The sequence below is a fragment of the Kribbella sp. NPDC059898 genome (genome assembly GCF_042730855.1).
In the GTDB taxonomy this organism is placed as follows: Bacteria; Actinomycetota; Actinomycetes; order Propionibacteriales; family Kribbellaceae; genus Kribbella.
This window is the reverse complement of record NZ_JBHWKR010000008.1, coordinates 224287-278058: the sequence shown is the minus strand read 5'-3', so window position 1 is coordinate 278058 and position 53772 is coordinate 224287. Positions and strand designations below refer to the sequence as shown.

The 53772-nt window shown below is 68.9% G+C and carries 61 protein-coding genes, 2 tRNA genes and 1 pseudogene (2 of these 64 cut by a window edge); 20 read left to right on the top strand and 44 right to left on the bottom strand.

The genetic code is table 11. The features are described 5' to 3' along the window. Window positions 1-885, bottom strand: the 5' portion of a protein-coding gene (locus tag ACFV9C_RS25675; protein WP_380197453.1) for an NAD(P)/FAD-dependent oxidoreductase. It extends 381 nt beyond the left edge of the window; 885 of the gene's 1266 nt are visible here — the first part of the coding sequence; the start codon lies at window positions 883-885; the stop codon falls past the left edge of the window. A 102-nt stretch (window positions 886-987) separates the two neighbouring features. On the opposite strand from ACFV9C_RS25675, the gene ACFV9C_RS25670 reads away from it, so the two are divergent. Then, the gene (locus ACFV9C_RS25670) at window positions 988-2523 is read left to right on the top strand and encodes a helix-turn-helix domain-containing protein (protein WP_380197451.1); all 1536 of its coding nucleotides are present in this window, start codon (window positions 988-990) and stop codon (window positions 2521-2523) included. A 211-nt stretch (window positions 2524-2734) separates the two neighbouring features. Here the strand turns inward: ACFV9C_RS25670 and ACFV9C_RS25665 are convergent, their stop codons facing one another. From ACFV9C_RS25665 to ACFV9C_RS25655, 3 genes are all read right to left on the bottom strand, one after another. Next, window positions 2735-3223: an NAD(P)/FAD-dependent oxidoreductase gene (locus tag ACFV9C_RS25665; RefSeq protein WP_380197449.1), complete on the bottom strand. Its 489-nt coding sequence runs from the start codon at window positions 3221-3223 to the stop codon at window positions 2735-2737. Window positions 3224-3838: 615 nt separating this feature from the next. Next, window positions 3839-4351, bottom strand: coding sequence for an isoprenylcysteine carboxyl methyltransferase family protein (locus tag ACFV9C_RS25660; protein ID WP_380197447.1), 513 nt, complete (start codon window positions 4349-4351; stop codon window positions 3839-3841). Then, window positions 4351-5397 (bottom strand): type III polyketide synthase, encoded by a 1047-nt coding sequence (locus ACFV9C_RS25655; protein WP_380197445.1) that lies wholly within the window; start codon window positions 5395-5397, stop codon window positions 4351-4353. Before ACFV9C_RS25655 ends, ACFV9C_RS25660 begins: the two co-directional genes overlap by 1 nt. Before the next feature lie 18 nt (window positions 5398-5415). On the opposite strand from ACFV9C_RS25655, the gene ACFV9C_RS25650 reads away from it, so the two are divergent. Continuing rightward, complete coding sequence (locus ACFV9C_RS25650) at window positions 5416-6222, top strand: UbiA family prenyltransferase (protein WP_380197443.1); 807 nt, start codon at window positions 5416-5418, stop codon at window positions 6220-6222. Between the two features lie 12 nt (window positions 6223-6234). Here ACFV9C_RS25650 and ACFV9C_RS25645 read toward each other — a convergent pair whose 3' ends face one another. Next, entirely contained in the window at window positions 6235-7104 is an 870-nt protein-coding gene (locus tag ACFV9C_RS25645) for a LysR substrate-binding domain-containing protein (RefSeq protein ID WP_380197441.1), read from the bottom strand. Between the two features lie 124 nt (window positions 7105-7228). Here ACFV9C_RS25645 and ACFV9C_RS25640 point away from each other — a divergent pair, with 124 nt between their 5' ends. Then, window positions 7229-8755: an MFS transporter gene (locus ACFV9C_RS25640; RefSeq protein ID WP_380197439.1), complete on the top strand. Its 1527-nt coding sequence runs from the start codon at window positions 7229-7231 to the stop codon at window positions 8753-8755. Window positions 8756-8817: 62 nt separating this feature from the next. Here ACFV9C_RS25640 and ACFV9C_RS25635 read toward each other — a convergent pair whose 3' ends face one another. From ACFV9C_RS25635 to ACFV9C_RS25625, 3 genes are all read right to left on the bottom strand, one after another. Beyond that, the gene (locus tag ACFV9C_RS25635) at window positions 8818-10335 is read right to left on the bottom strand and encodes a N,N-dimethylformamidase beta subunit family domain-containing protein (protein ID WP_380197437.1); all 1518 of its coding nucleotides are present in this window, start codon (window positions 10333-10335) and stop codon (window positions 8818-8820) included. Window positions 10336-10367: 32 nt separating this feature from the next. Continuing rightward, the gene (locus tag ACFV9C_RS25630; RefSeq protein ID WP_380197435.1) at window positions 10368-11921 is read right to left on the bottom strand and encodes a N,N-dimethylformamidase beta subunit family domain-containing protein; all 1554 of its coding nucleotides are present in this window, start codon (window positions 11919-11921) and stop codon (window positions 10368-10370) included. A gap of 129 nt (window positions 11922-12050) precedes the next feature. After that, window positions 12051-13541, bottom strand: coding sequence for a lysyl oxidase family protein (locus ACFV9C_RS25625; RefSeq protein ID WP_380197433.1), 1491 nt, complete (start codon window positions 13539-13541; stop codon window positions 12051-12053). Window positions 13542-13747: 206 nt separating this feature from the next. Here ACFV9C_RS25625 and ACFV9C_RS25620 point away from each other — a divergent pair, with 206 nt between their 5' ends. Continuing rightward, window positions 13748-15754, top strand: a complete 2007-nt coding sequence (locus ACFV9C_RS25620) for a fibronectin type III domain-containing protein (RefSeq protein WP_380197431.1) — start codon at window positions 13748-13750, stop codon at window positions 15752-15754. Between the two features lie 49 nt (window positions 15755-15803). On the opposite strand, the gene ACFV9C_RS25615 is transcribed toward ACFV9C_RS25620, so the two are convergent. Beyond that, window positions 15804-16577: an SDR family NAD(P)-dependent oxidoreductase gene (locus ACFV9C_RS25615; protein WP_380197429.1), complete on the bottom strand. Its 774-nt coding sequence runs from the start codon at window positions 16575-16577 to the stop codon at window positions 15804-15806. A 181-nt stretch (window positions 16578-16758) separates the two neighbouring features. On the opposite strand from ACFV9C_RS25615, the gene ACFV9C_RS25610 reads away from it, so the two are divergent. Beyond that, window positions 16759-18885, top strand: coding sequence for a bifunctional SulP family inorganic anion transporter/carbonic anhydrase (locus ACFV9C_RS25610; protein ID WP_380197427.1), 2127 nt, complete (start codon window positions 16759-16761; stop codon window positions 18883-18885). Between the two features lie 20 nt (window positions 18886-18905). Here the strand turns inward: ACFV9C_RS25610 and ACFV9C_RS25605 are convergent. After that, window positions 18906-19319, bottom strand: a pseudogene (locus ACFV9C_RS25605) (phosphatase PAP2 family protein); the annotation flags it as partial. A gap of 362 nt (window positions 19320-19681) precedes the next feature. After that, window positions 19682-20566: a neutral zinc metallopeptidase gene (locus ACFV9C_RS25600; RefSeq protein WP_380197425.1), complete on the bottom strand. Its 885-nt coding sequence runs from the start codon at window positions 20564-20566 to the stop codon at window positions 19682-19684. A 66-nt stretch (window positions 20567-20632) separates the two neighbouring features. On the opposite strand from ACFV9C_RS25600, the gene ACFV9C_RS25595 reads away from it, so the two are divergent. Then, a complete protein-coding gene (locus ACFV9C_RS25595; RefSeq protein WP_380197423.1) occupies window positions 20633-21337 on the top strand; it encodes a M50 family metallopeptidase in 705 nt (234 codons plus the stop codon). Here the strand turns inward: ACFV9C_RS25595 and ACFV9C_RS25590 are convergent. Beyond that, the gene (locus tag ACFV9C_RS25590; RefSeq protein ID WP_380197422.1) at window positions 21334-22059 is read right to left on the bottom strand and encodes a DUF5995 family protein; all 726 of its coding nucleotides are present in this window, start codon (window positions 22057-22059) and stop codon (window positions 21334-21336) included. The genes ACFV9C_RS25595 and ACFV9C_RS25590 overlap by 4 nt on opposite strands. A gap of 24 nt (window positions 22060-22083) precedes the next feature. On the opposite strand from ACFV9C_RS25590, the gene ACFV9C_RS25585 reads away from it, so the two are divergent. Together ACFV9C_RS25585 and ACFV9C_RS25580 are read left to right on the top strand one after the other, a co-directional pair. Continuing rightward, window positions 22084-22665, top strand: a complete 582-nt coding sequence (locus tag ACFV9C_RS25585; RefSeq protein WP_380197420.1) for a hypothetical protein — start codon at window positions 22084-22086, stop codon at window positions 22663-22665. Window positions 22666-22693: 28 nt separating this feature from the next. After that, on the top strand, window positions 22694-23194 hold the full coding sequence (locus ACFV9C_RS25580; protein ID WP_380197418.1) for a DUF664 domain-containing protein: 501 nt from the start codon (window positions 22694-22696) through the stop codon (window positions 23192-23194). Here ACFV9C_RS25580 and ACFV9C_RS25575 read toward each other — a convergent pair. Both ACFV9C_RS25575 and ACFV9C_RS25570 read right to left on the bottom strand, forming a co-directional pair. Continuing rightward, window positions 23187-24293 (bottom strand): hypothetical protein, encoded by a 1107-nt coding sequence (locus ACFV9C_RS25575; RefSeq protein WP_380197417.1) that lies wholly within the window; start codon window positions 24291-24293, stop codon window positions 23187-23189. The two genes, ACFV9C_RS25580 and ACFV9C_RS25575, sit on opposite strands and share 8 nt — an antisense overlap. Before the next feature lies 1 nt (window position 24294). Further along, window positions 24295-25164: an exodeoxyribonuclease III gene (locus ACFV9C_RS25570; protein WP_380197415.1), complete on the bottom strand. Its 870-nt coding sequence runs from the start codon at window positions 25162-25164 to the stop codon at window positions 24295-24297. Window positions 25165-25207: 43 nt separating this feature from the next. Here ACFV9C_RS25570 and ACFV9C_RS25565 point away from each other — a divergent pair, with 43 nt between their 5' ends. After that, window positions 25208-26722: an amidohydrolase family protein gene (locus ACFV9C_RS25565; RefSeq protein ID WP_380197412.1), complete on the top strand. Its 1515-nt coding sequence runs from the start codon at window positions 25208-25210 to the stop codon at window positions 26720-26722. Window positions 26723-26801: 79 nt separating this feature from the next. Then, window positions 26802-27752, top strand: coding sequence for a hypothetical protein (locus tag ACFV9C_RS25560; protein ID WP_380197410.1), 951 nt, complete (start codon window positions 26802-26804; stop codon window positions 27750-27752). A 42-nt stretch (window positions 27753-27794) separates the two neighbouring features. Here the strand turns inward: ACFV9C_RS25560 and ACFV9C_RS25555 are convergent, their stop codons facing one another. After that, window positions 27795-31505, bottom strand: coding sequence for a S8 family serine peptidase (locus ACFV9C_RS25555; RefSeq protein ID WP_380197408.1), 3711 nt, complete (start codon window positions 31503-31505; stop codon window positions 27795-27797). 166 nt (window positions 31506-31671) lie between these two features. Between ACFV9C_RS25555 and ACFV9C_RS25550 the strand changes: the two genes are divergently transcribed. The 7 genes from ACFV9C_RS25550 (at window position 31672) to ACFV9C_RS25520 (ending at window position 35614) form a co-directional block, all read left to right on the top strand. After that, window positions 31672-31983 (top strand): ArsR/SmtB family transcription factor, encoded by a 312-nt coding sequence (locus ACFV9C_RS25550; protein WP_380197405.1) that lies wholly within the window; start codon window positions 31672-31674, stop codon window positions 31981-31983. Continuing rightward, complete coding sequence (locus tag ACFV9C_RS25545; RefSeq protein ID WP_380197403.1) at window positions 31980-32492, top strand: SRPBCC family protein; 513 nt, start codon at window positions 31980-31982, stop codon at window positions 32490-32492. Before ACFV9C_RS25550 ends, ACFV9C_RS25545 begins: the two co-directional genes overlap by 4 nt. 85 nt (window positions 32493-32577) lie before the next feature. Continuing rightward, a complete protein-coding gene (locus ACFV9C_RS25540; protein ID WP_380197400.1) occupies window positions 32578-33462 on the top strand; it encodes an RNA polymerase sigma factor RpoD/SigA in 885 nt (294 codons plus the stop codon). 33 nt (window positions 33463-33495) lie between these two features. Further along, window positions 33496-34035: a hypothetical protein gene (locus tag ACFV9C_RS25535; RefSeq protein WP_380197398.1), complete on the top strand. Its 540-nt coding sequence runs from the start codon at window positions 33496-33498 to the stop codon at window positions 34033-34035. A gap of 92 nt (window positions 34036-34127) precedes the next feature. Continuing rightward, window positions 34128-34200 (top strand) — tRNA-Asn (locus tag ACFV9C_RS25530). 85 nt (window positions 34201-34285) lie between these two features. Then, window positions 34286-34849 (top strand): DUF4232 domain-containing protein, encoded by a 564-nt coding sequence (locus ACFV9C_RS25525; protein ID WP_380197396.1) that lies wholly within the window; start codon window positions 34286-34288, stop codon window positions 34847-34849. 162 nt (window positions 34850-35011) lie between these two features. Beyond that, a complete protein-coding gene (locus tag ACFV9C_RS25520) occupies window positions 35012-35614 on the top strand; it encodes a hypothetical protein (RefSeq protein WP_380197394.1) in 603 nt (200 codons plus the stop codon). 100 nt (window positions 35615-35714) lie between these two features. Here the strand turns inward: ACFV9C_RS25520 and ACFV9C_RS25515 are convergent, their stop codons facing one another. Both ACFV9C_RS25515 and ACFV9C_RS25510 read right to left on the bottom strand, forming a co-directional pair. Continuing rightward, window positions 35715-35852: a hypothetical protein gene (locus ACFV9C_RS25515; RefSeq protein WP_167214696.1), complete on the bottom strand. Its 138-nt coding sequence runs from the start codon at window positions 35850-35852 to the stop codon at window positions 35715-35717. Window positions 35853-35967: 115 nt separating this feature from the next. After that, window positions 35968-36378: a hypothetical protein gene (locus tag ACFV9C_RS25510; protein WP_380197392.1), complete on the bottom strand. Its 411-nt coding sequence runs from the start codon at window positions 36376-36378 to the stop codon at window positions 35968-35970. 833 nt (window positions 36379-37211) lie between these two features. Here ACFV9C_RS25510 and ACFV9C_RS25505 point away from each other — a divergent pair. Further along, window positions 37212-37285: transfer RNA gene (locus ACFV9C_RS25505), tRNA-Ile, on the top strand. Window positions 37286-37308: 23 nt separating this feature from the next. Further along, a complete protein-coding gene (locus ACFV9C_RS25500; RefSeq protein ID WP_380197389.1) occupies window positions 37309-37563 on the top strand; it encodes a hypothetical protein in 255 nt (84 codons plus the stop codon). 364 nt (window positions 37564-37927) lie between these two features. On the opposite strand, the gene ACFV9C_RS25495 is transcribed toward ACFV9C_RS25500, so the two are convergent. The 4 genes from ACFV9C_RS25495 to ACFV9C_RS25480 form a co-directional block, all read right to left on the bottom strand. Further along, window positions 37928-38347 (bottom strand): Imm1 family immunity protein, encoded by a 420-nt coding sequence (locus tag ACFV9C_RS25495; RefSeq protein WP_380197388.1) that lies wholly within the window; start codon window positions 38345-38347, stop codon window positions 37928-37930. Beyond that, window positions 38334-39098, bottom strand: coding sequence for a DddA-like double-stranded DNA deaminase toxin (locus tag ACFV9C_RS25490; protein ID WP_380197385.1), 765 nt, complete (start codon window positions 39096-39098; stop codon window positions 38334-38336). The genes ACFV9C_RS25495 and ACFV9C_RS25490 overlap by 14 nt, the downstream gene beginning before the upstream one ends. Window positions 39099-39103: 5 nt before the next feature. Continuing rightward, window positions 39104-39364, bottom strand: a complete 261-nt coding sequence (locus tag ACFV9C_RS25485; protein WP_380197383.1) for a hypothetical protein — start codon at window positions 39362-39364, stop codon at window positions 39104-39106. 416 nt (window positions 39365-39780) lie between these two features. Further along, entirely contained in the window at window positions 39781-39975 is a 195-nt protein-coding gene (locus ACFV9C_RS25480) for a hypothetical protein (RefSeq protein ID WP_380197382.1), read from the bottom strand. 72 nt (window positions 39976-40047) lie between these two features. Here ACFV9C_RS25480 and ACFV9C_RS25475 point away from each other — a divergent pair, with 72 nt between their 5' ends. After that, window positions 40048-41244, top strand: a complete 1197-nt coding sequence (locus tag ACFV9C_RS25475; RefSeq protein WP_380197380.1) for a helix-turn-helix domain-containing protein — start codon at window positions 40048-40050, stop codon at window positions 41242-41244. An 80-nt stretch (window positions 41245-41324) separates the two neighbouring features. Here the strand turns inward: ACFV9C_RS25475 and ACFV9C_RS25470 are convergent, their stop codons facing one another. The 23 genes from ACFV9C_RS25470 to ACFV9C_RS25360 all read right to left on the bottom strand — a co-directional run. Further along, on the bottom strand, window positions 41325-41684 hold the full coding sequence (locus ACFV9C_RS25470) for a hypothetical protein (RefSeq protein WP_380197378.1): 360 nt from the start codon (window positions 41682-41684) through the stop codon (window positions 41325-41327). A gap of 64 nt (window positions 41685-41748) precedes the next feature. Further along, the gene (locus tag ACFV9C_RS25465) at window positions 41749-42081 is read right to left on the bottom strand and encodes a DUF2958 domain-containing protein (protein WP_380197377.1); all 333 of its coding nucleotides are present in this window, start codon (window positions 42079-42081) and stop codon (window positions 41749-41751) included. Then, window positions 42078-42245 (bottom strand): hypothetical protein, encoded by a 168-nt coding sequence (locus ACFV9C_RS25460; RefSeq protein WP_380197375.1) that lies wholly within the window; start codon window positions 42243-42245, stop codon window positions 42078-42080. The genes ACFV9C_RS25465 and ACFV9C_RS25460 overlap by 4 nt, the downstream gene beginning before the upstream one ends. A 31-nt stretch (window positions 42246-42276) precedes the next feature. Continuing rightward, window positions 42277-42663, bottom strand: a complete 387-nt coding sequence (locus ACFV9C_RS25455; RefSeq protein WP_380197373.1) for a hypothetical protein — start codon at window positions 42661-42663, stop codon at window positions 42277-42279. A 170-nt stretch (window positions 42664-42833) separates the two neighbouring features. Next, a complete protein-coding gene (locus ACFV9C_RS25450) occupies window positions 42834-43829 on the bottom strand; it encodes a hypothetical protein (RefSeq protein WP_380197371.1) in 996 nt (331 codons plus the stop codon). Between the two features lie 182 nt (window positions 43830-44011). Then, window positions 44012-44479 (bottom strand): hypothetical protein, encoded by a 468-nt coding sequence (locus tag ACFV9C_RS25445; protein WP_380197370.1) that lies wholly within the window; start codon window positions 44477-44479, stop codon window positions 44012-44014. Further along, window positions 44476-44628 carry a hypothetical protein gene (locus ACFV9C_RS25440; protein ID WP_380197368.1) on the bottom strand — a complete coding sequence of 51 codons (153 nt, stop codon included), beginning with the start codon at window positions 44626-44628 and terminating at the stop codon, window positions 44476-44478. Before ACFV9C_RS25440 ends, ACFV9C_RS25445 begins: the two co-directional genes overlap by 4 nt. Continuing rightward, window positions 44609-44782: a hypothetical protein gene (locus ACFV9C_RS25435; protein ID WP_380197366.1), complete on the bottom strand. Its 174-nt coding sequence runs from the start codon at window positions 44780-44782 to the stop codon at window positions 44609-44611. Before ACFV9C_RS25435 ends, ACFV9C_RS25440 begins: the two co-directional genes overlap by 20 nt. Further along, window positions 44782-45036: a hypothetical protein gene (locus tag ACFV9C_RS25430; RefSeq protein WP_380197363.1), complete on the bottom strand. Its 255-nt coding sequence runs from the start codon at window positions 45034-45036 to the stop codon at window positions 44782-44784. The genes ACFV9C_RS25435 and ACFV9C_RS25430 overlap by 1 nt, the downstream gene beginning before the upstream one ends. A gap of 2 nt (window positions 45037-45038) precedes the next feature. Beyond that, entirely contained in the window at window positions 45039-45251 is a 213-nt protein-coding gene (locus tag ACFV9C_RS25425; protein ID WP_380197361.1) for a hypothetical protein, read from the bottom strand. Next, a complete protein-coding gene (locus tag ACFV9C_RS25420) occupies window positions 45248-45970 on the bottom strand; it encodes a M15 family metallopeptidase (RefSeq protein ID WP_380197359.1) in 723 nt (240 codons plus the stop codon). The genes ACFV9C_RS25425 and ACFV9C_RS25420 overlap by 4 nt, the downstream gene beginning before the upstream one ends. A gap of 115 nt (window positions 45971-46085) precedes the next feature. Further along, a complete protein-coding gene (locus ACFV9C_RS25415) occupies window positions 46086-46319 on the bottom strand; it encodes a hypothetical protein (protein ID WP_380197357.1) in 234 nt (77 codons plus the stop codon). A 2-nt stretch (window positions 46320-46321) separates the two neighbouring features. Then, window positions 46322-47419, bottom strand: a complete 1098-nt coding sequence (locus ACFV9C_RS25410) for a DUF5047 domain-containing protein (protein WP_380197355.1) — start codon at window positions 47417-47419, stop codon at window positions 46322-46324. After that, window positions 47419-48198 (bottom strand): hypothetical protein, encoded by a 780-nt coding sequence (locus tag ACFV9C_RS25405; RefSeq protein ID WP_380197353.1) that lies wholly within the window; start codon window positions 48196-48198, stop codon window positions 47419-47421. The genes ACFV9C_RS25410 and ACFV9C_RS25405 overlap by 1 nt, the downstream gene beginning before the upstream one ends. Next, complete coding sequence (locus ACFV9C_RS25400; RefSeq protein ID WP_380197352.1) at window positions 48198-50768, bottom strand: phage tail tape measure protein; 2571 nt, start codon at window positions 50766-50768, stop codon at window positions 48198-48200. The genes ACFV9C_RS25405 and ACFV9C_RS25400 overlap by 1 nt, the downstream gene beginning before the upstream one ends. Further along, window positions 50765-51169: a hypothetical protein gene (locus ACFV9C_RS25395; protein WP_380197350.1), complete on the bottom strand. Its 405-nt coding sequence runs from the start codon at window positions 51167-51169 to the stop codon at window positions 50765-50767. Before ACFV9C_RS25395 ends, ACFV9C_RS25400 begins: the two co-directional genes overlap by 4 nt. Window positions 51170-51171: 2 nt before the next feature. Next, window positions 51172-51507, bottom strand: a complete 336-nt coding sequence (locus tag ACFV9C_RS25390) for a hypothetical protein (RefSeq protein WP_380197348.1) — start codon at window positions 51505-51507, stop codon at window positions 51172-51174. A gap of 7 nt (window positions 51508-51514) precedes the next feature. Next, entirely contained in the window at window positions 51515-52075 is a 561-nt protein-coding gene (locus ACFV9C_RS25385; RefSeq protein ID WP_380197346.1) for a hypothetical protein, read from the bottom strand. Between the two features lie 37 nt (window positions 52076-52112). Then, the gene (locus ACFV9C_RS25380; RefSeq protein WP_380197344.1) at window positions 52113-52466 is read right to left on the bottom strand and encodes a hypothetical protein; all 354 of its coding nucleotides are present in this window, start codon (window positions 52464-52466) and stop codon (window positions 52113-52115) included. A gap of 41 nt (window positions 52467-52507) precedes the next feature. Beyond that, on the bottom strand, window positions 52508-52807 hold the full coding sequence (locus ACFV9C_RS25375; RefSeq protein WP_380197341.1) for a hypothetical protein: 300 nt from the start codon (window positions 52805-52807) through the stop codon (window positions 52508-52510). A gap of 1 nt (window position 52808) precedes the next feature. Continuing rightward, entirely contained in the window at window positions 52809-53024 is a 216-nt protein-coding gene (locus ACFV9C_RS25370; protein ID WP_380197338.1) for a hypothetical protein, read from the bottom strand. Then, entirely contained in the window at window positions 53021-53353 is a 333-nt protein-coding gene (locus ACFV9C_RS25365; RefSeq protein ID WP_380197337.1) for a hypothetical protein, read from the bottom strand. Before ACFV9C_RS25365 ends, ACFV9C_RS25370 begins: the two co-directional genes overlap by 4 nt. Beyond that, a protein-coding gene (locus tag ACFV9C_RS25360) for a hypothetical protein (RefSeq protein ID WP_380197335.1) crosses the window boundary here: on the bottom strand, window positions 53350-53772 show its 3' portion. Its footprint extends 87 nt past the window's final position; only the last 423 of its 510 coding nucleotides appear in the window; its start codon lies off the right edge, out of view; its stop codon occupies window positions 53350-53352. The genes ACFV9C_RS25365 and ACFV9C_RS25360 overlap by 4 nt, the downstream gene beginning before the upstream one ends.

Below are 53772 nucleotides of genomic sequence, written 5' to 3'. Positions count from 1 at the left end.
CGGTACGTGCGCCATCGGCACGCTGAAGCTGTACCCGCGGCCCGCCTGGACGACGGTCCGGACACCGAACTGCTTGGCCAGGTCGGTCAGCCATGCGCCGGTCGCCATCACGACCGCGTCGAACGGGTCGGTCTCGCCGTCCGCGGTGACCAGCCGGACGCCGCGGATCTCGTCGACGATGTCCTTTACGACCACGCCGCTGATGATCTGGCCGCCGCGGGCGATCACCGAGTCGGCGAGCAGGTTCACGTACTCGCCCGGGTTGATGAAGCGCTGACCGTGCAGCCGGATCGCGGCGCCGATCGCGTCGGACAGCGAGGGCTCGATCTCGCGGGCGTCGTCGCCGCTGATCGCCTCGAACTCGATGCCCTGGCCGGCGGCGTGGATCTGCTCGATCTCCTCGAGCAGGACCTTGCGCTCCTCGACCGTCCGGTAGGCGGCCAGGAACGACTTGGCCTCGTGGGTCTGGGCCTGCACCCCGGCGTCGGCCAGGAAGTCGAACGCGGCCAGGGACTGCCGGTTGATCGGGACCAGCGCGTCCATCGCGGTCTTCCAGCGTCCGGCGGTGCTGTTGCGAGCGAAGCGGGTGAGGAACTTGAGGAGCCGCGGGCTCGCGGTCGGCGGGACGTACACCGGTGAGGCGGGGCTCAGCACCGCACGGACGCCGTACTTGAGGACCGCCGGTTCCGGCAGCGGCGTGGCCAGGCCGGGGGTCAGCCAGCCGGCGTTGCCCCAGGACGCGCCGGCGGCGACGCCCTCACGGTCGAGCACGGTCACCTCGACGCCGGCCTCCTGGAGGAACCAGGCGGTGGCCAGGCCGACCATGCCCGCGCCGACGACGGCGACGCGATCGGGGACGAGGTGAGTGGAACCAGCTGTGGTCATGTATCGATGGTGCGGCCGCCGCGAGCGTCTGTCATGGTGCGATCACACCATTGCGGAGACGAATGACTGTGCCCATCGCACAATAACCCGCACAATAACCTCATGATCTCCTCGTCCGATCTGATCGTGGCCGTCGGTCCTGCGCTGTTCGAGGTCGTGGTACCCGGCAAGGGCGACAGCGAGGTACGAGACGTGTTCCTGGCCGACCCACAGGAGCCTGCGACCGGTCAGCCCGGCGATCTGGTGCTAGGGCTCGGTCTACGCGACGCAGAGGACGCTGTGGAGCTCGTAGAGCGCTGTGCGGCCGGGAGCGCGTCAGGAGTGGTCCTACGTACGCCGTTGGCGCATGAGCCGTCCGTTGCCGCCGCCGCGGAGCGTGAGGTCATGACACTCGTAGCACTGCAGCCGAGCGTTACCTGGGCGCACGTGGTCTGGCTGCTGCGCGGCGTACTCGACAGGGCCGCTGCACCCGACTCCCCTGTCGCTGGCGATGCCGGCGTACACCAGGAGCTGTTCGCACTGGCGGACGCGGCTGCTGCGATCGTGGACGCGCCTGTGACGATCGAGGACAACCAGTCGCGCGTACTGGCGTACTCGTCTGGGCAGGACTTCACCGACCCGACCCGGGTGTCGACGATTGTCGGCCGGCGGGTGCCTGCGGAGGTCATTGCACACTTCCGGGCCCGAGGCATCTTTCGGCGGCTGGCCAGGTCCAGCGAGCCGTTCCTGGTGCCTGACGGGCCGAACGGGATCCGCCCGCGGCTCGTCGTACCTGTGCGGGCTGGTGGTGAGTGGCTGGGGTCTATCTGGGCTGTTGTGGACGGTCCGGTGAGTGAGGCGGTCACTACCGAGCTCAGCAACGCTGCATCGGTGCTGGCGTTGCACTTGTTGCGGCTGCGCGCACAGGCCGACGTAGCGCGGAGGAGCGCGATCGACCGGCTGCGGACGGTGCTGCGGCAGTTCTCACCCGACAACCCGGTCGACGTACGGCTGCCGCGCCAGCCGTGGCGGGTGGTGGCGCTCGGGTCGCCGGACGGGTACGACGTACCGCAGCAGCTGGACCTGTGGGAGTCGACAGGGCGCCGGCACGGGTGGAGTGAACCGCAGCTGGCTGATCTGGACGGGACCGTGCTGGCGGTTGTCACGGACGCGGACGGGCCTGGCTCATGGAACTGGCTGCAAAAGCTGGTGGTCGAGTCGCCCGGAACGTATGCGGCAGCTGGCGGGCCTGCGCGCGGGCCGGCTGATCTGCCCAGTTCGCGGGCCGAGGCGGTGGAGTTGCTGGGGCTGGTACGGCGTGGGGTCGCGCCGGGGCCGGCGTTGCGGGTGGAGCAGGCGTGGCACGTGCTGACCGTGCATCGGGCGGTGACGTCGCTTGATACCACCAAGATGGATGGTCCGCTGGCGACGTTGCTGCGGCACGACATCGAGCACGACACCGGGTACGTCGAGACGCTGCAGGCGTGGCTGAATTTCCCGGGGCAGCCGCAGCGGGCGGCACGGGAACTGCATCTGCACACGAACACCTTGCGGCACCGGATGAAGCGGATCGGGGAGATCGCGGAGCTGGATCTCTCGGATCCGCGGGAGCGGCTGGCGTTGCAGTTGCAGATTGCCGCCGTACGGACCGAGCACTGAGATCTACGCCACAGGGCCATGTAACAAGGCTTCACATTCCGGCAACTGCTGGGCAACATCCGCCTGACAGAGTCTTCCTTGTCAGCCGGTCCGACCTTTCACCAGGAGGCCGGAAAGGCTGCCCGGTCCGAACCTTTCACCAGGAGGCTCGGCCCACCCGCAGGCCCGGCGATGTCTGAGCGACCGCCGGGCCTGTGGCACGTTCCGTTGCCTAGGACAAGCGGTTGACGATGGTCCGGTAGACGCCGGGGAGACGGGCGGCGGCGGGGACGATGTGCGGGGCGAGCAGCCGCCGGTTGCGGGCCCAGAGCAACGATGCGGTGAGCGCGCGGCACTCCCAGGAGACGCGGCGGTAGGCGGCGTCGTAGTCCTGCGGGCGGTCGGCGCGGACGCAGTCGACCAGTTCGGCCGAGGTGCGGAGGGCTACCGCGATGCCTTCGCCGGTGAGCGCGTCGACGTACCCGGCGGCGTCGCCGACCAGCAGCACACGACCGGCTGTGCGGGTGCGGACACGCTGGCGGAGCGGACCGGCGCCCATCACGGTGCCGGCCGGTTCGGCTGCCTGCAGGCGGCGTTTGAGCTGCGGAAACGCGTCTAGGTGCTCGTCGAAGGTGCCGCGGGCCGAGGTGAGCACGGCTACACCGACCAGGTCGTCCGCTACGGGTGTCACATAGGCCTCGCCCAGACGTGACCAGTACACCTCCACAAGGTCGGTCCAAGGGCGGACCGTGAAGTGCCGGCGCGGGGTGGAAGAGGCGGGCGAGCGAGCTGAGGGAGGCAGCAGAGGCGGGGACGGTGGTGGGGTGCTGGAGGCCGAGGCGGCCGCGCACGGGCGAGCTGAGGCCGAGTTGGCCGTGCATGGGTGAACTGAGGCCGAGTTGCCGGCGGATTGGTGAGTGGAGGCCGTCGGCGGCGGCCAGGTAGCGGGCGGTGAGGCCGGCGGCTGTTACGGAGGTGGTGGTCTGGGTGATGGGACCGACGCGGGACTGGACGACCGGGATGTCGAGGGCGGCCAGGCGGGCGGCCAGGGCCGATTGGAGGGCGGTACGGCGTACTCCGCGGCCGGGGCCGGTGGTGAAGCGCGCGTCGACCGAGTGTGTTTCGTCGAGGTAGCGGATGCCGTGGAACGGGCGGCCGGGGACGTCCACGCCCAGCCGGGTGAGGTACGCGACGGCGCTGTGCGCGACCCCTTCGCCGCAGGCCTTGTCAATCGGAGTACTCCGCGGTTCGACGACGACAACGGACAGCCCCGCGAGAGCCGCGCGGATCGCGGTCGCCGCACCCGCCGGTCCGCAACCGGCCACCAGCAGATCGATCACGGGACCAGGGCGGCTTTGAGGGCTGCCTCTTCGGCGCGGATCCGGACGGCCAGGAGAGGAATGTTGAGCACCGTGAAGACCAGCGCGGTCAACCACGCGGTATGGACAAGCGGCAGCGCGATCCCCTCCGCGACCACCGCCACATAGTTAGGGTGCCGCAGCCAGCGGTACGGGCCGCGGGCAACCAACGTCAAGCCCGGTACGACGATCACGCGGGTGTTCCACTGATGCCCGAGCACCGTGATGCACCACCACCGCAGCCCTTGTGCCAGCAGTACGACGGCGAACATCGTCCACCCGAGCCACGGGACGAACGTACGGTGCGCCGCCTCCACCAGACACGCGGCGAGCAACAACGTGTGCAGGACGACCATGAACGGGTAGTGCCCGCGCCCCGACTCCACCCCGCCCCGGCCGAAGCTCCAGCGGGCGTTCCGCAGCGACACCACGAGCTCCGCCACGCGCTCGGCGGCGACGAGCAGCACCAATCCGACGTACCAGCCGTACATCACCACTCCATCAACACGAGCTCGGAACAGAAACCAGGACCCATCGCCAGCAACATCCCCGGCCCGGACGGCCGCAACCGCATCGTGTCACCCAGCACGTGCAGCACCGAGGACGACGACAGGTTGCCCACCGCATCGAGCGACCTCCATGTCAGCTCCAGCGCCCCCGACGGCAGCTTCAACGTCTCCTCGACCGCTTCGAGAACCTTCGGCCCGCCCGGATGACTCACCCACGTCCCGATGTCCGCGACGCCCAGCCCGTAGTCACCGAGGAACCCGCGAACGTCTCCACCGAGGTAGGTCCGGACCACGTCCGGTACGTCGGCCCCGAGCACGATCCGGAACCCGCCCGCGCCGACGTCCCACCCCATCACCCGCTCCGAGTCCGGGTACAGCCGCGACCGCGTCGCCACCACCGACGGCCCCGACGCCGAAGGATGCTCCGATCCGGTCAGCACCACCGCCGCGGCGCCGTCCCCGAACAACGCCCCGCCGACCAGGTTCGGCAGCGAGGCGTCGTCGCGCTGCAGCGTCAACGAACACAACTCCACCGACAGCAGTACGGCGACGTGCGACGGCCAGGCGGTCAGGTAGTCGTGCAGCCGCGCGATCCCGGCCGCTCCCCCGACGCACCCGAGCCCGAACAACGGCAGCCGCTTCACGTCGTCCCGCATCCCGAGCCGCAACGCCACCCGCGCGTCGATCGACGGCGCCGCCACCCCGGTCACCGTCGTGAACATCAGTACGTCGACATCGTCCAGCGTCAGCCCCGCGTCCTTCACCGCGCCCGCGACCGCCTCCGCGCCGAGGTCGACCGCGGTCGCGATCCACGCGTCGTTCGCGGCGCCGAACCCGTCGAGTGCGGCGTACTCCTCGAGCGGCAGCGCCAGGTGCCGATACGACACGCCCGCGTTCGCGTGCAGCCGGCGGAGCAGCGCCGTACCGTGCCCGTCCGGGAGGCACATCGCGGCGACCGCCTCGGTCAGCGCGGACTGCGGATACCGGTACGGCGGCAGCGCGGGGCGGACCGCTGCGATCCGGGTCATCGTGGCATCGTTACGTCGGTGAGGACCGTACTGAGAGGTCTCGCTCTCGCGTGCCACCCGGGGCCGACCGTCGCCGTCACCGCGCTGGTCACGGCCGTCGCGTGGTCGGCCGGGCGCAGTCCGTCCGGGTGTCTTCTGGTCGCAGCAACGATCCTCACCGGCCACCTCTCGATCGGCTGGAGCAATGACGCGATAGATGCCGCCCGCGACACCATTGTGAACCGCCGGGACAAGCCCGTGGTGCGTGGACTGGTGAGTCGCCGGACGCTGGCGATCGGTGCCGGCGTCATGCTGGTGGTCACCGTCCCCGTCTCTCTCGCGAACGGATTCGCGGCCGGACTGGTTCATCTCGGGTTCGTCGCCTGCGCCTGGGCGTACAACCTCGGCCTCAAGTCGACCGTGGTCTCCTGGCTGCCGTACGCGGTCGCGTTCGGCGGGCTGCCCTCGTTCGTGACGCTCGGCACCGCGCGGGTGTGGGCGCCGTGGTGGGCGACCGCGGCCGGGGCCTTGCTCGGGATCGGTGCCCACCTGGCAAACGTCGTACCGGATCTTGCCGACGATCTCGCGACCGGCGTGCGCGGGTGGCCGCAGCGGCTCGGGCGGTACGCGCGGCTGGTCGCGCCGCTCCCGCTCGCGGCGGCGACCGGGCTGCTGGTGATCGCCCCGGCCGGTGCGATCGGGGTGGTCGGCTGGGTCGCGCTGGCGGTGGTCGCCGTACTGCTCGGCGTCATCGTGGTGTGGCGGAACGCGCCGTTCCTGGTCACGATCGGGATTGCTGCCGTGAGCATCGTTTCGCTGGTACTGCGCGGGCACGCGCTGGTCTGACCTTCAGCGACCCTAGCCGGCGTCGGGTTTCAGGGGGGCGTTGCTGCCGAGGATGGCGGCGGTGAGGGCTTCGGCCGGCTCCTTGGCGGCGCGGGGGTTGGTGATCAGGACCAGGTCGATCGTGGGCAGCTCGGGGAGGCCGGCGCTCGGCGGGGGCTCGACCAGGTCGGCGGGCATCAGCGAGCGGGCGAAGATCGCGATCCCGAGCCCGGCCCGGACCGCCGCGAGTACGCCGTTCACGCCGCGGACGATGCAGGTGATCCGGCAGGTCCGGCCTGCCTGCTCGATCGCCTGGACGCCGAGCGACCGGCTCAGCGACGGCGCCTGGTACGTGACCAGCGGCACCGGGCCGTCCGGCGCGATCCGGGTGCCCGAGATCCCGCCCCAGACGAGCGAGTCCCGGCGTACCAGCCGCCCGTTCGGCTCGTAACCGCCGCCGCCGTGCTTCACATAGGCGAGGTCGAGATGCCCGGACTCGACCCGGCGGAGCAGGTTCGGGCTCTGCGCGACGGTCAGCTCCAGGTCGATCCGCGGGTACAGCTGGCGGAAGTCGCGGAGGATCTTCGGCAGCGGCGTCAGCGCCAGGTCGTCGGTGACGCCGAACCGCAGCCGGCCGCGGAGCTCGGAGCCGGTGAAGTAGCCGGCGGCCTCCTCGTGCGCGGCCAGGATGGTCCGGGCGAACCCGGCCATCGCCTCACCGTCCGCGGTCAGCGTGACAGTGCGGGTGTCACGGACGAACAGCGGCCGCCCGACCGCCGTCTCGAGCTTGCGGACATGCTGGCTGACCGTCGGCTGCCGGATCCCCAGCCGCTCCGCCGCCTGAGTGAAGCTGAGCGACTGCGCGACCGCGAGGAACGTCCGGAGCTGGTCCGGGTCGTACATCGATGCACCTCCCATTACGTCACGCAATAAGACTAATAGGAGTAATTCGTTGGGGGAATCCAGCGTCCACCCCTGAGGATGGAAGGGTCCTCCCCTGACCAGTCCAATCGCGTAGGGATCGCTCTTGACCTCCCGGGCCACCGGTACTGTCCCGTCCACCGACTTCCACCTCCACCGCCCCACCGACTCGACCAAGCTCCGGGAGACGCAGGCGCGCCGCCCCGGTTTCAAGGACACCTTCAGCGCGCTGCGGGTCCGCAACTTCCGCCTCCTGGTCAGCGGGCTGCTGGTCAGCTCCACCGGCGGCTGGATCCAGCGCATCGCCCAGGACTGGCTGGTGCTCACGCTCACCGGCAGCGCCACCGCGGTCGGCATCACGACCGCCCTGCAGTTCCTCCCGACCCTGGTGCTCGGGCTGTACGGCGGGGTGATCGCGGATCGCTTCCCGAAGCGGAAGATCCTGCTGGTCACGCAGATCACGATGGGGACCTGTGCCGGCATCCTCGCGCTGACCGCCTTCACCGGCAGCGTCCAGGTCTGGCACGTCTACACGATGGCGTTCGTGCTCGGCCTCGCGACCGCTGTCGACAATCCCACCAGGCAGTCGTTCGTCACCGAGCTCGTCCCGCGGGACACGGTCCGGAACGCGATCAGCATGGTGTCGTCGACGTTCCAGCTCGGCAGCCTGATCGGCCCGGCGCTGGGCGGCGTACTGCTCGGCACGATCGGGGCCGGGTGGGCGTTCGCGCTGAACGGGCTGACGTTCTTCGCGTCGATCAGCGCGCTGCTGCGGATGCGGGAGCGCGAGATGCCCGGGTTCCACGCGGCGCGGAAGGCGAGCGCCGGGCTGCGGATCCGGGACGGGTTGCGGGACGGCGTGCGGTACGCGTTCCACGAGCCGGCGGTGCGGTGGGCGATCGCGCTGGTCGGGATCTACGGGATGTTCACGATCAGTTTGCCGGTGACGCTGACGGCGTTCGCCGACCGGGTGTTCCACACGGGGGCTTCGGGGTACGGCGTACTGAACTCGGTGGTCGCGTTCGGGGCACTCGCCGGGGCGTTGCTCTCGGCGCGTCGGGTGCGGCCGACGCGGCTGCGGAACCTGATCGGCATCGCCTGCCTGCTGACGGTCACCGAGGTACTGGCGGCGATCCAGCCGTCGCTGTGGACGTTCATCCCGGTGCTCGCGTCGATGGGGATGGCGACGCTGATGTTCCTCACGGCGGCGCAGTCGATGGTCCAGCTGACCACACCGGACGGGCTGCGCGGGCGGGTGTCGGGGATCTACAACCTGGTCTTCATCGGCGGCGGCGCGATCGGCGGGCCGACCGTCGGGTTCCTGGCGCAGCACTTCGGGGCCCGCTCGGCGCTGCTGCTCGCCGGTCTGGTGCCGGCGATCGCCACCGTCGCCATCGGCCTACGACTCCGCCGCGACGGCCAGTTCCGCCTGGTCCTGGTCCGCACCCGCTCCCCGTGGCACCAGGTTCCCCTCCGCCTCAACCTCCAGCAGACCGAGATCCAGCTATCGGCCCCCAAGAACACCCCACTGCCCCGCACCTCGCGCCCGTTCGTCCTGGGCCGCCGTCAGCACGCCCGCACCGACTCCCACCTCCGCCCGACGCGCCCCCGCCGCCGCCCGCAGCACCACTAGAAACTCCTGGGGCGGAGCTGAGTGACTGCCTTCCACGGCTCGGCTCCGCCCCAGGCCCGCGGTTAGCCGACCGTGCCTCCGGAGCCTGTGGAGGTGGAGGACGAGGCACCGAGCGTCGCGAGGTCGCCGACGGCGGGGTGGGTTCGGCCGAGCGGGCCGGCTGCCATGCCGCCGAGGAGGTTCAGGGTGAGTTTGCGGGCGAACGTGACCTCTCGCATCGTCAGGGCGTGTTTGGAGTTCGGGCCGTGCAGGGACGGGACCCAGTTCATCGAGCCGGTGTCGAACACGCCGGCGCCCGACGCGACCGTGTAGTACGTCGCGTCGGAGAACGTGTGGATCGTCGGCCCGCAGGACACCGGCGAATGCGCGACCACCTGCAGGTTCTTCGGCGTGCCGGGGATCGGGTAGGCCCGGTCCACCTCGGTCGCGACCAGGCCGGGGTACGTCGAACCCTTCGTCGCGCCGGTCCCGGCGTACAGGAAGAAGCCGGGGTCCCGCACCGTGAACGACCCCACGGCCGGGAAGCACTCGTAGAGCAACCCAGTCAGCGAGTTCTCCGGCCGCGGATTCGGCTTGCTCCGCCACTTCGCCGTCGTGTCCGGCCGGTTCTTCAACGGATCCAGGGTGGCGTCCTTGTACCCGACCACCACCCGATCGTTGCTCTCGTACCGCACCCGCCAATACACCGCGTTCGCCCCGAGGAAGGCGAGATTCGTCCCGGCGTCCCGCGCCTTCGTGACGGCGTCCCGCATCGCCACGGTCCAGTACTCGTCGTGCCCGAGCGACACCATCCCGCGCGCCCCCGCGAGCGCGTTCGGATCGGTCGCCAGGTCGACGCTCGTCAGATACGCGAGCCGTACGCCGCTCTGCTCCGCCAGCTGGATCAACGGCAGCTCCGACTGCACCAGCGTCTTCGCGCCGTTCCCCTCGTACGGCCGGTCGAACGTGACCCGGTGCGCCCGCGACCCGAACGAGTTGTCCGGCCCGTTGTAGAGCGAGTACCCGCCCCACGCGTTGTACGCCTCGTAGGTGTTCACCGCGTTCACGATCACGACCGCGTCCCGCGTCGACTCCGAGCGGACCGTGATCGGCACGTACTTCTCCTTGCCGTTCGCCGCCCTGAGCAACAACAGGTACGCACCCGCCGGCCACCCGGTCGTTGGTACGGTCAACGAAGGCGTCCACTTCGTACTGACCAGGTGGTCGGACGGCCGTACGGTCGGCGCGGGCTGCGCGTGCCCCGGGACGGACGGCGAGGTCCAGACCAGTCGCCCGCCGGTCCCGCCGTACCACCCGATCCGGAAGGCGCGCACGGTGAACGCGCCGGCCGTCGACGTCACGAACAGCCGGAAGGACTGCCCGCTGTGGACCCGCGCCTGGTCGGCGTACCCGGCCAGCTCCATCGGCCCGGCGATCCGCGCGGTGTCGATCTTCCAGGCCGTCGTCCCGGCCTTGGAGTTCTCCGCCACCACGTTGGGCGCCGCGGAAGGTGCGGCAGTAGAAGGTTGCGCTTTGGTCGGAGGTGCGGCCGTTGGCTTGGCCGAGGACTTGCATCCGGCGGCCAGGACTACTACCGCCACGCCCAGAACCAGCCCCCGTCGTACTCTGCTACTCACGCCTTGGATCGCAACTCCTTCGATGTGGCCGGCTTCCCGACCGGCCCGCCCGTCCCGTTGGTAGTCAACGGCGACTCGTGCAGCGCCGCGAGGTCCGCGTGCGCCGGATGCTTCCGCGCCAGCGGTCCACCAGCCAACGAGCGGAACACGTTCAACGTCACGGCCCGCGCGAACGCTACCGCGGCCGGCCCCACGCCCGCCTTCGCGTCCGGCCCGGCCAACGCCCGCACCCATTCGATCGACCCGGTGCCGAACACTCCGGCCCCGGACGGCACGGTGTAGTACGTCGCGTCCGAGTACGTGTGCAGCCGCCCGCACGTCGTCCGCGAGTGTGCGACCACCTGCAGGTCTGCCGGCGTACCGGCGATCGGATAGGCCCGGTCCGCCTCGTCACCGATCAGCCCCGGGTACGCCGTACCCGCCTTGGCGCCGGTGCCCGCGAACAGGAAGAACCGCGGGTCGCGCACGGTGAACGCGCCGACCGCCGGGAAGCACTCGTACAGCATGCCGGTCAGGCTGTTCTCCGGGTCGGGGTACGGGTCGCTCCGCCAGCGCACCGTGGTGACCGGCCGGTTCTTCACCGGGTCGAGGCGCGCGTCCTTGTACCCGATCATCACCCGCCGCTGCCCGAGCCGGCTCGGCGCGTACCGTACCCGCCAGAACACCGAGTTCGCGCCGAGGAACGCCAGGTTGGTCCCGTGGTCACGCGCCTTCGTCACCGCGGCGCGCATCCCGAGCGACCAGTACTCGTCGTGCCCGCCGAACACGATCCCGCGCGCCCCGGCGAGCAGCCCCGGATCGGCCTCGAGGTCCGCGCTGGTCGCGTACGCCAGCCGTACGCCGCTCTGCTCCGCCTCCTGGATCACCGGCGCCGCGTAGTTCAGCAGACCGCGCGCACCGTTCAGGTCGTACGGCCGGTCGAATGTCACCTCGAGCGAACGGGTGGCGTGCTGCTCGTGCGGCCCGTGGTAGAGCGAGTAGCCGCCCCACGCGTTGTACGCCTCCTCGGTGTTGACCGCGTCGACGATCAGCACCGCGTTGCGCGCCGAGTCCGAGCGCACCACCATCGGCACGTACTTCTCCTTGCCGTCCGCGGCGCGCAGCAACAGCACGTACGCGCCGGGCAGCCAGCCGGTCGTTGGGACCGTGAGCGACGGCCGCCAGTTCGTCGTCACCATCCGGAGCCGGGTGAGCAGCGGCGCGGCCTGCTTCACGCCCGGTACGACGGCCGACGTCCAGACCTGACGCGCACCGGTTCCGCCGTACCAGCCGAGCCGGAACGCGTGAACGGTGAAGTCGCCGTCGGACGACGAGACGTACAGCTTGAACGGCTCGCCGCTGCGGACGCTGACGTGGTCGGTGTACCCGGCGAGGTCGGTCGGGCCGGCGAGCTGATAGTCCTTGATGGCCCAGTTCACCGAACCGGCGCGCATCCTCGCATGGTGCTGCACCTGGATCGACGTACCGGCGGAACGCACAGGGGTGCCCGAACACCCCGCCAGCACGATCAACGACAACGACCCGACGACAGCGACGAATCCTCGGCGCATCGGCCCCTCCTCATGTCGTTTCGAAGATAGGTGGGCCTGGCTTGGAACAAGCTGAGAGCCACTCGCGCCCCCGGCTGGATCAAGGCCGGGGGCGCGAGGGTGCCGGTGAGCGGACCGGCAGCGGCGGCATCAGGGGATGTTGATGACGCCGACCGGGGGCACCTTGACGGTGCGGTGGTGCAACGTGCCGCCGAGGATGACCTTGCGCAGGGCAACATTGTTGGTGGTACTGGACTCGTACAGCCGGTGCTCCGGGTTGGCGGTCACCTGGACGTAGTACGTGCCGTTGGGAAGGTTGGTGACGTCGAAGGACTGACCCGGCAGCGTCTGCACGTACGTGTCCCCGTTGCCGACGTCCAGGACCTCACGGACCGAGAGCGAGCTGTGGTCGCCGCACGCGGTGTGCAGATCGGTGTTGTACGGATGCCAGTTCGCGTTCTTCACCGTGTAGTCGATGGCGTCGGTCGCGGCCAGGCAGAAGGCCTCCTTCTGGCTGCGCACCACCTCGGTCTGCTTGGCGTTCAGCAGGCTGTAGCGCGCGAAGTCGGTGAAGTGCCAGTGGTTGTGGCCGGGCCGGCCGTCCCACTCCAGCGTGCCGGTCGTCTGGTACCCGACCTGCTTGCCGTGCGCGTCGTAGAAGTACTGGTACGCGTCCATCAGGTCCTTGCCCTGACGGCGGAAACCGTCCAGCACCAGCGGCGACGGACCCGCGTTCCACACGGTCGCCGAGAACTGCAGGAAGTCCTTGTTCGCGTCCGGCGTCCCCGCGTCGCCCGGCGCGACGTCGATCCCCCACGCGGGTACCGGCCGGAGGTCCGGCTTCGGCCCCTTCGGCACGCTCGCCTTGCCCGTCGGACGGGCCGGATTCGCCTTCAACGCAACGGCCTTCGTGATCTTGTCGCCAAAGCATCCGCGGAGGCAGTCCTGCGCCTTCTGGATGGTCAGGTTCAGCTTCACCGACGCGTCGTTCGCCGGGATCTTGAAGAAGTCCCGGTACGCCTTGTTCACGGTGACAACGGCCTTGTACTTGCCGACGGCAAGCTGTACCGGTGTCGCGTCGTTGTTGAAGGTGTGCACCGACCACCCGGTCTGCAGCCCCCAGACCGCGCCTTGGGTGAACGGGTTCGCCGCACAGTCTCCCGGGTACGGCGACGTTGCCGGCGCGTCCGGCCGGGTCCGCGAGCCGTCCCCGTTCAGGCAGACCGTCTGGTCCTTGTCGAGAACCTTCTTGCCGTGCGCGTCGGTGATCGTCACATGCAGGAACTTCCCCAGTCCGGAGAAGTCCGTGACCAGCCCCTTCGGCAACTGCCGGGCCGCCTTGCCGTTCACGTACTGCGTCGCGACCACCGGCGAGGCGTACGTCGCCCGGGTGGCCCGCACCTCGACCGGCGCGTTGCCGGCCACCATGTGCGTCCCGAGGTCGAGGTCGACCCCGTAGTCGGGCGAGTTGTCCAGCGTCACGTCGATGCTCCCGGCAACCAGTTTCAGCGCCGGGCGCGCCGTACCGGCTGACGCCGTACCCGATGATCCCGCCGCCGATGCTCCGGCGGCGGCCAGTGCGACCAGTCCGGCCGCCCCGGCCGCGGCGACAACGCCCCGGCCGAGTCTTCTTCCGTTCACGATGATGGAACCCCCTCGTGCATCCGGCCGGCATCCTCACGAGCCGGCCTGCTGCTGGTACGACGACCGAGCGGGGTACCGAAGTTGATCAAGGTTCGATGGCAGTCGTGTCACAGCAAGTCACGACACCCGAATACTTGACCATGTAAATTAAACCGCCCTAGGCTCGGCAGGGTCCGCTCACTCCTCCCCCGGAGGACGCTCCCATGCATTTGAGACGTCGTACTTCGCTTCTGCTGGCCGCCGTCGCTCTGGTGACGGCCGCGGCCGCCCCGGCCGATGCCTTCCAGGACCGGCAACCACCCACCTACCCGCAGGTCGCCGCCAAGCCGTATATGGGCTGGAGCAGCTGGAGCCTGCAGTCCACCAACTACCCCGGCGTGAACCCCGACGGCCCGGGCAGCTTCATCAGCGAGCAGAACATCCTCACCCAGGCACGCGCCCTGGCGACCAAGCTCAAGCCGTACGGCTACGAATACGTCAACGTCGACGCCGGCTGGCAGGACGGCGGTGACGAGTACGGCCGGCCGGTCGCGATGGCAAAGCGCTTCCCGCGCGGGATGAAGGCGGTCGGCGACGACATCCACAAGCTCGGCCTGAAGTTCGGGATCTACACCACGGTCGGCCTTGGTACGGACGTGTACCGCGACGGCAACACGCCGATCTACGACGCGCCTGGGTGCTTCACCCGGAACATCGTCTACCCGGACCTGCGGAAGACGAACGGCTGGGACGCGGCGTACAAGATCGACTACGCGAGCCCGTGTGCGCAGAAGTACGCCGACTCGATCGCGAAGCTGTTCGCGTCCTGGGGCGTCGACTTCATCAAGATGGACGGCGTCGGCCCCGGCTCCTGGAAGGGTGCGCCGGACGACCCGAACCACAACAACACCGCCGACGTCGAGGCCTGGTGGCGCGCGGTCCAGAACGCCGGCCGGCCGATGCAGTACACGCTGTCGTGGTCGCTCAGCCACCGGTACGCCGACGTATGGAAAGCGAATTCGAACGGCTGGCGGATCGACACCGACGTCGAGTGCTACTGCGACACGATCGTCAAGTGGGACAGCTCAGTGAAGGCCCGCTGGTGGGACGTCACGCAGTGGATCGACGACGCCGGACCGGGGCACTGGAACAACCTCGACGCACTGGACGTCGGCGTCGGCGCGATGGACGGCCTGACCGACGCGGAACGCCAGTCGTACATGACGTTCTGGGCAATCAACTCGGCGCCGCTGTTCGCCGGTGACGACCTGACCAAGCTGGACGCGTACGGCCTGAAGCTGCTGACGAACCGCGAGGTGATCGCGATCGACCAGTCCGGTACGCCCGCCCGCCCGCTGAACCAGGACCAGCTGCAGCAGGTCTGGTACGCGCAGAACACCGACGGCAGTACGACGGTCGCGCTGTTCAACCTGGCCGACTCCCCCGCCACGGTGACCGGCGACTTCGCCCAGCTCGGCATCGACGGGAAGGCGAACGTCCGCGACATCTGGGCGGACCGGAACACCCAGAACGTGTCCGGCTCCGTCAGCGCCGACCTGCCCGCGCACGGGTCCAAGCTGTACAAGATCTGGCCGAACGGCCGGCACATCCCGGCCGACCTCACCGCGACCGACGTCGGCAGTACGACGGTGTCCCTCAGCTGGCGACCGAGCACCGGAGCCTCGTCGTACCAGGTGTTTGCCAACGGCAAGCAGGTGGCGACCAGCTCGGGTACGCGGGTCCTGGTCAGTGGCCTCGAGCCGCAGACGCAGTACTCGTTCACCGTCCGGGGCAACCACGACACCAGGGCCAGTGCACCGGTGACGATGCTGACGTCGGCATCCGGTGGACCCGTGCGGTACGAGGCGGAGGCGCCGACCAGCACCCGAACCGGTGACGCGAGCGTCTCGGGCTGCACGCTCTGCTCGGGCGGAGCGAAGATCGGCAACATCGGGTACGGATCGACGGTGACGCTGAACGGCGTCACCGTGCCGAAGACCGGGACGTACCTGGTGAAGATCGCCTACACGGACGGCGACACCAGCCGGCAGAGCATGCTGACGGTCAACGGATCCGACAACTACTGGGTGAACTACAGCGGCCTCGGCGACAACGACTGGGGCACGCCGCAGGTGACCTACCTGCCGCTGAAGCTCACCGCCGGGTCCAACTCGATCAAGGTCAGCAACCCGAACGGCTACATCGCCGACATCGACTGGATCACCGTCTAGTCGACCCAAGCTGCGGGGCCGGCACCACCAGGGCCGGCCCCGCACCCCGTCAGATGCCGGCGGTGGTAGCGCCGTCCATCGTGATGATCGACGCAGTCACATAGCTGGCCCGTGGCGAGGCCAGGAACACCGCGACGTCGGCGACCTCCTCGGGCTCGCCGACCCGGCCCATCGGGATGTCGCGGACCATGTCCTGGAGCAGTTCGTCCTTCGGCCGACCGGTGGCGCGGACGGCGGCCTCGAGGCCCTCGTCGACGCGGCCGGTACGCGTCGTACCGGGGTTGATCACGTTCACCCGGACACCTTGGCCCGCGTACGCCTTCGCGTAGCCGACCGAGGCGAGCATCAGCGCCGCGTTCGCCGCGCCGCCGCCGATGTGCAGCGGGTTCGCCGCCCGGCCGCCCTGGCCGACCACGTTCACGACCGCGCCGCTGCCACGCTCGGCCATCCCGCGGATCACTGCCTCGGTGGCGTGCATGTAGGTGAAGTACTTCGCGTCCATCGCGGCGTGCAGCGCCGTACTGTCCAGCTCGTCGACCGGCGTCCGGCGGGCCGCGCCCGCACAGTTGATCAGGATGTCCGGTACGCCGATCCGCTCGAACGCGGCCCGGGTCGCGTCCGCGTCGGTCAGGTCGACCGCCTCGGCCCGGAAGCTCAGCCCCTTCGCGGCCAGCGTCTCCTGCGCCTTCGTCAGGTTGCCGGTGTCGCGGGAGATGCCGATCACCTCGGCGCCTTCGCGCGCCAGCGCCTCGACGCACGCCAGCCCGATGCCCTTGCTCGCTCCGGTGACCACCGCGGTCTTCCCGGCCAGTTCCAGCTCCATGGCGGCGAGTCTACGCGCGGCTGAAGGATCGTCATCTTCGGCGCCCAGGGCAACAATTTCGCCCGATCGCTGTTCTGCTCTTGAACGACTCAGTACGATGAGTAACCAGATCGACACTTTTAGTTTCGACGCCTGATGCCCAAGCCATTGCACTGAGCACCGACGCCGGAGGAATCCCCTCGTGCCGACCACTTCCCATTCCCCTCCCAGCGCCCGCGAACGCCTGCCCTGGAAGGACTTCCTGCACCACGACGTCCCCGCTTCGCTTGTCGTCTTCCTGATCGCCGTCCCCCTCTCGCTCGGGATCGCCGCCGCGTCCGGCGCCCCGCTGATCGCCGGCCTGGTGGCCGCGGTGGTCGGCGGCGTCGTCGCCGGAGCACTCGGCGGCTCCCCGCTCCAGGTCAGCGGCCCGGCCGCCGGTCTCACCGTGGTCGTCGCGGATCTCGTCACCCAGTTCGGCTGGGCCGCGACCGCCGCCATCACCTGCGCCGCCGGCCTGCTGCAGATCCTGCTCGGCATCACCCGGATCGGCCGGCTCGCCCTGTCGCTGTCGCCCGCCGTCGTGCACGGCATGCTCGCCGGGATCGGCGTCACGATCGCCGTCCAGCAGTTGCACGTCGTCCTCGGCGGCACGGCGCAGAGCTCGCTGATCGCCAACGTGACGGCGCTTCCCGCCCAACTGATCACGCATCACGGCCACTCGGTCGCGGTCGGCGTACTGACCGTCGCGATCGTGCTGGTCTGGCCCAGAATCCCCAAGCTCAAGGTGATTCCGGCACCGCTCGTCGCTGTCGTCGCGGTCACCGCGCTGGCCGCCGTCGCGATGCCGGACGTCACCCGCGTCGACCTGCCGGACAACCCACTGCAGAGCCTGATCCTGCCGAAGCTGCCGCACGGTTCGGCGCTCGAGATCGGCACCGCCGTACTGACGATCGCCCTGGTCGCGAGCGTCGAGTCGTTGCTGTCGGCCGTTGCCGTCGACAAGCTTCATCGCGGCGCCCGGAGCAATCTCGATCGCGAACTGATCGGCCAGGGCGCGGCGAACGCGGTCTCGGGCGCACTCGGCGGGATGCCGGTCACCGGCGTGATCGTGCGCTCCTCCACCAACGTCGCGGCCGGGGCGCGGACCCGCGCGTCCGCGATCCTGCACGGCCTGTGGATCGCCGCGTTCGTCCTCGCGGCGGGGGCGATGCTCGAACTCATCCCGATGGCCGCGCTGGCCGGCGTACTGCTGGTGACCGGCCTCCGCCTGGTCCAGCTCGCGCACATCCGCACGCTCCGGCGGCACGACGAACTTCTCGTGTACGTCGTGACCGCGGTCGGTGTCGGCGTCCTGGGATTGGCCGAAGGCGTGCTGCTCGGACTCGTGCTCGCGATCGCGCGGGTGCTGTTCCGGCTCGCCCGCGCGACCGTGACCGCTTCCGAGACCGACGGCCTGTGGACAGTGCGGATCGGTGGCGCGCTGGTGTTCCTCGGCGTCGCGTCACTCGTGCGGACGTTGCGGGCGATTCCGGCCGGCGCCGCGGTGCGGGTCGAGCTGCGGGTCGACCATCTCGACCATGCGGCGTACGAAGCCCTTGAGGACTGGCGGAACGGGCACATCGCGCGCGGCGGCTCGGTCGAGGTGCATCGGGACGGTGTCGCGGAGCCGCTCGACGACGCCCCGCTCAAGACGCTGCTCGCCAAGCTCGCGGCCGAAGGGCAGCGGCCGGCGCACCTGTTCATCACCTGCGCGGACTCGCGGATCGTGCCGACGATGATCACCACCAGCGGCCCCGGCGATCAGTTCTGCGTGCGGAACATCGGGAACCTGGTCCCGCCGAAAGGGTCGAACAGCAGCTCGGTGGACGCCGCGATCGAGTACGCCGTCGACGTCCTCGGCGTACGGTCGATCGTGGTCTGCGGTCATTCCTGCTGCGGTGCCGCGGCCGCCGCGCTCGCGGCCGACGTACCGGAAGGGTCCGGGCTGGAGAGCTGGTTGCGGCACCTGGAGCCGTCGATCCGGCGGGCCGTCGGGTTGCCCGACGTCCTCGACCCGGCGACCGGCGCGGTGTTGCCGGCCGCGGACAAGCTGTCGGTCGCGAACGTCGCCCTGCAACTGGAGAACCTGCGCACCTTCCCGTCGGTCCGCCGGGCCGAGGAACAAGGACGCCTCGAACTGATCGGGTTGTGGTTCGACCTCGGCAGCGCGACCGCGCTGTCGGTCGTGGACCGGCCGCCGTTCCTGGTCCGCGCGGACGAGGAGCTGTTGAAGATCAGGAGCAACGGTACGGCGAGCGCGATCGCGACCAGGCCGTCCAGCCAGTAGTGGTTCGCAGTGACCACGACGACCGTGAACGTGAGCAACGGGTGTGCGATCCACAGCCAGCGCAGGCGTGAACGCGTCGCGCGGATCATGAACACCGCGACCATCAACGCCCAGCCGACATGCAGGCTGGGCATCGCGGCGAACTGGTTCGCGATCCCGGAGTCCGTGCTCGGTCCGTAGACCGACTGGCCGAGCTGTACGCCGGTGTCCACCCAGCCCGGCATCAGCCGCGGCGGGGCCAGCGGGAAGGTCATGTGCCCGATCAACGCCAGCCCGGTCAGTGCGGCGAGCGCCCAGCGCGCCTTCCCGTACTGCGCCGGGCGGCGGATCATCAGCCAGAGCAGTACGACGGCTGTCAGCGGGAAGTGCACGCCCGCGTAGAAGAGATTGGCGACCCGGGCGACGCCGTCGACCTGCAGCGCGTGCTGCTGCATCGTCGCCTCGCTCGGCAGCCCAAGCCATGCCTCCCAGCGGATCAGCTCGTCCGCGTGCTTGAACGCGGCGCCGGAATGCTCGGCGGAGAGAAACCGGCCGAGGTTGTAGACCCCGAACAGCACCGCGAGCAACGCGATCTCCCGCACGATCCGCCAGACCCCGCGCTGCCTCCCCAACTCCGGCAGCTCAGGGTGCCCCACCCGCTCCAGCGTCGCCTGCGCCATGCCGCCCCCAGCTCAAACCGAACGTTCGTTCTTTCCAAATTATCGCGATCTGCTGATACTTGCGAAGAATATGAACCTCCTCACAGGCCCTTGAAATCCCACCGCCCCGAGGTAGGTGGGCGCGGGGAGGAGGCGGGTCAGGCGACGAGTGCCGAGCCGGCCGTGTAGGTGTTGCACGCCGCCGGATCGCCCGCGTCGAGCCCGGCCATCGCCCAGTACCCGTGGTTCTCGGCGTTCCCGTGGTCATGGTCGTCGTCGACGGTGTTCCGTACCACGAGACCCCACACCTCGAGCCACTCCGGCGTCACCGGAAAGTCGTTGCGGTCGGCACCGAGGTACACCCCGCTGAAGCAGGACGCCTGCAACTCCAGACGCCGGCTGTCCTCGAGGTGCGCGTCAACGCCGTTCATCGTGACCTCGCGGTCGTAGAGGGCGGCGAAGACGCCGGTGAGAGCCTGGACATGATGCCGGTACTCGTGCCCGATCTCCAGCGCCATCCACGCCCGCGCCTCGTCCGGGTCGCGTCGGTCGAAGGAGATGTCCGTCGACGCATCCATGTAGATCGTGCCGCCGCCGTAATAGTCCCGGCCGTCCTCGAAATCGCAGGGTGACGAGGGCGACTGGCCGAGCACGACCACGAGCTTCGGCGGCCTGAAGGTGAAGCCTGCCTTGCGGATCGCCGGCGCCCACGCTGTGTTCAGGCAGGCGAGGTACCGCGTGAAGTAGGCCCGGACGTTCACCAGCGAGGTCGGCTCGTAGGCCGGCTCGGCGCACTTCGCGGAGGTCAGCTTCCCGACCCGGAGGATCGGGTTGCGGCCGACCGCCGCCGGCAGTGGTGGCTCCGACACCGGTGCGGTCGAGTCGCTGCTCGGGGACGTGGATGTCGTCGGCAGTTCGGCTCGGGCCTTGGCCGCCTCCGAGGCGGCTGCCGCGTCGGCGTCCGAGACGGTGTGTTTCGCAGTACAGCCGGTCAGCAGGACTCCTGCGGCGACGCAGGACGCGAGCAAGCCCCGTCGGTTCACGGAGCGACTGTAGACCAGGTGACGGCTGCGGCGGACGGTTGACCAGTCGCCTGTAAGGATGGGCGGGTGAAGGAGTTCTGGAGCAACATCACGTCGGTGCAGCCTGAGCCGTCGCTTCGGCTGGTGATCGGGACCGGTGTGGTCGCGCTGCTGCTGATCGCGTGGCGGCCGGTCTGGAAGTACACGCGGCAGGTCGTGACGATCGCCCACGAGGGAGCGCACGGGCTGATCGCGGCGCTGGTCGGCCGGAAGTTGTCCGGGATCCGGTTGCACTCCGACACGTCCGGCGTGACGGTGTCGCGCGGCAAGCCCACCGGCGGCGGGATGATCGCCGTACTGCTGGCCGGCTACCCGGGGCCGGCGCTGTTCGGGCTGGCTGCCGCGTTCGTCCTCAGCCGCGGGTACGCCGTTGCCATGCTCTGGGGGCTGCTGCTCGCGCTGGTGATCCTGCTGCTCCAGATCCGGAACCTGTTCGGGTTGTGGTCCGTGCTCGTGTTCGGTGCGGTCGTCTTCGGGGTGACGTGGTGGGGCTCGACCTCGGTCCAAACGACGTTCGCGCATCTACTGACGTGGTTCCTGTTGCTGGCGGCGCCTCGTGCCGTGCTGGAGTTGCAGCACTCACGGCGGCGCGGGCAGGGGCGGAGCTCGGACGCCGACCAGCTCCGGCGGCTGACCGGCGTACCGGCGTTGATGTGGGTCGGCGTATTCGGCCTGGTGACGCTCGGCTGTCTGGCGCTCGGCGTTGTGTGGTCGGGTGTGCTTCCGGGTTAAGGCGGCGGCAGGGTGACGCCGAAGCCCGTGACAGCAAGGCGTAACAGCACCTGCCCCGGTCGAAGCAGGTCGGCGACCTTCGCGGCGCTCAGCACCTCGAGCTCGGCCAGTCGCCGGTCGTAGGTGCCGTCGAGACGGGCCCGCTGCAGCTCTTCGGTGTTGTGCCAGACCTTCTGCCGGGACTCGCGGAGGAACCGCTGCGAGGCCAGCCGGTTGAGCGGGGTCAGCACGCGGTCCACCAGGCTCCGCGCACTGCTCGCGGCCAGTTGGTCATCCTCCGCCCCGACCCGTTCCGCGAGTACGCCGTCGATCCGCTCGTGGTCGCGCCGGCGCCGGTCGACCAGGTGCCGGTCCTCGAAGTCGTCGTCGCTGATCACCGCGAGCAACGCCTGCGGCAGGTCGTAGTTCACGTGCGCGTTGATCCCGAGCAGCACATGCGCCAACGGCGGCAGCGTCTCCGGCGCGTCGAACGCCAACCGCCACGGTCGCGCCACCAGCTCGCCGTCGTGCGCCTGCAGGTAGAGCTGTGCGAACTTCACGTCCCAGCGCTCGACCCACTCCGGATCCTCGAACCGCGCCCGGTCGATCGCCTCCCCCACGGCCTGGGTCGTCCGCAGGTACGTCCCGAGGAAGAACCGCCGGTGGGAGAGCTCCGGCGGGAGCTCGTCGAGCCGGTCCCGCATCCGCGCCACGACGTCCGCGATCGGACTACCATCGTTCATCGAACCTCCCCCGAGGAGGGACACATGCGAACAGGTCCACTCTCCTTCGATCCGGTGCTCGTCGGCAACCGCGAGACGGACGCCTGGGCGGCGTACTACCGGCACGAGTGGCCGACGGTTCTCACCGCCGCGGTCGGGATGGTCGCCGCGGGGTTCGGCATGCCGGCGTACCGGACACTTGCCGGCGCCTGGTGCGTACTGCGCGCCAACCAGGCGTGGGCGCCGTACCCGGACAACCGGCCGGACGCGGCGCGCGCGTACATGCGGCGCTTCTACGAGCACGTCGCGCTGTCCGGCACGCTCTCGCTGGAGCCGGTCGAGGCCGCGCGGCTGGAGGTCGAGTGGTGGCGCGTGCACCGCGAGCACCAGCACTCCCAGGACGTCACGGAAGAACAGCTGGTCACCGCGCTCGTCGACCTGTACTCGTACGTGTACTGCGTCGAGCGGGACGCCGTACGCCGGGCCGCGCAGCGGCGGGTGGACGCGATGGACCTGTCAGACCGGTGGGTCCGCGCCGGATGCGACCGTGACGACCCGCTGCTCGCGGCGGAGCGGCGTACCCTCGTCGCCTCGTACGCGGCGCTGCGTACTGCCGTCGAGCGTTAGTGTCGGACGGGCGGTCTACGGTGGGCGTATGAAGACGAGTGAAGTGCTGCTTGATGCGCATAGCCGGGTGCAGGAGGTCCTGCACGACGTCGTGACCGGGCTCGACGACAAGACGCTCGCGGCCCGTCCTGGTCCGGGTGCGAACTCGATCGCCTGGCTGGTGTGGCACCTGACGCGGGTGCAGGACGACCACCTGGCCGACGCCGGCGGATACGAGCAGGTCTACACGGCGGACGGGTGGCATGCGCGCCTCGGGCTGCCGTTGGACGCGGCCGACACCGGATATGCCCACACGTCCGAGCAGGTCGCGCTGGTGCAGCTGTCCGCAGGGCAACTACTCGGGTACTACGACGCCGTCCACGCGCGCACCGCCGAGTTCCTGAAGACCGTGACCGACGAGGGCCTCGACCGGATCGTCGACCGCCGGTGGAACCCGCCGGTCACGCTCGGCGTCCGGCTCGTCAGCGTGATCGACGACTGCGCGCAGCACTCCGGTCAGGCGGCGTACGTGAAGGGTCTGCTCAGCTGAGCGTGGTCTGCCAGAGGGAGGTGCCGGCGATCAGGTAAAGCTTGTGGTCCGGCAGCAGCGCGGCGGCCGTCGGCGCACCTGACGGCCCGGTCGACTCCTGCACGGTCCAATGCCCGTCCTGACCGCTGAGCACCTTCACCTTGTTGTCCTGGGCAACCACTTGGACGATCTTGCCGTTGTCGACCACCGGCGGCGGCAGCTTGTCCTTGTCCCCCACCGCGATCGCCGGTACGCCGTGCAGCCGCTTCGCAGTCCCGGACGCGTCGAGCTGCCAGAGCGCGAGCTGACCGTCGGCGTACCCGGAGATCACGCAGTCCGTCGTACACGTCGCCGTGTTCGCCTGGCTGCGGCCGCCCGGCTCGGGCAGCACGATCCGCTTCCAGCCGGTGTTGAGCTTCGTCGAACGCCACACCGCGGCCTCCTGCGCGACCACGCCCGGCGCGAGCCGCACCTGCGAGCCGACGAGCACGATGCTCTCGCCGAGCGTCGTACCGAACCCGGGACCCACCAGCAGCGACGGCGTGCTCTGCAGGACGGTCTTCGAAGGATCCTGCCGCGTCCACATGCCGTTGCTCTGCGGCAGCCAGACCATCGCGTCGTTCCCGGTCTGTACGCCGCCCCACGAGCCGAGCAGTGCGCTCCCGCTCGGCGTGAGGACGGCGCTGTACAGGTCGCCCGCGGTCTGTCCGCCGAACGTGAAGAAGTTCTGCGGGTGCTCGATCAGACCGGTCTGCGGCGACCCGGTCCAGACGGTCCAGCGGGTGTTCGAGTGCGCGCCGCCGGCGGCTCCACCGAGCGCGAGGAGCTGCTTGCCGTCGTACGCGATCGAGTACCAGATCGCCTCGAACGCGTACGGGCTGGCGGGGTTGGGTCGCACCGTGATCGGCGTCTGCTTGCCGTTGTCGAGGAGCTCGAGTTCCGGGACGACCTTGGCGCCGCGGTGCCGGAGGCCGACCAGCAGCTGGTTGTCGTGCGCGGTGAGCGTGACCGGATCGGCCGGGCCGACGTCGACCTTCGTCCAGGCGATCGTCTTCGGCTTGGCACTGCACGCGGTGAGGGCCGCGAGCAGCAGCATCGCAACCGCGGCGAACCGGCGCATGTCAGCGGCTCTGCGGCAGCGTGGTCGTGCGCTTACGGCCGGCGCGCGGCGCGGACGGCGGCGGCACGACCGGGCCGATGTCGCCGTCCGGCGCCGTGTCCAGGTCGACGATCACCGGGGCATGGTCGCTCGGCCCGGTGCCCTTGCGCGCCTTGCGATCGATCCACGCGGCCTTGACCCGGTCGGCGACGCTCTCGGTCGCGAGCATCAGGTCGATCCGCATCCCGAGGTCCTGGTGGAACATGCCCGCGCGGTAGTCCCAGTAGCTGAAGATCCGGTTCTCCGGCCAGCGGTCGCGGACCACGTCGCGCAGGTCCTTCGCGGCCATCAGCTCCGCCAGCGCCTGCCGCTCGGGCGGCGTGACGTGGGTCTGCCCGACGTACGCCGCCGGGTCGAAGACGTCGGCGTCGGTCGGCGCAATGTTCATGTCGCCGCAGACGATCTGGTCGGCCGGACCGTTCGCGATCACCGCGGCGAGCGCCGCCAGCCAGGCGAGTTTGTAGCGGTAGTGGTCGGAGTCCGGCTCGCGGCCGTTCGGCACGTAGAGCGAGTGGATCCGGATCCCGCCGCAGGTCGCGGCCACCGCCCGCGCCTCCGGATTCGGGAACCCGGGCGCCCCGGCGACCCCGGTCACCACGTCCTCCAGCCCGACCTTCGACAGCAGGGCGACCCCGTTCCACTGCGGCTCGCCGTACAGGCCGATCTCGTACCCGCGGCCGGTCAGTTCGGCGCCGAGCAGCTTCATGAACGCGTCGTCGGCCAGCTTCGTCTCCTGCAGGCAGACGACGTCCGGCTGCCGCTCGTCGAGCCAGTCCAGCAACCGCGGCATCCGCTGCTTCACCGAGTTCACATTCCAGGTCGCCACTCGCATCCGACAAAGGTAGCTTGGGAACGGGGTTGTGGGAGGGGGAAACATGTTCGTGCTGCGCGGAACCGTGGTGACCATGCGCCCGGGTGGGGAGGTCGTCGCCGGCGGCGAGGTGTACGTCGGTGACGACGGGCTGATCGCGGCCGTGGCGCCGCTGGATCCGGTGCCGGACGGGTTCGGGAGCGCGCCGCGGATCGCGGCCGGCGGACTCGTCCTGCCCGGCTTGATCGATCTGCACAACCACTTGATGTACAACAGCCTGCCGCTGTGGACGGAGCCGTCGCGGAAGGTGCCGTGGACGTCGCACAACCAGTGGGGCGGCGCACCGACGTACAGTGCACGCATCAGTCAGCCCGCGCGACTGCTCGGCGCCGCGGCGGGGCGGGCCCTGCTCCGGTACGTCGAGACCCGCGCGATCGTCGGCGGTACGACGTCCATCCAGGGGAACCCGCGCGGCGCCGTACCCCCGGACGACGACCTGGTGCGGAACGTCGACTCCGAGAAGCTCGGCACCCACGACGACTTCATCCGGGTCAGCACACTCGTTGCCGACAGCAAGGAAGCGCTGACGCCGTACGCGACCGCGGTGGCGGCCGGCCGCGGGTTCATCGCGCACTCGGCGGAGGGCTCGGACCCGAAGCTGCGGTCGGAGTTCCGGCTGCTGGAGGACGTCGGCGTGGTCAAGCCGCAGCTGGTCGCGATCCACGGTACGGCGCTGAACGCGGACGACTTCGCCGCGCTGAAGACCGGGAACTCCAGCATGGTCTGGTCGCCGTTCTCCAACCTCTGGCTGTACGGCGCGACCGCGGACGTACGGACCGCGCACGCGGCCGGGGTGCGGTTGTGCCTCGGCTCGGACTGGGGTCCGTCGGGGACGCGGAACGTGTTGTGGGAGTTGAAGGTCGCCGACCTGTGGAACCGGACCGAGGCGGTCTTCACCGACGAGGACCTGGTCCGGATGCTGACGTCGAACCCCGGCGACGCACTGACCGAGGTCTGGCCCCGCCCGGTCGGCCGGCTCGAACCCGGCGCCCTCGCCGACCTGATCGTCGTACGCCGCCGGGCTGCCGACCCGTACCGCAGCCTGATCGCCTCCACCGAGGCCGACATCCGGCTGGTCGTGATCGGCGGCCGGGCCCGCTATGGGCTGCCCGCATTGATGAAGAGGCTGGCACCCGCGGCGACCCCGATCCGCGTGGGGCAGCTGTCGCGGATGATCGACTACGGAGATCCGGCGGTCACCTGGCAGACCGTCGTCGCGGACCTCGAGCAGGTCCGCAGCGACCCCAACACCGCCGCCACCCGGGCTGCCGGCAAGCTCACCGCCCTCGCCGCTGCGGACGGCATCGCCGCGCTCGCCGATTCGTTCGTCCTGTTGCCGGACATGCCCGCACCGGAGCTCGACAAGCCCCTCGGACGCCGCGGGGCGGCCGACTCGGCGCCGGATCCGGTCGCGGTCCCGCCGCTCGAACCGCTGACCACAGGTCCGACCTGGTTCGACGCGGTCGACGCGAATCCGTTCCATCACGGGCTGCTCAGCGGCCTGCGCGCCTATACATGAGACAAGACATCGGATCTCTGGCCGATTCAGGGTAGCGTCCCGCCATTGTCCTTCGTGTGCGCAGAGGGTGGGGTCGAGGATGCTGCAGGGGCTGGGCGTGGGTGAGCAGGACGAATGTGTCTACGTGGAGCTCTTGCGCCGCCGGCGCGCGACGGCGGACGAGCTGAGTACCGCCGTGCAGTTGCCGGTCGAGGCGGTCACGGGGGCACTGGCACGGCTCGCCGGGCTCGGACTCGCCACCGGCGACAAGGCCGGCCTGCACAACGCCGTACCACCGGACGTCGGGCTCGGGACACTCGTCGTACAGCAGCAGACGACGCTGCAGCAGGCGCAGCGGCGGCTGGCCGAGCTGACCGACGTGTACCGCACCGGCGCGGCGTCGGCGATGAGCGAGGTGGAGGCGCTGACCACGCCGGAGGAGCTGGCGACCTGGGTCGACAACATCGAGCGCGGCGCGAAACAGGAACTGCTCGCGTTCTTCAAGCCGCCGTACGTCCTGGACGGCGATCTCGAGGTGACGACCGACGTGCCGTCGTACCGGTTCGTGTACGAACGCTCGGCGCTGGAGGACCCGCGGACACCGGCCGAGATCGCGCGGTTCCTGGCCGGCGGGTACCAGATCCGGCTCGTCAACGAACTGCCGAGCAAGATGATCGTGATGGACCGGCAGATCGTGCTGCTGCCGATGCTGCCGGACCAGACCGGCATCGATCCGGGCTTCCTGCTGGTCCGCGGCCAGTCGCTGGTGCGGCTGCTGGTCGACCTGTTCGAGCGGGTCTGGCAGGTGGCGACACCGTTGCAGCTGAGCGCGACCAGCCTGGTCGAGGGCGGTCCGGCCTGGGACGACTTCGACATCAAGCTGCTCACCTATCTGCTGTCCGGGATGCCGGACAAGTCGGCCGCGGCGCGGCTCGGGACCAGCGAACGGACGGTGCAGCGCCGGATCAAACGGCTGATGGAACTGTCCGGCACCGACAGCCGGATGCAGCTGGCCTGGTACGCCGCCCGCTCCGGGCTGATCGCGCCGTGAGAGTGGCCCCGCCTCTCGCTCGAGGCGGGGCCACTCGGCGGGTCAGCGCACCCGGTACGCGCGGGTCACGGTCTGCTCGACGGCGGTCCCGTCGACGTCCGTGGCCTGCACCTTCAGCGTGACGAACCCGGCGGTCCGCGGGTTCTGCAGAACGGCGGTGGCGCCGGCGTCACCGGTCCGCCGTACCTGGACCTGCTGCCAGGTCGCGCCGTCGTCGTACGACGCCGACACCTTGACGTCCTTCAGGTGCGGCGCGGCAAGGCCGGCCGGGTTCCGGAATCCCAGGCCGAGGGTCGTGGTCCGCCCGGCCCGCACACTGTTGTCGAGGGCAACGTTCAGGTCGTAGTCGATCGACATCACCGGCAACGCGCCACGCTCGGTGTACTCCGACCGGAACGTCCACGCGCTGGCCACCTTGGTCGAGGTCGTCCACCACGGCAGGTCCCGCGACACCTCGGTCACCAGCTTGTACGTCGCCGGCTCGGGGACCATCGGGAAGTTGACCGACATCCACGGCGCCGACCCGACCAGCTGACCGTCGCGGTAGACCGTGAGCTTCTTGGTCTCCAGGAGGCTGAGCGGCGTGCCCCACTGGCCGGTCTCCATCGCGAGCAGCGGGGCGATGTCCACACTGCCGAGGTCGCCCAGCCGAAGCGTCCCGTACGGGTGGTACTCCGTGATCGCGGACCGGACGACCGCCTTGTTCCAGGCACGGTCGGTGACCTGCCCGGGCTTCAGAACGACCGGGTAGGTCTGGATGATCCCGGGCAGCAGCTCCCAGACCGGAGCAGCCGCCACGGTCTCGAACGTCCGCACTCCGGCGCTCACGTACTCCGTCAGCGTCCGCGGCATCGTCGTACGCACGAGGGTCGAGACCAGGAACGTCTGCTTGTCCGAGATCACCGCCCGCGAGAAGCCGCCCTCGGTCGCCGGGGTCGAGGCGTAGAAGCGGTCGTTGACCGTTGCCAGCTCCCGCGAGTCGGCCCGGTACTGCTGGTTCGCCGAGATGCCGTCCTGCGTCTTCAGAACCTCGTAGCTGTACGACGGCATCGCCTTGCCCTGGAACAGCAGCTTGACGTTGCCCTGCGAGGCAAGCGTCGCCAGCTTCGCGCCCTGCTCACCCGACAGCGTGAGCGCCGGAATCGCGGTCTCCTTCTGCGTGTAGATCGCAGTCCCCCACTCGCCCGGTACGTCGCTGTAGATGACGACCGCACCGGCGCCGGCAGCGGCCGCGTTCGCGACGACCTGGCTGGTGCCGACGTCGTCACTGCGCTTGACGAGTGCGAGGTTGCCGCGGACCGCCGCGGTGAAGTCCTCCGGGCGGCCCGTGCCCGCGTTCACCGGGCGGAACAGCCGGGTGCCGACGATCTTGCTCGAGCCGGTCCAGCCGCCGACGTACTCCGGTGCGATCGGGAACGCGCCCTTGCCGACCAGCTGGGCCGCCAGGATCGGCTCGGTCGCCGAGAAGTGCAGGCGGTGCTCCAGCAGTTCCTTCTTACCGGTCGACGGGATCGCGAACAGCTTGGTGTATCCCGCCACGTCTGACTGCAGCTCGTACCGCAGCGGGTTGTTGTCACTGGCGAACGACATGCTCATCCGGGCCTGGTCGACCTGGCTCGGCTTCGGCGTCCGCAGGCCGACCTGGTGCGCCTGGCTGCCGTCGAACGTCAGCGACTTGTCGGCGTCCAGCACGACCCCAGACTCGGCGCCGTACACGACCTGCCGGGTCTGACCCCAGTCGTTCGTGAACCGGTAGGTGCCGGACTCGAAACCGTACTCCCCCTTCGGGAGGTTCAGCGTCAGCGTGCCCGCCGTGCCTTCGAAGTAGTACATGTCGGCGGGCCGCGCGGTCTGCAGGTCGAAGACGAAGATCATGCCGTACGCGTGGTCGCTGACGGGCTGACCGTGGTCCTTCACGTCGATCGTCACGTTGAACCGCTGGACGTCCTGCTCGAAACCGACGGCCGTGGTGACGACAGTCGCGCCGTCCGCGGACGTGCCGACCACGTGCTCGCCGTACGTGCCGGTGGCCATCGTGCCGCCGGTCAGCGTCACCGGTACGTCGGCCGTGCCGTGCGCCGGGATCGTGACGGAGCTCGCGCCGAGCTGGATCGTGCCGGCCGGAACCGCCGTACCCGCAGACTTCTGGGTGAGTTCGAGCGTCACCGACTGGTCGCCGCGGTTGGTGTAGGTGAGCTGCTTGACGACCGGGTCGGTCGCACCGAACGGACGCATCCCGAAGTCGACGACGCCCGACGCGGCCACAGTCTGACGGAACGCGCGGCTGACGTCGACGCGGCCGGCGCCCTGCGCGTACACGGACGTGTCGGCGGTGGTCTTCGCCGTACTGATCAGCTGGTCCTTCAGCTGGGCCGGCGTCCAGTCCGGGTGCTCCTCGGCCAGGATCGCGGCCGCTCCGGCGACGTGCGGGGTCGCCATCGACGTACCGCTCGCCGAGGTGTAGTTGGCGTCCACCGGGTGGCCCATGCTGGTCCCGGCCGCGCGGGCCGCGACGATCTCCGAACCGGGCGCGGTGATCTCCGGCTTCAGCGAACCGCCGACCGCCGGGCCGCGGCTGGAGAAGTAGGTGATCGCGTCGGTGCTGTCCACCGCCCCGACGGTCAGCGCCGAGTCGGCGTCACCGGGCGAGCCGACGGTCGAGGCGTCCGGACCGGAGTTGCCGGCCGCGATCGTGAACAGTACGCCGGTCTGCGCGGTCAGCGAGTCGACCGCCTCGACCAGCGGGTCCTCCTCCTTCGGCCCCGCCGTACCGCCGAGGCTCATCGAGACGACCTTGGCGCCGGAGTGCGCGGCCCAGTCCATGCCCGCGACAATGTCGGACGCGGCGCCCTCGCCCTCGTTGGAGAGGACCTTGCCGATCACGAGTTCGGCGCCCGGGGCGACACCCTTGTACTTGCCGCCGGACGCCGCGCCGCTGCCGGCGATCGTGGACGCGACGTGCGTGCCGTGACCGTGGCCGTCCTGGACGGTCTGCCCGGCGACGAAGCTCTGGCTCTCGACGACCTTGCCGGCGAGGTCCGGGTGGTTCAGGTCGACGCCGGTGTCGAGGATCGCGACCTTGACGCCGGTGCCGTCGTACCCGGCCTGCCATGCGTCCGGCGCGCCGATCTGGGGCACGCTCTTGTCCAGCAGCGCGTGCATCTTGCGGTCCAGCCACACGTGGTCGACGCCGCCGGACAGCTGCGGCTTCGCCGTCCTGCCGACGTTGTCGTCGATCGAGTTCCAGAACGTCGCGGTGCTCGCCTTGTCGGCGGTGACCGCGGCGCCGCGGACGCTCGGCAGGCCGCGCTTCAGCTTGGTGCTCGCGGGCGGGGCGGCCTTCGCGAACGACCGGCCGGCGTACCTGACGATCATCGGGATCAGGCTGGTGTGCGCGTCGTCGTACCCCTGGGCGATCAGCCCGGAGACGTTGAACAGCTGCTGGTCGAGCTTGCCGGAAGCGATCAGCGGCCCCGCCTCCTGCGGGATCACGTACACATCCTTGCCGACCGAGTAGCTGGTGAAGCTGCCCGTCGACCCGGCGTGCGGGGTCACCGTCACCGCTGGGGTTCCGGCCACCGTCGTCATCGTGACGACGTCGCCGGTCACCAGCGTGACCTTGGTCGACGACTGCTGGGACGGCGCCTTGGTCACTCCGACCGCGGGCGTCGGCGACTCGGCGTTCGCGGTTCCCGGCACCACGAGGGTGGCGGTGAGCGCAAGACCGAGCAGCATCGATCTTCTGGTTGCCATGGGGCTGGCCCTCCTTCGAACCGGATTCGATTCCGGTGGCCGAAAGCCTCACCGAGACGGACGTGTGCCGCTACGGATCGTCCTGGCGATCACCTGACATGTCGGGTAGCCGCCTGCCGCATATATAACTTGCAATGTATATATGCCTTCTGTAATACTTCTGCGCATGGACGTCTTCGAGGCGATCGCCGAACCGAGCCGGCGGGAGGTGCTCGACCTGCTCGCGGAGCGCGAGCGACCGGCCGGCGAACTGGTCGCGCACCTGCACCGGCTGACCCAGCCGGCCGTGTCCCGGCACCTGCGGATCCTCCGCGAGGTCGGGCTGGTCGAGGTCCGGCCGGAGGGGCAGAAGCGGATCTACACGCTGCGCGCCGACCGGCTGATCGAGATCGAGAACTGGATCAGCACCTACCGCAGGTACTGGCCGCGGCACCTGGACGCCCTCGAATCCCATCTGAGCGAGGAGACTTCGACATGATCACACCTGACCAGCTGGGCGAACTGACGATCGACGGCGATCGCGCCGTGATGACGTTCCGCCGCCATCTCCCGCACCCGGTCGAGCAGGTCTGGGCCGCGCTCACCGATCCGCTGGAACGCGCCGCCTGGTTCGGCGAGACCGTGATGGACGGGCGGGCCGGCGGGAGCATCGAGATGCTGCCGACCGATCCCCCGGCGGCGCCGGACGCCAAGCGGCTGACCGGCCGGATCCTGGTCTGGGATCCGCCGCACGTGCTGGAGCACGAGTGGAAGCAGCGGATCGTCGACGACGGCGTCGTACGGTACGAACTCCGCCCGGACGGCGACGGCACGCTGCTCGTCTTCACCCACACCGGCCTGTCCGAGCAGAACGCCCGCGGCTTCGTTCCCGGGACGCACGCCTTCTTCGACCGCCTCGACGCCCATCTCGCCGGCAGCGCGCTGCCGGACTGGTCCGACCGGTACGCCGAGCTCGCGCCGTCCTACCCGTCCTGGGACCGAGAGTAGTTATCCACATACTTGAAGTCACCGGTTCTGGGCGGCCGGAATCAGGCACTCTCTTGGGCAAGGAGATTTTCGGGGAGAGGGACTGATGGCTGATCTCGACTGCGATCCGGCGGACGTGACCGCGCTGGTGGCGTACCTGCGTGACATCGGCCGGCACGAGTTACTGACGTTGGAGGAGGTGAACGAGCACTCGTACTGGATCGAGGCCGGGCTGCTCGCTGGTGAGCGGCTGCGCGGCGATCCGTCGCGGGCCGACGCGGCCGAGCTGCGGCAGGTGGTCGCGCACGGGCAGGTGTCCTGGCAGCGGATGGTCGAGGGCAATCTGCGGCTGGTCGTGTCGCTCGCGCGACGGTACGGCGGGAAGGGCATCTCGCTGCTGGATTTGATCCAGGAGGGCAACATCGGGCTGATGCGGGCGGTCGAGCGGTTCGACCACCGGCTCGGGAACCGGTTCTCGACGTACGCGATCTGGTGGATCCGGCAGGCGATCGGGCGGGCGATCTCGGACCGGTCCCGGCTGGTGCGGATGCCGGCACAGGCGTACGCCGACGCGTCCCGGGTCAGCTCGGCGCGTCAGGACCTCACGCAGCAACTGGGGCACGATCCGAGTACGCCGGAACTGGCGCGGGCGACCGGGCTGAGCATCGCGCGGATCGAGCGGGCGCAGGAGTGGCGGACGCAGCCGGAGACGCTCGACCTGGACGAGTCCGACCCGGTGCTCGAAGACGACCCGATCGTGCTCCAAGCCGCGCTCCGCCGGGACCTCGCATACCACCTGGAGTTCCTGGACGACCCGCACCGGGAGGTCCTGCAGCACCGGTACGGGCTGCGCGGACACATCCCGTCGACGCCCGAGGAGACCGCCGTACAACTCGAGCTGGATCCGGCGAAGGTGCGCGCGCTGGAGCGCGAGGCGTTGCGGCAGCTACGGCGCCGGGCACTGCCACAGCTCCGGGAGTACGTCGCCTGAGACCTGGCTTGGAGGTGCTGGGATGATGTGAGCGTGAGACTTTTGCGTACCGCCTGGCCGCGCGAGTTGGGGGCCGCCGTGTCGGCTGCCGCTCGGGACTCGACCGGACGCAAGGAAGACGTGCTCGCGGCCGTGCAACTGGCGAACGGTCGTTGGGTGGCCGGGACACGGGCGGCCGTGTACCTGCCGTCGGACACCGCGGACGCGGACCGCCGGGTCGGCTGGGAGCGGATCGAGCGCGCGAACTGGGACGCCGAGGCGTCGGTGCTGCACGTCTACGAGACCACCGACTTCGGGACGCCGCTGCGCGCCACCGAGCTGAAGGTCGAGGACCCCGGGCGGTTCGGGCAGCTACTCCGCGAGCGGGTCGACGCGAGCATCGTCGTGCAGCGTCACGTGCCGCTGTCCGGCAAACGCGGAGTGCGCATCGTCGGGCGGCGCAACCCGTCCGGCGCCGACGCGGACGTGACCTGGAACATCGTTCTGGACAAGGGATTGGAGCCGACCGAGCCGGGCGTCGTGGAGGCGGCCGAGGCGGCGCTCCGGGAGGTCCGGGACGAGTTCGGCGTCTGACCCGGCAGGGACCCGAATCCCGTTTTTGTAGTTCGCCGGTGGCCTGCTAACCTACTCAGGTCCTCGGGGTTCGAGGAGCGGAAGCACCACGATCCCGCCTAGCTCAATTGGCAGAGCAGCCGGCTGTTAACCGGCAGGTTACTGGTTCGAGTCCAGTGGCGGGAGCAAGTTCGTCAGCCGGGTCCTGGTTTCACAGGAGCCCGGCTTTCTTCTTTCCGGCCCTTCTGTCCGGCTCGGGTAGGTTCGAGGCGTGAAACGGCTGGGGCGGGTGGGGCTGAGCGGGGTGCTGCTGCTGGCCGGATGCGGTACCGAGAGCCCGACCGGCGCGGCACCGGCGAGCCATCCGCCCGAAGTGCGTCGTACCGCGAGTCCGACACCTACTCCGCCACCGCCGGTTTGCCCGGCGTCGGGGGCGATGATCACCGTCGGGCCGGTCGACGCCGCATTGGGGCATCGGGCCGTCGCCGTGAAGCTGACGAACTGCCGCAAGGCACCGATCACCCTCGACGGCTACCCGACCGTTGGCGTCCTCAACGGCCGGCGTCAGCCGATGACGGTGACCGTTGCCCACGGCACCTCGTACATGGCGATCGACCCCGGACCGGCCCGGATCCGCCTGGACACAGGCGAAACGGCCCTCGCCGCCGTCGCCTGGTCGAACACCGTGGAAGTTGCCGAGGACAAGGCTTCCGGCAGCTACCTGGCGGTCGCACCTCGCCGCGGCGAACGGCAGGTCGTCTGGCCGGTCGACACCGACCTCGGCACCACCGCGCGGATCACCCTGACCGCGTGGTGCAGAAAATTACCGAACTAATTACGCTTCACCTATTGGCCTAGACCGCTGATCGGGCGTACTTTCCTCTGCAGATCCCGAGGGGGGCCTCGGGGACAGAGGGGAAACTCATGAATTTCAAGAAGATCCTGACCACCAAGGCCGGCCGCCTCGCGGGTAGCGGGCGTCGTCGCAGCAGCCGCCGTGGTCGGAGTATCGGTCGCCGCCAACGCCGCCGGCGGCACCGGCTGCAAAACACTCACGTACCCACTCTGCGCGCGGTCGGTCGCGTCGGCGCAGATCGTCGACAACTCGATCATCTCCAACGACCTGAGCCCACAACTCCGCGCCGCAGTCAACGCCCCGGACAAGTACGGCAAGGCGGGCGTCTCCGCTGAGATCAAGCCGACGATCATCAAGACCCTCGGCGGCAAGTACTTCGACGGGTTCACCCCCCTTGGCACCTTCAAGCTGCCGAAGGGCACCTGGCTCGTCAACACGTCGGTGACGTTCAACCGTGCGGCCGCGGGTGTGGCCGGCAGCATGCCGCAGGTCGGGCTCCGGATCGGACAGGACCCGAACGCATCCGGCGACGCCAAGTGGGGCATCGACGTCGGCACGGTCGGCGGAGTGGCGATCTCGCCCGCGAAGGGCCACGACCTGTTCGGGTCCACGGTGAAGGTCGTAACGGTGACCGGCGACACGACCGTCGGCGTATACGGGTTCGGCTACAACCAAGACCAGGGCAGCGCCGGCAGCGGGGAGATTACTGCGGCGGCGTCGATCGTCGCGGTGCAGGTTGGGTGACTTGTGCGCCTGGTCCGCGTGAGCTGATCGGGGCAGGTGACGAGAGGCCCTGGCCGCAGACGTGCGGGCAGGGCCTCTTCTTGCTTGGCGGGAGGAAGTGTTACTTCCCCTTCTTCCGGTCGATTGCCCGCTGGATGCGGTGCTGAGGCTGACCGAGGATCTTCGCCAGCAGCGGCACGCGGTACTTGTACGCCGCGATCGCGCCTACCACGATCACCAGGAAAATGAACCAGCCCATGGATGTTCCCTTCGTCCGGACCTGCCTCCATCATGCCCGGTCCGCGGTAACCAGCCCTCCGTCAAACCCCTGAGCCTCCCCTGGTTCTCACGGCGGGACCGCACAATGCAGGCCATCAGGCGAGGCGGAAGGACAGCAACGACGCCTGCGCCAGACGGCGCAGGCGGGGGAAGCTCGCCGCCGGGCTGGTGAAGGTGATCGTGTACTGCTTGGCTCCGGCGATGACGAACAACTGCAGATTCCCCAGCTCGAGACCCTCGCGCTCGAAGGTCCCGCCGACGAGGTAAGCGTCCCGGCCGTTCGCGATCGCCGGTTCGTCGACCACCAGCCGGTAGTGCGTGAAGATCCGCGGATACGCCTGCTTCGACTCCGCGACCGTCGACCGAAGGTCCTTCGCGGCTGGTGTGATCACCACATTGATGTTGTCGACGAACTTCGCGGCCGGATCAACGGCCGGTGCGAGAAACACCACCGACAACCCGCTCGCATGCCCGGCCGGATACTCCTTCCAGCCGGAAGGCGGCACGAACGAGTAACCATCAGCCGAAGTGAACGCCCCGGAGGGCGGCCTGGTCGACGCAGCAGACGCCGAGACCGTAGGGGACGCCGAGGAAACGTTAGGCGTGACAGACGCCTCAGTGTGCGCCTGATGAAACGTGCCGGTCGACGAACAACCAGCCAGAACGGCACTCAGAACGCCCGATGCGATCAGGACCCCAGCTCCACGCATACCAGAGTTATAGCCCCTCACCACCAGCCGAGCACAGGGTATATCTCCCGTACTGGCGTCGACCTCCCCCGAGCCGACCACACTCTCCGAATCCGCCGCCTGCGTAGTGAAGGCGATGGGGTACGCACGCCGTCCGCCGGCTGGTCCACGCGACCTCAACCGGCGTACCGATGAAGCCGCCGCCGACCGGCTGTTCTACCGCAAGCTCGCCGTACCGCGGCTGCTCCGATTGGACCGCCCGCTGTACGAGGACGCCGCCCGCACCGAGCACCTCGTCCAGGCGAGCGACCTCGACTGGCCGCTCCTCCGCCCACCACGACCTGGCGACGCCCTCGCCACCACCGACAACCGCAACCCGACCCCGTCCTCGTCGCCACCCCCTCACCAAAGTCCTCCGCAAGGAAGCCCTCCGCCCAGGCCCCTCCCCACACCCGATACGATCTCCCGCACACGGGGCGGTAGCTCAGCTGGTTAGAGCAGGGGACTCATAAACCCCCGGGACGACCGGCCGCAAACTGCCCCTGACCTGCCCAGACGTCAACGAGAGGACCGTCAGTAGCCCCTGTAATATCCCCTATCCCCCGCCGGGCATGTCCCCGCATAGGGGATAGACCACCCGGCAATCCCCGGGGGCGGTAGCTCAGCTGGTCAGAGCAGGCGACTCATAATCGCCCCGTCGTGGGTTCAAGTCCCACCCGCCCCACGCAGTACCGAGAGGAGCGAACGATGCGGAGATGGGCGTGCTCGGCGCAGTTCGAACTGACGGCCGGTGAGCTGAGCAACGAGGCGCACCTGTACCTGACCAAGAAGTCGCTGCGCCGGGCCCCGCACAAGCCGGGGCACTACGTGTTCACCCGGACCATCGATGCTGAGGGTGACGAACAGGCCGTGTTGGCGTTCCGGGGGGAGCTGCGGGCCACGCTGGGGCCGTACGGCGTGGGCTTCGAGGTGTACTCCCTGCAGATCACTGAGGTCCGCTGACCCCGGGTCACCGTAGGACGCGCAGGAGGGCTCCTCATTGACGAGAGGGGCCCTCCTGCGCGTCTCCGCTGGTGTCAGTTAGATCCGGTTGAGGCATCCCCTTGCAACCCGGGCGAGGGAAGCCGCGTCAAGCGCTGCACGATGCCGGCTGTGTGCCCGCTCTTGTATCCTCCGTTGAGACGTCTGAACTTCGGGTCGTCCCAGTAGATGTAGACCCACATCGGACCTCCAAATCTGAAGGTGCCCGCGCCGTACTCGAAGTGATGCACTCGGTCGCCCGGCTTGAGGTCCGCCCAGGTGAGTTTCTCCACCGGTGGACGATCTCCGGGAGGGGCTAGGTCGTCCGGGTTGGGCTGGTCAGCGTTCACGCCACCGTCCACTCCACCCCGGTCGGGCGATGCCCACCGTTCGCCAGGAAGTTCTTTACCGCGTCACGGAGCGCGTCGATCGAGATCTCAGAGGCGTGGGGAAACTCGCGGTCGCTTCCCATGTAGTAGTAGACGACCTCGTCGTGGCGGCTCGGCTGACCGGCGGAGAAGTACGTCCCTCCGTCACCCATGAACCGCAGCCCCCCGACCTTGTCCTCGGCGTTGACGGCGATCAGCAGCTCATGATCCGGCACGCCCGCATCGTTCAGCCGACCCTCTACGTACAGGGCTGCTACCGAGTTCTCGTACGGCTCCGCTAGTAGCGCGTCGATCAGCGCGTCCAGCTCAGTGGCCGTCTCGATGCGCAGAGGTGTGTCTCCGTGCTCATCGCGGTAGTACGCCTTAATCGTCACCATCTGCCTCTGCTTCCCCTTCGTACGTGTACTCAAAATCTGGAGCGTAGACCGTCAACCTGCTCCCTGGAGCAAGGAACCGTTTGAGCAGGGTGTGGCAGCTCAGCTCGCCTTTACATGGTTTCTGGTTCAAGACGATGCGCGCGTTCGTGATGCCCTCGCGGCGCATGCGCATCGCAAACTTCAGTTCGACGTCTGCTGCCGTGGACAGCAGGTATGGCGGGGTGACGAGCCCCAGCCTCTCCGCGTGCCGTTGAGCAGCTTGGTAATCCTCTTCGTGCTGACCACTGACCAGCGGGTGATTCCGCCCGCTGTCGTCGTGCCAGGTGCCACGGGTCTTGACCCTACGTCCGGGACCAACGTCGCGCTTGGGGAGCTGTTTCAACAGCTCTCCCGGATCGAAGCCGTCGTCTGATCCCTGGCCTCGCGGATCAGGAACGCGAGCCGTTCCGCCGCCAGGGGTCGGCTTGGGGCCATCTGCGGTACGAGCTCCGCTCACCATCTGCTCAGCCCAGCCTCTTGCCTTTGGCGGTGCCATGGCGGCGTAGTTCGCCGCCTCGTCGCACGCACGAGCAGCCGCATCCAGCAACATCGCAGCGTTCCCGGCCCCCGGGTTGGCGCTGCCCATGCCCGCGATCATCGCCGCGTTCTCCCGACACTTGGCCGCCAGGCGGTGAAGATAATCCACCATGGCCGGGATCCGGTCGAGACAGTCGACCAGATCCTGTGCGACGCGCTGGAGCTCGGACGGCATCTGGATCAGATCTGGTTGGCGTAGTTCGCGCAGCCGGCAGCAGCCATCTCCAGTGCCTGGACTGCCTGGCCGACCGACTTGCTGGCCGCGTCCAGGATCTGTGCAATGTCGCGGTCCACGCCGGTTGCCGACCCGGCGATCAGCGCCTGCACCTGCGCGGTGCTCTGACCGAACCGTTGCTGGAAGCCGGTCAGTCCACCGGCAGCCTGCTTGGCCTCGGTCGAGACTTGGTGCAGTTGTTCCTTCAGTCGCTGGATGTCGGACATGGCTTGGTCCTCACTGAGTGTTCGAGTTGGGGCGGTTGGAACAGCAGGCGGGCGCAGGTGTCAGGGAACCGGTACGCCCGCCTACTGGTCTTGATGGAGCCCTCAGCCTCGGGAAACCAAGGGCTCCGGCTTGGTGACGGGACCAGCACGGCACGGCGATCAATCCGAGCCTGGAGGAGGCGGTGCCGGTCCCGTCCGACCGAAGAGGAGCCGATCGTGGGGGTTGGGCTGACGCGCGTATGGCGGGGGCACCTCGTCAACGCTCACCCGCTCGCAATGCAACCGGCGGCCGGTCAGTCCCCGGATGCGCAGTCGGATCACGTTCGCGTACTGCTCAGCCAGTCCGGTCGGTGCGATGCGCTCCTCAATGAGGTACTCACCGAGCCAAAGCTGAACCCGCCACTGCTCCTCCTGACTCATGAGCCGCTCGGCACCACCGGGTCAACGGGCCCCGTGATCTCGTCGCCCGCCAGGTCACGCGTACCGCGGAGGAATGCCTCGAAGGCCCAGCGATGCTCGGGCGGACAGCGCTCCGCATACTCCACGATCTCCTCCTCAGACAGCGCCTCTGCCGTCCGAAGCGCCAGATCCCTCGTCGCTCTTAGCGTCATGACCGGAACGCTAAGCGACCACGGACCGAGAAAGTTTCCTAAGTTGAAACCATGGCCTGTACCGTTATCTGCATGGACAATGACCTGGCAAATCTCGGGCAAGAGATTCGCCGCCTACGCAAGTGGCGAAACATGACCTTGGACGCCCTCGCGGGCCAGGCCGGGATCACGAAGGGCTACCTGTCCAAGATCGAGAACGGCAACGTCAACCTCGAACGCCGCAAGACAATCAAGGCGATTGCCGACGCGCTCCGGGTCAGCATGGCCGATCTCACCGGCGATCACTTCATCGCCGACCGGGCGAACACCGAGGCGCATGCGGCTGTCCCAGACATTCGACTCGCCCTGATCTCCACCTCTCTTGAGTTGCCGTCCGGGGCGTCGAAGCGAACCATCGATGAGCTGAGTCTGGAGACCCAACGCCTGGCCGAGGCACGCATCAACTGTCAGGACGCGCTAGTCGGCCACGGCCTGCCTCCCCTTCTGCTCGACCTACACGCAACCGCTACGGGGGGCGGCAACGACCGCCTCCCCGCGCTCCAATCGCTAGTTCAGGCCACCAACTCAACAGCCCATTTCCTCAAGAACCTCGGCGCCGTCGATCTGGCCTGGGTCGCAGCGGAGCGGGGTCACCAGGCCGCCCAGATCCTCGAAGATCCGGTGTACCTTGCCGCCGCCGACTACGCCCGCGCACAGGCGCTCATCGGCCTTGGCGCATACGACCGTGCCGACGCGGTGGCCAGGAACGCCATCTCACTACTGACGCCGGACACCGTCACCGCGACGGAGGTCTACGGCATGAACGTTCTGGTCACTGCGTTCTGCTCCGAGATGGCAGGCGAGGACCCAGAGGCGGCCCTGCGGGAAGCCGAAGAGTCCGCCGAGCGGATCGTGCCAGACAATGCCTTCTGGCTGAACTTCTCCCGCGCCAACGTCAACCTGTGGCGGCTGGGCATCGCCCTAGAAGCTGGCGACCACGTGAAGGCCGCCGAGGTTGCCGCCGAAGTCCCGCTGGCCGACATCCCCAGCAAGACCCGCCGCCTGCGGTTCCTGATCGACCATGCTCGTGCGTTGCACGGTCTCCGTGGCCGCGACGACGAGGTGACCCATCTACTGACGAAGGCCGAGAAGATGGGCTCGACCCGAACCCGCCACAACATCTGGGCCCGCGAGATGGTCAGCGAGATTCTCATGCGTTCTCGTCGCGATGCCGGCGGCCGTGAACTCCGCGGGCTCGCGGACCGCATGGGCATGTTGTCGACTATCTGAAGACAAGCAAACCGGCCCCCGGTTCCCAGGGATGGGAGCCGGGGGCCGGTCGTGTCATCCGACGACTTGGACCGCGCTGGTCAGCCGCTGACCTTCTCCCAGGACGCGGCCTTGCACGCCCACATCACGTCGTCCACCGTCACCGTATCTCCTACGGACAGGCTGAAGTGCGCGGCCTGCTCGCCCCGGTAGCCGGTGGCGTAGATCGCCTCCTGGATTGCTTCCTCCGGCGTGCCGGGGTCCACGGCCGGTGCATTCGTGGCGATGAACACCAACTCTGCGACTTGGTGCCCGACCACGCTCACGGGCAGCTCTACGGTGATGGTCTCGGTGTGCTGCTTGGCGAACGGCTGGTAGCCGTCCATGAAGGCCACGTACCCGGCCTCCCGGTTGCTGATCGTCCAGCCGATGGTGATCGTCTGGCTCCTGCTCTTGCTCATGAGGTTCGCTCCTCTGGTTGGTGATGGCTCGTTGCACGGTGATTGGCCGGGCCGGTCGCCTACGTCAGCGCGTCCAGCCCTGCTTGCGGTCCAGCTCGGCTATGGCCTCGGTCAGGGTGACCCGCTGCCAGCCGATCTCGTAGTCCACCAGGAACACTCCCCGGACCCGGACTTGCTCCAGCTCGAACAGGAACAGGTAGCCCAGCTCGGCGCGGTCGCGGTCGCCCACGCAGGCCCAGCCGAATGCTCGGTCCTCCTCCGGGTCGTACTCGGTGATGAGCCAGTCGCAGTTGCCGATGAAGTAGTGGGCGTAGACGGTGGCCTCGTACCCCTTGCCGTCCTGGGCGTACAGGGGTGGGGTGTCCTTCGGTGGCCGGGGCATCTTGTAGTCACTCATCGCTCACCGTCCGGCGGTGTGGCGTGCCACAGCTCGTGGCGGTCGATGGTGGCCTGGGGGATGATCGCGGGCGCGTTCGGCTTGCTGCACTCGATGCAGATCACCAGGTCGGCCCGTTCCGGGTACGGCTGATACCGCCCCGGTGTTACCGGTGCGTCGTTCACGAGGTTCGCTCCTCTGATTCGTGCTGGTGTGTCAGCAGCCGTTGAAGGCTGCCTTGTAGGCGCGGTCGGCGGCCAGCTCGCCCTTGGCGACCTTGATCGGCTGGCCGAGCTGCGCCCATGCCTTGCCGTACGCGATCAGGTCGCCCCCGGTCTTGCAGGCGTGTCCAACGGCTGCCTCGGTGGTGTTGTCGTGGGTGCAGCCGTTGTAGTCCGCCGGGAGCACCTGCCCGGCGACCCACACGTCAGCGCAGGCGGGGACGGTCGGTGCCGAGCTGGCTGGCGGGGTGGTGCTTCCCGGGCCAGAACTGGCGGCGGTGGTCGGGGTGGTGGAGGGTCCGGCGTCGTTGGACTGTCCTCCGCACGCGGCCAGGGCCGGTACGGCGAGCAGGACCAGCAGGCCAGCCTTCAGAATGCTCATGGAAGTTCGCTCCTCTACGTTGTGAGTGGGTCACGGATTGTGGCCTGGACCATAGCGCAGGTAGTGACAGAAAGGGCCCCTCGCAGCAGCGAGGGGCCTCGTAGGTGCTGCGAGGTGCAGCGCGCCAGCCAGGGCCTCGTCGGCCCTGGCTGACACGCCACCTCTCGACGTCACTTCTTCGCGGGGGCTACCGCCTTTACTGGCGCGGTGGTGGACCGGAGCGCGGCCCACTTGTTCTTGATGCCATCCTTGCCGGGGTTGGCCTGGCGGTCGGTGTAGCCGTCCATGTAGGCCGCGCCAGCCTCGCCCGACTCGGCCTTCTTCTGGCCGGTGCCGTAGGTGGCGTTGTCCCACCCCGAGTTGTACTGCTTCTTGTAGGCGTCCAGCCCACCGTTCGAGACGATCCAGTCCTGCCGGGTCTTGTTGGCGGCCTCGGTCGGGATGGCGCGGACACCGGCCGCCTTCTTGGCCGGGGCGTCCTTCTTGGCCGGAGCAGCCTTCTCAGGCTTGGTCTCGGACTTGCTGGCCCAGAACTCGACGTCCGCGCCACCGATCCGCTTGGCGTTGTACTTGCGGACGGTCGGCTCCTTCTTCAGCTCAGCCGGGTTCGTGCCGTAGAACAGGAACACGTCCCCGTCCTTCAGGCCGTGGACCTCGGCGGTACCCCACGCGGGCCGGTCCGCGACCTTCTCGTACCCGGCCGCTTTCAGCGCCGCCTCGGCGGCCTGCATCGCGGTCCGGCGGGCTCGCTCCTCGGTCACCGCCTGGCCGACGGACTTGCCGAACACGTCCTTGGGGTTGGCGGGCACCTCCAGGTTCAAGCCGGGGATCTTGACCAGGCTCTCCGGGTTGGTGCTGTCGGCAACCAGCTTCAGCTTCGGCGCGGGGGGCTCGTCGGCCGGGCCCTCGCTGACCTCGATCTCCTTGCCCTCCTCCAGCTTGCGGGCCACGGCGTGCAGCGCCTGGTAGTCGCCGCCCTTGCGGCCGAACTGCGCAGCCAAGACCTCCTGGTAGGTACGGACCGCGCTGGCCGCCCGGCTCGCGTCGCCCGGGAAGGTGACCGTGGTCTTGGTGACCTCGGCTACCAGCTTGTTGTCGGTGACGCCCTTCGTCAGCGCGGCGGACTGGTGGTCGGTGAGCTTGGTGACCTTGGTGGTGGTGTTCATCTGAGGTTCGCTCCTCTGGTTCGGCCAGGCCCCCGTCGGGCCCCGCTCGACCTCGACGATAGGCAGGCCGTTCTGCTCCGTCTACCTCGAACTTGTTACCTCGGTAACATGGCGAATCTCCTTGTGGACAACGAGAAAATGCCCCCGGCCGAAGCCGGGGGTCATGTCGTGGAGACCTCTCCTTATCGCGAGGGGCTGGCCGTGCCGGGCCGCACCGGCGTCGGGCCGGGCGACGAGCAGTCCCGGTCGGCGTACACCGTCGCCAGGTAGGCCCGGAAGGTGCGCACCTGCCGGAGCTGTTCGGCCGTCAGCTGCTGGCCTTTAGTCGTCACGTCCAACACGTAGGTCCAGAGCTGGCGGGACACGCGCCGGGCTTCGTTGCTGGACTCGCAGGTGACCTTGGCGGCCTGCGCGTTGCGCTCCGACAGGCTGTTGGCCTCCTCGGCGCGCTGGCTGGCGCGTCGCGCATCACTCGCCACGAAGGCCAGGACGACGCCCAGAGCGACCACGAGCGCCAGCGTGGCCACGATGCCGGCTACGGCGTGCTTCACTCGTCGTTGGCTCGCGGCTAGGTTGTCCACGGACGTGGACAGTTGGTCAACTGCCCGCGCCAACGCGTCGGCCTGGTCGGCAAGCTCCGGATCGGTCACGACGCTCCTTCCTGGCGCGACTGCTCGGTTGCCGCGCGCAACTTCTCCGTGAACGCCCGCAGGTTCGCCACGGTCTGATCCAGCGTGATCATCAGGTCAGCGGTGTCGGTGATGAGCTGCCGTGGCAGTTCAGGAACGCGGTCCGTCATGGGACGCCTCCCCCGGCGGGACGACCGCGCGTAGCTGTTCGATGTAGGAGTCCAGCTTTCCCACGGCCTCAAGCAAGTCCTCGCGCAGGTACTGACTGCTCACCAGCAGCTCCTTGGCCCGCGCAACGTCCTCCTTGGTCGGGGTGTCCGGCATCAGCGGTCCCTCCGTCGTTGCTGCTCGTGCAGGGCCTCCGAGATCGCCCGTGTGGCCTCGTGCAGGATCGGGAGCGCCTTCTCCTGGATGACTGCGTTGAGCCTCTGGACCTCTTGCTCCATGCGGTCGGCCCGCTCGCGTTCTCGCTCGTACGCCTCGGTGGTGCGGGCGAACAGCACGCGGATGATGATCCCGGAGAACACCACCATCACCCCGAGTGCGCCGTACTGCGCCAGGATCGGGGTGGTGTCCATCGCTACTCCGTTTCGGCCGGCATCTCCCCATCGGAGGTGGCGGTCTTGCTCGTCGGCGTGACCTGGCTGCGGGTCACCAGCGCCAGAACCGCAGCGGAGACGGCCAGGATCGCGCCGGTCTGCTCCGCGGAGAGACCGAAGCCGAAGCTGACTGCCAGGGCCACGATCGCCTGCACGACCCCCAGGACCAGTGCAGGTTCCCGCTTGAAGATCACTTCGCCTTCAGGGCTGTCGCAATGTCCTTGAGCGCTGCGGTCTGCGCCTTCGACTCGTTGAGCACGGCCTGCTGCCACGCCCGGTCTTGAGCGCGTGCGGCACCTACCGAGCCCTTGGCGCTCCATAGGCGCGCCATGTAGTCCTCAAGCTCCTGGATGGTCATGTCGTCGTCCTCCTTGGTCGGCGTCTTGGTGTCTGAGGTGATGCCGGTGACAGGGGTGAGCAGCCTCTCTGCCCGCGCCAGGTCGGCCAGTACGTCCGCCGGACGGCGCACGTACTCGAAATGCATGGAATCGGGGCGGTTGGCATACCGGCCGCCCCAGTAGAAGCCGCACGCCTCCCAGGCGTGCACGACGCCCGGCGGGATCGTGCTGACGAACGTGGACCCCATGGGGTTGTCCTCAGAGTTCAGATCCACCGCCAGGCCCCACGAGTGGTTCGACGCGGTGCGAGTGCCACGGATCGGGCGGTTCGCGAATCCCCAGCAGGCGTCCGGCTTCAGCATGTAGCCGAGCCGCACCGTCAAGTTCAGGAGCACCTGCACGAGCGGCCCTACCTCGCGGCGTACCCGTACCTTCACACCGCCCCCCGTGACGGTGAGCATCTTGGACTCCTGGGCGTTCGGCCACCCCAGGCCCCAGCCCCGGTCGGCTGCGTTGTTGCGGCTGGCTCCGGCCAGCGGGTTCGAGCCGTACGCGGCCCGGCCGTACGTCGCCATCACTTCCTCCGTTTCGGTCGGCGGTGCGTGCCTCGTGCCAGCCGTCCCAGCAGGTAGCCGAGCGCCAGCCAGCCGAGGGAGTTGAGCAGGTACAGCACTAGGCCCAGCCAGGGACTCACGGCGCTGCGCGTCCCAAGATCACGAGCACCCCGGCGTTTGTCTGCGCGACCAGCACCGTGTGCCCCACGGCCGGGGTATAGCTCGCCAGGTAGCTGACGCCGGACACCGAGCCACCGGCCAGGTTGATCGTGGCCGAGCTTGAGGTGAAGCCCTCCACCTTCGCGGTCCGCAGACGGACCGCGTTGGGGACGGGGGCGATGAGCTGGTACAGCGCATCAAGAGCACGCATGATCACTCCGTGGCGGGTTCGGGGGAACGGGTCTTGAGGGACATCGCGGTGCCGGGGTCGAGTGGCACGGTGAAGCTGTCCACGAGGTGCGTCTCCGTGGAACCGTCCGGGAACCTGACCCGGATCACGTCGCCGGACTCGAGCGCAGGGTTCGGCACGCACGACAGGTCGAGCTGACGGACCAACCCAGTTACCCGGCCGAGCATCGATGTGGCCGCGCTGACACACTGCGCGGTCGTCGTCAGCAGCGGGCTGACGTAGAAGAACGGCTTCTTGCCGAAGGTCCCGAGGTAGTAGGTCGGGCTGGCCGGATTGCTGTCCCACACGGTCGCGGTGACGGGCGGGATATCACCATCGGACTCACCCGACGCGACCACGCCGTTGTAGACGGTCTCGCGGCTGGTCTCCCGCGACCCGTCCACCATGACGCCCAGTTCCCCGGCGTCTACCCACCACGCTGGCGTGCTCGTGACGGTCGGGGCCGGAGCGATGATGCCGTTGCCGGCCGGGTCGAAGTACACGTCGGCGCCGATCGCCTGGCCGAGCTGCTCGATCGCCTCCCAGCGCTCCCGCTCCCAGTACACGGATGGCGTGGCGGCAGTGGCCCCGGTGTAGTCCGTTACGCCCACGCCCGGCAGGGCCTCCTGGATCAGCCGGGTGATCTCCTGTACGACGGTGTTGGACGTGTTGGCCTGCGTGATCGCGGTGAACCGCAGATCCTTGACGGTCGCGGCTCGGTCCGATCCCGTGACGGAGATGCCGTTCTGGGCGATGGTCGCCTGTACGTCCTCGATCCGGAACCGGCCGAGCGGCACCCATTCGGTGGTGCCGTTGGGGTAGCGGATGCCTCGCTTCACCACGAGGTCGGACCCGAAGGGGGCCAGCACCGCCTGCGGGTCCACCTTCGGGTCCAGATCGGGGTCTGCCACAGTCACCGACAGGGTGCGCCGGATCTGCGAGCCACCGTCTACGGACACGGAGCCACCGGAGATGGGCAGATCAGCTTGCAGCAGGGTCGCGCCTCGGTAGGCGTCCACCTGGAGCGTCACGACGTGGCTGCGGCGCAGCGCGTCCATGAACTGGGTGCTGGCGGCGTACATCAGCCCACGCCCTGAAGCACCCCGGTCCACGTGCCCTCCGACGCGAGGAGCTGTGACCAGCTCGCGTACGCGCCGAGCACGTCAGACCACGAGTTGCCGAGCGCCAGTGCGGTACCGGGCGGTCGGTCGACGACCGTGAACGGCAGGGTGAACTGCCGGTCAGCGGTGCGGCCGATGTGGGTCAACCGGCGCTCCGCGACCTCTCCTACGGCCACGTAGACCGAGCCCACGCCGTACCCGGCCGGGGTGGACAGGAATAGCGGCTCCCCGTCCTCCAGCAGGCCGATGATCGCCACCCGGTCCGCATCGGTGTGGGTGTTCAGCACGATCTCTCCGCGCTCGCTGCCCCGCATCATGGTGACCGCGATGGGACGCGACCGGCCCAGCACCTCGAACACACCTTGCGCTACCGGGCGGGTGAGGTCCGGCCCGGAGGCCACCTCGACCACGGTGTTCAAGAATGGGCGGCCGGGGTGCTTCAGCCAGGTCTTGCCGCCCGAATCCATGGTGTAGGTCGGGGACGTGATGGTGACGCCGGGCCGGTCGGTGCTCGTCGCCTGGTAGTAGAACGGCGAATCCAGCGGTGCTTCGTAGTCGTCGCCGACCCATGCTCCCGCCACGAGTGTGGCGGGATCGGCACCGCGGACTGGCACGATCGTCCCGTCACCGTTGACGCGCTGAATGGTCGCGGTGGCCGGCACCGGCGTCGAGGTCCACGACAGCGAAACGCTGGCTCGGGTGGTTGCCGGGAATAGTGTCGCGGTGAGCGTGTCAGCCACTACAACCTCCGCCCGTCAACGAGCTGGCGCGCCTGCTGCGTCTGGGCGCTGTCCACCTGCACGCGCACAATGTCGGTCAGTTCGGTGTTGCCGATGAACACGCGAATGTTCGGCGTAGCGGCGGCAGCCGTCCGCTCCAGAAGCCCTCGGAGCATGGAGTCCGGCAGTACCGTTTCCGGTTCGCGGCCCTCACCGATCACGGCCAGCGTGCCAGCGGTGGCGCGCGCTCCTCCTGCCAGGTATGGGATATCGGGCGGGTTGATGCTGATCGAGCCGCCCGGGATCGGGATCTTGAACGACAGCGCGGCATTGATCTTGCCGATCGCGGAGTTCAGCAGGCCCCGAACGGCGGACCACACGTTGCCCGCGATATCGGAGACCAGCTTTCCGGCCCCCTTCATCCCGGAGACGAAGTTGCTGATCAGGCCGCGTCCCGCGTTCGCGAAACCCTTGGCGTAGCCAGCGATCTTGCCTGGGATTCCGGAGATCGCTGAGGTCACTGCCGAGGCCGCACCGCCAATGTTTGAACGGATTCCGGCCACCGCGTTGTCGGCCAGCTTCTTCCCGGCTGCTGCGAAATTCTTGACCTGGGCAACGAGTTTGCCGGGGATTCCGGCGAAGAAGTTGACCACTGCCTGGACGCCGTTGGTCGCGGTGGACTTGGCGGAGTTGATCACCGAGGTCACGGTGGCCTTGGCCTGCCCCCAGATCTTCGTCCAGGTCTGGCCGAGGGAGCCGATCCACTTGATCACGCCCTTGGCGAAGTTGACCACCGAGACGCCTGCGTTGTAGCAGCCGACCGCGAAGTCAGCGATCGCCTTGATCACCTTCGCGACCGTCTGGACGGTCGTGATCAGGTTCTTGACCAGGACCGTGATCAGCCAGCCAGCGAATTTGATTGCTACCGGCAATACCTTTCCGGCCAGCGCCGTCGAGAACTCGACCACCTTGCCGATCACCAGCACTACGACGGAAATGACCTTCTGGATGGTCGGCTGCCAGTCGCGGAACTTCTGCGTGATCAGCGCGACCGCCGGTACGACGTTCTTCTGGATCACGCCGTAGAAGGCGTCCAGCACAGGCTTCAGGTTCGTCGCGATCTTGCTGTAGATCGCCACGACCGCAGGGACCAGCTTGGTCCCGATGAAGCTCGCGAAGGACGCCAGGATCGGCATCACGTTGGTCTGGATGACGCCGTAGATCTGCTGGTAGATCGGGATCAGCTTGCCGACGAAGTAGCCGACGAGCTGCTGGACGGCCGGGAGCACCTTGCCCGTGAAGGCTGCTGCCAGGGGGCCAAGCGCGGTACCGACCTGGCCAGCGAACGCGGACACCGGGCCGGACGCCTTGCTGAACAGGTCACCCATCCCGGACAGCAGCGGCAGCAGTGCCTTGATGCCGGGGATGACGGCCTTGGCCAGGACGGTTACCAATCCCTGCTGGAGCTGGCGTACGAAGGTCTGGAGCACCTGCGTTGGCGTGTTGTTGAACGCCTTGTTGGCCGCGTCGGCCGCGCCAGCGACCTGCCCGAGGCCCTTGGCGGCGGTGGACGGGTCCAGCGCGAACAGGGCCTTCCCGAGGTCTTCGGCCTGTGTGCCGAACAGCGCCACGGCGGCCTGGCTCTGCTTCACCGGGTCCTTGATCGCGCGCAGCTTGTCGAGCACGGTCTGAAGCCCTTGCGAGGCGGGCTTTCCGCCCTTGGCGATCTGTTCGGACATGGACTTGGCGTCCAGCCCGAGCTGCTTGAAGCCTGCGGCTGTCGTGGTCGAGCCGTCCACGGCCCGGATGCTGAACTCCTTCAGCGCGTCCGCAACCAAGTCGGCGTCCCGCGCGCCACCCTTCAATCCCTGCGACAGAAGGCCGGTCGCGGTCGTGCCGTCGATCCCGATCTTGCGGAACTGCGTCGAGTACTCGTTCAGGGTGTCCAGGAAGTCGCCCGACTTGTCCGCGCCGGACTGCAAGCCCTTGGTGATGATGTCGAGGGCCTGGTCTGCGTTCTTCGCCAGCCCGGTGCGCATCAACTGCGACACCGCGCGGGTCACGCCGCCGAGATCCTGGTCGAAGATGTTCGCGGTACTGACGACCTTGCCGGAGATGCGCTGCAACGTGTCCTGGCTCGCGCCGCGCATCCCGTCGATGTTCTGGATGACCGAGGCGATGCCTTCGTTGACCTGCTCGATGCCGGTGCCGTAGCCGGACCCGAACAGCTTCCCGGCCGCCGCACCGACCTTCGCTGACTCCTGCTGTGTCAGGCCGAGCTGGGCTGACAGCTTGGCGTTGAGCTGGTCCTGCTGGAGCGCGTCACCCATGCCCTTCACGAGCGCAGCACCGACCGCGAGACCGGCCCCGCCGATCAGCGCCTTGCCCGCGCCGAGCCGACCGATCAGGCCCTTCTTCGTGCCCTCGCCAGCCTGCGTACCGGCCCGGTCCCCGATCCCCTGGCCCAGGTCGTCACCGAGCTGCTTGCCTGCCTTGGTGACGTCCCCGGCCAGCTCGGACTGCATCTTGCTCGCGAAGCCCCGGGCGGACGGGATGAGGCTGACGTACGCGGAGCCGACTTCGGTGCTCACTCAGCCTCCTCGAAGTTGATGAATCCGCCAAGCGAGTGGGGCGACACGACTGGGGTGTCGGTGCCGGCCGCGACCGTCGAGAGCTTCGGCAGCACCGACTCGGGTGCGCGGCGACGGTTGCCCTTGGACTGGTGAGCCATCTCCCACTGCCAGCGGTACGACGCCATCTCGTCCAGCAGTCGGCCCACGAGCGCGTCGGTCAGTGTCCAGCCGCGGAGTGGTCCCGGGTCCGTTCCGGCCACGGCGTGGGCGGTGGCGCTGTCCGGCGGCAGGTGTTCAAGCAGTACGCGCAGCCTCCGCAGCGTGAGCTGCCCGGTCCACACGCCGGTCAGCGCAACCCCGTAGTGGTGCTGGAGATCTGCCTCGATCACGTCTCCGTGCTCGCGGAGCAGAGCCAGCACCGCTAGAGGTTTCCCGTACCACCCGCCTGACCGGCTGCGTTGAAGAACTCGGCCAGGTCGCGGAGCTTGCGGCCCTTGATGAGACGCGCGGCCTGCTCGTTGCCGAGCAGCAGCCGCAGCGCCTTGATGATCTGTTCGTCCTCCAGCGCAGCCAGAAACTCGAGCCCTGTCGCGTCGGACGGCTTGAAGGTCCACTTCTCGCCGTCCCACTCGAAGGTGATGGGCAGGTCCCTGGCCTCCACCCGTTGCAGGTTGGGTTCTGGCTGCTGACGGTCCTGCGGCCGGGTGATGCTGGGCAGGTCGTCGAAGCTGAAGGCGGTCTCCTCCGTGACCGGCATGTCAGACCTACGCAGCCGCGAACGCGGCGTCGGAGGTCAGCCAGCTCGCCAGGACGGAGCCGCTGTCGGGCGGCAGCGCCGACAGGGTGACCGGGAACGCCTGCGCCTGACGGGCCACGGTCACGTCACCGGTCTCGGTGACCTCGACCTTCGCCGCGACGAGCCGGGACGTGATCGCTACGTCCTTCCACTCCAGGACCATGGCGAACTGGAGCCCTACCGGGTCCACCGGCACGTCGGCGCGGAAGCCGGTGCCTCCGTCGCTGGCGAAGTCGCCGGACTGGAGCCAGAGCTTCAGGTTGTCCGCGTTGGACTGGAGCAGCGTCAGCGCCACCGTCAGCTCCTGCGCGGTGATGATGTTCCGCACCGGGGTGGCGGACTGCCACGCGGCCACGCCGTCGCGGCTGATCGACTTGCCGAGCGTTACGCCGTCGTCGGTGGTGTACCCGTAGCCGTTGAAGGCCGGGTCCAGCGTGCCCGATGCGGCGGTCGGCAGGGTGGTGCCCACGGGGGCAAGGAACAGCTCGCCGGTCCCGGCGACGCGCACCTGCCCAGACACGAGAGTCATGGGTTTTCTCCTTCGGTGGTGGGGATTCCGCGCGGAATTACGCGGGCCGGACGATCAGCTCGACCGTGAACATGCAGATCGACTTGGTGTCGTCGGCGGGGTCCGGCATCTGGCGCGGACCGAGCACGGTGGAGCCGTAGAGGACGACCGCGCCAGTCCCGGCGGGGTCGTTGTTTGCCGCGCGCAACCAGGCCCAGAGCTGGTTCGCCAGCGCCATGCGCGTCCGGTCGCTGTCGTGCCACACGAGCACGTCCAGCCATGGCTGGTCGTGGTTCGGGGTCAGCTCGATGCCGCCGACGCGCCGGACGCGCACGAACCGGCCTCCACCGCCCCGTACGCCGATCGGAACGCCGGGGGCGTACACAGCCAGTAGCGGGGCCAGAAAGTCCACCGCTGCTGCCTCTGCGTCCGCGTACGGCGCAACCGGGAGCATCAGCTACCCCGGGCGGCACCGAGCGCGCCCACGAGCAGCCGGTGCTTGGCCTCGACCCGCAGCGCGGCCGGGTGGTCGGCCTCAACGATCGCCCTGGCTCGGGTGGACGTTGGCGCCTGGCGGACGGTAATGGGCAGCTTGCGCTTACCCGGCTCGCCCTCCACGAGTGGAGCGGCACCGCGAGCGGCGGACGCGACCGCAGCGGCCTTGCGGTTGAGCACCTGCTGCATCCCGGCGGACTTCAGCAGGTCGCCCACCCCGGCCCGGTTGAGCTCGAAGACGATGCTGCTGATGGCCATGTCAGGCCCCGTACTGCTCGATCAGCTCGGCCTTCGAGGTGGCATCAGCCACGGCCGGATCGGCACCGCTCGCAACAGCGAACGCCACCCATTCCGACTTTCTCGCGGTCGCGGCCGGCATCGACACCGGCTCGTGTTCCGTGGCTCCGATCAGTTCCGCGTGCTCCGCGGTGAGCATCAGCGGACGGTCAGAGCCGTCAACGTCGTACAGCTTCATGCGTCGGTGCTCCTTCGGAGGTTGATGACGGCGTGGGCCAGTGAGCCGAACTGCCAGCGCTGCACCTCGCCGTCCACGTCGTAGGTGTCGCCGTCCCACAGCACGCGGTCGGTCGCCTCCACGTCGGTGGCGATCGGGGCCCAGACGGTCCACCGGGTCTGCCACGCGTCGCGGTCCACGGTGTCCAGCGGGGCCGGGGTCGGTTGCACCGAGCAACCGATGACGGCGGTGGTCTCCGCGTTGTCCCAGTCCGGCTGCGTTCCGGTGCCGTAGTCGGCAGGCTTGCTGCCCGGCCGGACCACGGCGATGGTGTGCGGTCCGAGACTCATGGCCTCGGCGGGATCTTGTAGCGATCGAGCACCAGCCGGTCCAGCGCCGTGAGCGATCCCGACACAGGCAGGCCGTCCGCGCCGGTGGCGTACGCCACCTGTCCAACCTGGCTGTACTGCGACGGGTCGTCCACGCTCCTGGACGCGAGCCGGTCAATGACCGTCTGCACGTCCAGGGGCATGGACTCGTATCCGTGGGTGAGCGTGACCACGAGCCCACGGAAGTCATCTGTCCAGCCGCAGTTCCAGCCGTGCCAGGAAGTGGCGCTGCTGGTGCGCCGCAGGACCCCGGCCGCCGACCAGGCGTACCCCTCGGGGTCCAGTTCCGTGCCGTTCTCGGCCACGGAGGCAACCGAGACGACGTGGAGGGACGGCAGCACCAGCAGCGGTCCACCCGGGCCGTCGAGGGTCAGCGTGTC

Excerpts from the sequence above, each read along its gene's own strand:
- ACFV9C_RS25670 (WP_380197451.1), top strand. The coding sequence starts at position 988 with ATGATCTCCTCGTCCGATCTGATCGTGGCCGTCGGTCCTGCGCTGTTC.
- ACFV9C_RS25660 (WP_380197447.1), bottom strand. The coding sequence starts at position 4,351 with ATGTACGGCTGGTACGTCGGATTGGTGCTGCTCGTCGCCGCCGAGCGC.
- ACFV9C_RS25655 (WP_380197445.1), bottom strand. The coding sequence starts at position 5,397 with ATGACCCGGATCGCAGCGGTCCGCCCCGCGCTGCCGCCGTACCGGTAT.
- ACFV9C_RS25645 (WP_380197441.1), bottom strand. The coding sequence starts at position 7,104 with ATGTACGACCCGGACCAGCTCCGGACGTTCCTCGCGGTCGCGCAGTCG.
- ACFV9C_RS25630 (WP_380197435.1), bottom strand. The coding sequence starts at position 11,921 with ATGCGCCGAGGATTCGTCGCTGTCGTCGGGTCGTTGTCGTTGATCGTG.
- ACFV9C_RS25620 (WP_380197431.1), top strand. The coding sequence starts at position 13,748 with ATGCATTTGAGACGTCGTACTTCGCTTCTGCTGGCCGCCGTCGCTCTG.
- ACFV9C_RS25615 (WP_380197429.1), bottom strand. The coding sequence starts at position 16,577 with ATGGAGCTGGAACTGGCCGGGAAGACCGCGGTGGTCACCGGAGCGAGC.
- ACFV9C_RS25590 (WP_380197422.1), bottom strand. The coding sequence starts at position 22,059 with ATGAACGATGGTAGTCCGATCGCGGACGTCGTGGCGCGGATGCGGGAC.
- ACFV9C_RS25585 (WP_380197420.1), top strand. The coding sequence starts at position 22,084 with ATGCGAACAGGTCCACTCTCCTTCGATCCGGTGCTCGTCGGCAACCGC.
- ACFV9C_RS25580 (WP_380197418.1), top strand. The coding sequence starts at position 22,694 with ATGAAGACGAGTGAAGTGCTGCTTGATGCGCATAGCCGGGTGCAGGAG.
- ACFV9C_RS25575 (WP_380197417.1), bottom strand. The coding sequence starts at position 24,293 with ATGCGCCGGTTCGCCGCGGTTGCGATGCTGCTGCTCGCGGCCCTCACC.
- ACFV9C_RS25570 (WP_380197415.1), bottom strand. The coding sequence starts at position 25,164 with ATGCGAGTGGCGACCTGGAATGTGAACTCGGTGAAGCAGCGGATGCCG.
- ACFV9C_RS25565 (WP_380197412.1), top strand. The coding sequence starts at position 25,208 with ATGTTCGTGCTGCGCGGAACCGTGGTGACCATGCGCCCGGGTGGGGAG.
- ACFV9C_RS25560 (WP_380197410.1), top strand. The coding sequence starts at position 26,802 with ATGCTGCAGGGGCTGGGCGTGGGTGAGCAGGACGAATGTGTCTACGTG.
- ACFV9C_RS25555 (WP_380197408.1), bottom strand. The coding sequence starts at position 31,505 with ATGGCAACCAGAAGATCGATGCTGCTCGGTCTTGCGCTCACCGCCACC.
- ACFV9C_RS25550 (WP_380197405.1), top strand. The coding sequence starts at position 31,672 with ATGGACGTCTTCGAGGCGATCGCCGAACCGAGCCGGCGGGAGGTGCTC.
- ACFV9C_RS25545 (WP_380197403.1), top strand. The coding sequence starts at position 31,980 with ATGATCACACCTGACCAGCTGGGCGAACTGACGATCGACGGCGATCGC.
- ACFV9C_RS25540 (WP_380197400.1), top strand. The coding sequence starts at position 32,578 with ATGGCTGATCTCGACTGCGATCCGGCGGACGTGACCGCGCTGGTGGCG.
- ACFV9C_RS25515 (WP_167214696.1), bottom strand. The coding sequence starts at position 35,852 with ATGGGCTGGTTCATTTTCCTGGTGATCGTGGTAGGCGCGATCGCGGCG.
- ACFV9C_RS25500 (WP_380197389.1), top strand. The coding sequence starts at position 37,309 with ATGCGGAGATGGGCGTGCTCGGCGCAGTTCGAACTGACGGCCGGTGAG.
- ACFV9C_RS25495 (WP_380197388.1), bottom strand. The coding sequence starts at position 38,347 with ATGGTGACGATTAAGGCGTACTACCGCGATGAGCACGGAGACACACCT.
- ACFV9C_RS25490 (WP_380197385.1), bottom strand. The coding sequence starts at position 39,098 with ATGCCGTCCGAGCTCCAGCGCGTCGCACAGGATCTGGTCGACTGTCTC.
- ACFV9C_RS25485 (WP_380197383.1), bottom strand. The coding sequence starts at position 39,364 with ATGTCCGACATCCAGCGACTGAAGGAACAACTGCACCAAGTCTCGACC.
- ACFV9C_RS25480 (WP_380197382.1), bottom strand. The coding sequence starts at position 39,975 with ATGACGCTAAGAGCGACGAGGGATCTGGCGCTTCGGACGGCAGAGGCG.
- ACFV9C_RS25475 (WP_380197380.1), top strand. The coding sequence starts at position 40,048 with ATGGACAATGACCTGGCAAATCTCGGGCAAGAGATTCGCCGCCTACGC.
- ACFV9C_RS25470 (WP_380197378.1), bottom strand. The coding sequence starts at position 41,684 with ATGAGCAAGAGCAGGAGCCAGACGATCACCATCGGCTGGACGATCAGC.
- ACFV9C_RS25465 (WP_380197377.1), bottom strand. The coding sequence starts at position 42,081 with ATGAGTGACTACAAGATGCCCCGGCCACCGAAGGACACCCCACCCCTG.
- ACFV9C_RS25455 (WP_380197373.1), bottom strand. The coding sequence starts at position 42,663 with ATGAGCATTCTGAAGGCTGGCCTGCTGGTCCTGCTCGCCGTACCGGCC.
- ACFV9C_RS25450 (WP_380197371.1), bottom strand. The coding sequence starts at position 43,829 with ATGAACACCACCACCAAGGTCACCAAGCTCACCGACCACCAGTCCGCC.
- ACFV9C_RS25440 (WP_380197368.1), bottom strand. The coding sequence starts at position 44,628 with ATGACGGACCGCGTTCCTGAACTGCCACGGCAGCTCATCACCGACACC.
- ACFV9C_RS25435 (WP_380197366.1), bottom strand. The coding sequence starts at position 44,782 with ATGCCGGACACCCCGACCAAGGAGGACGTTGCGCGGGCCAAGGAGCTG.
- ACFV9C_RS25430 (WP_380197363.1), bottom strand. The coding sequence starts at position 45,036 with ATGGACACCACCCCGATCCTGGCGCAGTACGGCGCACTCGGGGTGATG.
- ACFV9C_RS25420 (WP_380197359.1), bottom strand. The coding sequence starts at position 45,970 with ATGGCGACGTACGGCCGGGCCGCGTACGGCTCGAACCCGCTGGCCGGA.
- ACFV9C_RS25415 (WP_380197357.1), bottom strand. The coding sequence starts at position 46,319 with ATGCGTGCTCTTGATGCGCTGTACCAGCTCATCGCCCCCGTCCCCAAC.
- ACFV9C_RS25410 (WP_380197355.1), bottom strand. The coding sequence starts at position 47,419 with ATGTACGCCGCCAGCACCCAGTTCATGGACGCGCTGCGCCGCAGCCAC.
- ACFV9C_RS25390 (WP_380197348.1), bottom strand. The coding sequence starts at position 51,507 with ATGCCGGTCACGGAGGAGACCGCCTTCAGCTTCGACGACCTGCCCAGC.
- ACFV9C_RS25385 (WP_380197346.1), bottom strand. The coding sequence starts at position 52,075 with ATGACTCTCGTGTCTGGGCAGGTGCGCGTCGCCGGGACCGGCGAGCTG.
- ACFV9C_RS25375 (WP_380197341.1), bottom strand. The coding sequence starts at position 52,807 with ATGGCCATCAGCAGCATCGTCTTCGAGCTCAACCGGGCCGGGGTGGGC.
- ACFV9C_RS25370 (WP_380197338.1), bottom strand. The coding sequence starts at position 53,024 with ATGAAGCTGTACGACGTTGACGGCTCTGACCGTCCGCTGATGCTCACC.
- ACFV9C_RS25365 (WP_380197337.1), bottom strand. The coding sequence starts at position 53,353 with ATGAGTCTCGGACCGCACACCATCGCCGTGGTCCGGCCGGGCAGCAAG.